Annotated in this window: 40 protein-coding genes and 2 pseudogenes (2 of these 42 only partly in view); 36 read left to right on the forward strand and 6 right to left on the reverse strand. The window is 68.8% G+C overall.

The window, feature by feature from the left end:
- The 15 genes from ACQPYS_RS03435 to ACQPYS_RS03505 all read left to right on the forward strand — a co-directional run.
- Positions 1-211 carry the 3' end of a hypothetical protein gene (locus tag ACQPYS_RS03435; RefSeq protein WP_433491672.1) on the forward strand. It extends 842 nt beyond the left edge of the window, so only the last 211 of its 1,053 coding nucleotides appear in the window; its start codon lies beyond the left edge, outside the window; its stop codon occupies positions 209-211.
- A 460-nt stretch (positions 212-671) separates the two neighbouring features.
- The gene (locus ACQPYS_RS03440) at positions 672-1,961 is read left to right on the forward strand and encodes a SidA/IucD/PvdA family monooxygenase (RefSeq protein WP_433491673.1); all 1,290 of its coding nucleotides are present in this window, start codon (positions 672-674) and stop codon (positions 1,959-1,961) included.
- A gap of 53 nt (positions 1,962-2,014) precedes the next feature.
- A complete protein-coding gene (locus ACQPYS_RS03445; protein ID WP_433491674.1) occupies positions 2,015-2,956 on the forward strand; it encodes a methionyl-tRNA formyltransferase in 942 nt (313 codons plus the stop codon).
- A gap of 66 nt (positions 2,957-3,022) precedes the next feature.
- Positions 3,023-7,459 (forward strand): amino acid adenylation domain-containing protein, encoded by a 4,437-nt coding sequence (locus tag ACQPYS_RS03450; RefSeq protein WP_433491675.1) that lies wholly within the window; start codon positions 3,023-3,025, stop codon positions 7,457-7,459.
- A 157-nt stretch (positions 7,460-7,616) separates the two neighbouring features.
- Positions 7,617-9,365: a condensation domain-containing protein gene (locus ACQPYS_RS03455; protein ID WP_433491676.1), complete on the forward strand. Its 1,749-nt coding sequence runs from the start codon at positions 7,617-7,619 to the stop codon at positions 9,363-9,365.
- 199 nt (positions 9,366-9,564) lie between these two features.
- Positions 9,565-12,996, forward strand: a complete 3,432-nt coding sequence (locus ACQPYS_RS03460) for an amino acid adenylation domain-containing protein (RefSeq protein ID WP_433491677.1) — start codon at positions 9,565-9,567, stop codon at positions 12,994-12,996.
- Between the two features lies 1 nt (position 12,997).
- Positions 12,998-19,054 (forward strand): amino acid adenylation domain-containing protein, encoded by a 6,057-nt coding sequence (locus ACQPYS_RS03465; protein ID WP_433491678.1) that lies wholly within the window; start codon positions 12,998-13,000, stop codon positions 19,052-19,054.
- Positions 19,045-23,637: an amino acid adenylation domain-containing protein gene (locus tag ACQPYS_RS03470; protein WP_433491679.1), complete on the forward strand. Its 4,593-nt coding sequence runs from the start codon at positions 19,045-19,047 to the stop codon at positions 23,635-23,637. The genes ACQPYS_RS03465 and ACQPYS_RS03470 overlap by 10 nt, the downstream gene beginning before the upstream one ends.
- A gap of 143 nt (positions 23,638-23,780) precedes the next feature.
- Positions 23,781-24,536, forward strand: a complete 756-nt coding sequence (locus tag ACQPYS_RS03475; protein ID WP_433491680.1) for a thioesterase II family protein — start codon at positions 23,781-23,783, stop codon at positions 24,534-24,536.
- A 14-nt stretch (positions 24,537-24,550) separates the two neighbouring features.
- Complete coding sequence (locus ACQPYS_RS03480; RefSeq protein ID WP_433491681.1) at positions 24,551-25,867, forward strand: polyketide synthase; 1,317 nt, start codon at positions 24,551-24,553, stop codon at positions 25,865-25,867.
- A 55-nt stretch (positions 25,868-25,922) separates the two neighbouring features.
- Positions 25,923-30,143, forward strand: a complete 4,221-nt coding sequence (gene nbtC / locus ACQPYS_RS03485) for a nocobactin polyketide synthase NbtC (RefSeq protein ID WP_433492961.1) — start codon at positions 25,923-25,925, stop codon at positions 30,141-30,143.
- A 64-nt stretch (positions 30,144-30,207) separates the two neighbouring features.
- Positions 30,208-31,188: an ATP-binding cassette domain-containing protein gene (locus ACQPYS_RS03490; RefSeq protein ID WP_431940883.1), complete on the forward strand. Its 981-nt coding sequence runs from the start codon at positions 30,208-30,210 to the stop codon at positions 31,186-31,188.
- Between the two features lie 74 nt (positions 31,189-31,262).
- A complete protein-coding gene (locus ACQPYS_RS03495) occupies positions 31,263-32,054 on the forward strand; it encodes an ABC transporter permease (RefSeq protein ID WP_433491682.1) in 792 nt (263 codons plus the stop codon).
- Positions 32,051-32,815, forward strand: a complete 765-nt coding sequence (locus tag ACQPYS_RS03500; protein ID WP_431940885.1) for an ABC transporter permease — start codon at positions 32,051-32,053, stop codon at positions 32,813-32,815. Before ACQPYS_RS03495 ends, ACQPYS_RS03500 begins: the two co-directional genes overlap by 4 nt.
- Positions 32,816-33,337: 522 nt before the next feature.
- Complete coding sequence (locus ACQPYS_RS03505) at positions 33,338-34,687, forward strand: sugar transferase (RefSeq protein WP_433491683.1); 1,350 nt, start codon at positions 33,338-33,340, stop codon at positions 34,685-34,687.
- Between the two features lie 64 nt (positions 34,688-34,751).
- Here the strand turns inward: ACQPYS_RS03505 and ACQPYS_RS03510 are convergent, their stop codons facing one another.
- The gene (locus ACQPYS_RS03510) at positions 34,752-36,767 is read right to left on the reverse strand and encodes a M13 family metallopeptidase (RefSeq protein ID WP_433491684.1); all 2,016 of its coding nucleotides are present in this window, start codon (positions 36,765-36,767) and stop codon (positions 34,752-34,754) included.
- A gap of 627 nt (positions 36,768-37,394) precedes the next feature.
- Here ACQPYS_RS03510 and rplN point away from each other — a divergent pair.
- The 6 genes from rplN to ACQPYS_RS03540 all read left to right on the forward strand — a co-directional run bounded on the left by rplN (position 37,395) and on the right by ACQPYS_RS03540 (position 39,991).
- Entirely contained in the window at positions 37,395-37,763 is a 369-nt protein-coding gene (gene rplN / locus ACQPYS_RS03515; RefSeq protein ID WP_014349098.1) for a 50S ribosomal protein L14, read from the forward strand.
- A gap of 1 nt (position 37,764) precedes the next feature.
- Complete coding sequence (gene rplX, locus ACQPYS_RS03520; RefSeq protein ID WP_030522663.1) at positions 37,765-38,082, forward strand: 50S ribosomal protein L24; 318 nt, start codon at positions 37,765-37,767, stop codon at positions 38,080-38,082.
- 1 nt (position 38,083) lies between these two features.
- Positions 38,084-38,647 (forward strand): 50S ribosomal protein L5, encoded by a 564-nt coding sequence (rplE, locus tag ACQPYS_RS03525; protein WP_063035602.1) that lies wholly within the window; start codon positions 38,084-38,086, stop codon positions 38,645-38,647.
- A 3-nt stretch (positions 38,648-38,650) separates the two neighbouring features.
- Positions 38,651-38,836, forward strand: coding sequence for a type Z 30S ribosomal protein S14 (locus ACQPYS_RS03530; protein ID WP_014349101.1), 186 nt, complete (start codon positions 38,651-38,653; stop codon positions 38,834-38,836).
- Between the two features lie 199 nt (positions 38,837-39,035).
- Positions 39,036-39,269 (forward strand): XRE family transcriptional regulator, encoded by a 234-nt coding sequence (locus tag ACQPYS_RS03535; RefSeq protein WP_431940888.1) that lies wholly within the window; start codon positions 39,036-39,038, stop codon positions 39,267-39,269.
- Positions 39,266-39,991 carry a type II toxin-antitoxin system HipA family toxin gene (locus ACQPYS_RS03540; RefSeq protein ID WP_431940889.1) on the forward strand — a complete coding sequence of 242 codons (726 nt, stop codon included), beginning with the start codon at positions 39,266-39,268 and terminating at the stop codon, positions 39,989-39,991. The genes ACQPYS_RS03535 and ACQPYS_RS03540 overlap by 4 nt, the downstream gene beginning before the upstream one ends.
- Before the next feature lie 176 nt (positions 39,992-40,167).
- On the opposite strand, the gene ACQPYS_RS03545 is transcribed toward ACQPYS_RS03540, so the two are convergent.
- On the reverse strand, positions 40,168-40,887 hold the full coding sequence (locus tag ACQPYS_RS03545; protein WP_433491685.1) for a DUF981 family protein: 720 nt from the start codon (positions 40,885-40,887) through the stop codon (positions 40,168-40,170).
- 659 nt (positions 40,888-41,546) lie between these two features.
- On the opposite strand from ACQPYS_RS03545, the gene ACQPYS_RS03550 reads away from it, so the two are divergent.
- On the forward strand, positions 41,547-41,954 hold the full coding sequence (locus ACQPYS_RS03550) for a hypothetical protein (RefSeq protein ID WP_431940708.1): 408 nt from the start codon (positions 41,547-41,549) through the stop codon (positions 41,952-41,954).
- Between the two features lie 471 nt (positions 41,955-42,425).
- On the forward strand, positions 42,426-42,761 hold the full coding sequence (locus tag ACQPYS_RS03555) for a hypothetical protein (RefSeq protein ID WP_433491686.1): 336 nt from the start codon (positions 42,426-42,428) through the stop codon (positions 42,759-42,761).
- A 378-nt stretch (positions 42,762-43,139) separates the two neighbouring features.
- On the opposite strand, the pseudogene ACQPYS_RS03560 reads toward ACQPYS_RS03555, so the two are convergent.
- A pseudogene (locus ACQPYS_RS03560) lies at positions 43,140-43,364 on the reverse strand (acetamidase/formamidase family protein); the annotation flags it as partial.
- A 27-nt stretch (positions 43,365-43,391) separates the two neighbouring features.
- Between ACQPYS_RS03560 and ACQPYS_RS03565 the strand changes: the two are divergent.
- Positions 43,392-45,362, forward strand: a complete 1,971-nt coding sequence (locus ACQPYS_RS03565) for a TPM domain-containing protein (protein WP_433491687.1) — start codon at positions 43,392-43,394, stop codon at positions 45,360-45,362.
- 97 nt (positions 45,363-45,459) lie between these two features.
- On the opposite strand, the gene ACQPYS_RS03570 is transcribed toward ACQPYS_RS03565, so the two are convergent.
- Complete coding sequence (locus tag ACQPYS_RS03570) at positions 45,460-46,593, reverse strand: alkaline phosphatase family protein (RefSeq protein WP_433491688.1); 1,134 nt, start codon at positions 46,591-46,593, stop codon at positions 45,460-45,462.
- A 193-nt stretch (positions 46,594-46,786) separates the two neighbouring features.
- Here ACQPYS_RS03570 and ACQPYS_RS03575 point away from each other — a divergent pair.
- Both ACQPYS_RS03575 and ACQPYS_RS03580 read left to right on the forward strand, forming a co-directional pair.
- Positions 46,787-48,235: pseudogene (locus ACQPYS_RS03575) on the forward strand (MFS transporter); the annotation flags it as partial.
- Positions 48,236-48,244: 9 nt separating this feature from the next.
- On the forward strand, positions 48,245-49,273 hold the full coding sequence (locus ACQPYS_RS03580) for an MSCRAMM family protein (protein WP_433492962.1): 1,029 nt from the start codon (positions 48,245-48,247) through the stop codon (positions 49,271-49,273).
- Positions 49,274-49,447: 174 nt separating this feature from the next.
- On the opposite strand, the gene ACQPYS_RS03585 is transcribed toward ACQPYS_RS03580, so the two are convergent.
- The gene (locus tag ACQPYS_RS03585; protein WP_433491689.1) at positions 49,448-49,855 is read right to left on the reverse strand and encodes a hypothetical protein; all 408 of its coding nucleotides are present in this window, start codon (positions 49,853-49,855) and stop codon (positions 49,448-49,450) included.
- 254 nt (positions 49,856-50,109) lie between these two features.
- Between ACQPYS_RS03585 and rpsH the strand changes: the two genes are divergently transcribed.
- The 9 genes from rpsH to map all read left to right on the forward strand — a co-directional run bounded on the left by rpsH (position 50,110) and on the right by map (position 55,766).
- On the forward strand, positions 50,110-50,508 hold the full coding sequence (gene rpsH, locus ACQPYS_RS03590) for a 30S ribosomal protein S8 (protein ID WP_039822465.1): 399 nt from the start codon (positions 50,110-50,112) through the stop codon (positions 50,506-50,508).
- A 15-nt stretch (positions 50,509-50,523) separates the two neighbouring features.
- On the forward strand, positions 50,524-51,060 hold the full coding sequence (gene rplF / locus ACQPYS_RS03595; RefSeq protein WP_063035610.1) for a 50S ribosomal protein L6: 537 nt from the start codon (positions 50,524-50,526) through the stop codon (positions 51,058-51,060).
- A gap of 2 nt (positions 51,061-51,062) precedes the next feature.
- Positions 51,063-51,470 (forward strand): 50S ribosomal protein L18, encoded by a 408-nt coding sequence (rplR, locus tag ACQPYS_RS03600; RefSeq protein ID WP_063035611.1) that lies wholly within the window; start codon positions 51,063-51,065, stop codon positions 51,468-51,470.
- A gap of 46 nt (positions 51,471-51,516) precedes the next feature.
- Entirely contained in the window at positions 51,517-52,164 is a 648-nt protein-coding gene (gene rpsE, locus ACQPYS_RS03605) for a 30S ribosomal protein S5 (RefSeq protein ID WP_063035612.1), read from the forward strand.
- Position 52,165: 1 nt separating this feature from the next.
- Entirely contained in the window at positions 52,166-52,345 is a 180-nt protein-coding gene (gene rpmD, locus ACQPYS_RS03610) for a 50S ribosomal protein L30 (RefSeq protein WP_063035613.1), read from the forward strand.
- Positions 52,346-52,347: 2 nt separating this feature from the next.
- Positions 52,348-52,791 (forward strand): 50S ribosomal protein L15, encoded by a 444-nt coding sequence (gene rplO / locus ACQPYS_RS03615; protein WP_063035614.1) that lies wholly within the window; start codon positions 52,348-52,350, stop codon positions 52,789-52,791.
- Positions 52,792-53,033: 242 nt separating this feature from the next.
- Positions 53,034-54,356 carry a preprotein translocase subunit SecY gene (gene secY / locus ACQPYS_RS03620; protein ID WP_063035615.1) on the forward strand — a complete coding sequence of 441 codons (1,323 nt, stop codon included), beginning with the start codon at positions 53,034-53,036 and terminating at the stop codon, positions 54,354-54,356.
- On the forward strand, positions 54,353-54,913 hold the full coding sequence (locus ACQPYS_RS03625; RefSeq protein WP_431940702.1) for an adenylate kinase: 561 nt from the start codon (positions 54,353-54,355) through the stop codon (positions 54,911-54,913). Before secY ends, ACQPYS_RS03625 begins: the two co-directional genes overlap by 4 nt.
- A 52-nt stretch (positions 54,914-54,965) precedes the next feature.
- Entirely contained in the window at positions 54,966-55,766 is an 801-nt protein-coding gene (map, locus tag ACQPYS_RS03630; RefSeq protein WP_431940701.1) for a type I methionyl aminopeptidase, read from the forward strand.
- A 60-nt stretch (positions 55,767-55,826) separates the two neighbouring features.
- Here the strand turns inward: map and dtd are convergent, their stop codons facing one another.
- Entirely contained in the window at positions 55,827-56,270 is a 444-nt protein-coding gene (gene dtd / locus ACQPYS_RS03635; RefSeq protein WP_433491690.1) for a D-aminoacyl-tRNA deacylase, read from the reverse strand.
- Positions 56,271-56,625: 355 nt separating this feature from the next.
- Between dtd and ACQPYS_RS03640 the strand changes: the two genes are divergently transcribed.
- A protein-coding gene (locus ACQPYS_RS03640; RefSeq protein WP_433491691.1) for a hypothetical protein crosses the window boundary here: on the forward strand, positions 56,626-57,671 show its 5' portion. 559 nt of this gene lie beyond the right edge of the window; only the first 1,046 of its 1,605 coding nucleotides appear in the window; it begins with the start codon at positions 56,626-56,628; the stop codon falls past the right edge of the window.

Below are 57,671 nucleotides of genomic sequence, written 5' to 3' on the forward strand. Positions count from 1 at the left end.
GAAGGTGCTGCCGCTCGACGAGGGCCGGTTGGTGCCGCCGGGCGTGGTGGGCGATATCCATGTGGGCGGGCGCGCGCTCGCCGCCGAACTGGCCGTCGGTCACCATCGGGAATGCTTCGTGGCCGATCCTTTCGAGCCCGGGGCCCGGTTGTTCCGGACCTCGCACCGCGGATGGTGGACGCCGGAAGGCCGGTTGATCATCGAATCGTGACCGGCCCGGCTACTGCCGGATCGATCGCCCCACGGCGAGAGCCTTCTCCTCGGGGGTGGAGGGCGACCCGGCCGGCGACCGAGTTGTCGCCACGGGTGTTGCGGGTCGGCCGGTGTGGCCGGCTCGCCGAGTCGGTGCCATCGCTCGTCGGCTCGGACCGCAGTCGGGTCGGCATCCGGGCCGCGGTGTCCTTTTCGCGAAACGACCCGAACCCGTCCTGGCTCGGCCGCCTTGGCCCCGGCTCGGTGACGCCGGTGCGAACAGTGTGGTCACCGTTCGAAGAACAGCGTCCGGACCTGCGGGTTCACGAACTCCCTGACTTAGGCAGCCGTTTCGCGGGCTCCTCCATGTAAGGTAAGCCTATGCGAAGTCGGGTGGATCGGATCGCGTCCACGTGCGATCGCCACCACGCCATCTGAGGCGCGACGCCATTGGGTTGTCGGGAAAGTTGGGAGAACCAGTGGACAGACTTCTGGTCGTCGGTGCAGGTCCGAAAGCCATGGCGGTAGCGGCCAAAGCGTATGTGCTGCGGGAGCTCGGATTGCCCGCGCCGCGGGTCACCGTCGTGGAACCGCATGCGGTGGGCGGGAACTGGCTGGCCGCGGGTGGCTGGACCGACGGCAGGCACCGGCTGGGCACGAGCCCGGAGAAGGATATCGGTTTTCCCTACCATTCGACCTGGGCCCGGGGGCGCAACCACGCGGTCAACGAGGCCATGATGGCGTTCGGGTGGACGGCTTTCCTGGTCGAGCGCGGCACCTATGCCGAATGGGTCGACCGGGGTCGGCCGAGCCCGGAACACAGTCTGTGGGCGAAATACCTGCAGTGGGTGGCGCGGCGGTCCGGTGTCGAGATCCTGGGCGGCCGGGTGCGGACCATTCGCGCCGACGGCGCGGGCTGGCGGGTCACGGTGGCCGAGGCCGAGGGGGCCGTCCTGGAGGCCGAAGCCGACCGGCTGATGATCACCGGACCGGGTGATAGTCGGCGCGCTCTCGCGCAGCACCCGAAAGTGCTGAGTATCGCGGATTTCTGGGATCTGGCCGGGCGGCGGCAGCTGCCGGTGTCCTCGCGGGCCGCGGTGATCGGCGGCGGCGAGACCGCCGGATCGGCCATGGACGAACTCGTCCGCCACGATGTGCTGACCGTTTCGGTGATCTCGCCCGGGGCGACCATCTACACGCGTGGCGAGAGTTATTTCGAGAACTCCCTGTTCAGTGATCCCGCGAAATGGCGGGCGCTGAGTATCGCCGAACGCCGGGATGTGGTGCGGCGTACCGACCGCGGGGTGTTCTCGGTGCGGGTGCAGGAATCGCTGCTCGCCGACAACCGGGTGCACCACCTGCAGGGCCGGGTGGTGCGGGTGGCCGATCAGGGTGACGGTGTCGCGCTGACGCTGCGCAACGAGTCCCGCCCCGATCAGTTGCACGCCTTCGACCTGGTGGTGGACGCGACGGGTGGTCAGCCGCTGTGGTTTCTGGACCTGTTCGACGAGGAGGCCGCCGATCTGCTCGAGCTGGCCGTCGGGGGGCCGCTCACGCAGGCGCGGATCGAGGCGGCGATCGATCACGATCTGTCGGTGGACGGATTGCCCGCGAAGTTGTACCTGCCGAATATGGCCGGCCTGGCACAGGGCCCGGGGTTCCCGAATCTCAGCTGCCTGGGCGAGCTTTCGGACCGGATTCTGGCGAACTCGCCCGCGGCACCGGCAGCGGCCGGTGTGCGGGCCGGTGCCCAACCGGCGGGCCTATGAAACTAGGCTAGGCTTGCCTTACTTTATCGGCTATATGGGGATGAGGTTGGTTCATGCGTATCGTCTCGTTCGGGTTCCAGACCTGGGGGCGAAAGACTCTGCAGGCGCTCATCGACTCCGAGCACGAGGTCGTGCTCGCGGTCACCCACCCCGCCAGTGCAGACTCCTACAAGGGGATCTGGTCGGATTCGGTGGAAGAGCTCGCCCGCGAACACGGTATTCCCGTCCATCTGACCGAGCGGGCCGACGCCGAGACCATCGACCTGGTCAAACGCGCCGAACCGGATGTCATCGTAGTGAACAGCTGGTACACCTGGATGCCGCCGGAGCTGTACACCATGCCCGCCCACGGCACCCTGAATCTGCACGATTCGCTGCTGCCGAAGTTCACCGGATTCTCACCGGTGCTGTGGGCGCTGATCAGCGGCGCCTCCGAATTCGGCCTGACGGTGCACCGGATGGACGAGCAACTCGACACCGGCGATATCCTCGTGCAGCATTCGCTGCCCATCGGTCCGCGTGCCACGGGTACCGAATTGGTGCTGGCCGGTATGGAACTCATCCCCGGCGCGGTGCACGAGGCGCTGGAAGCGCTCGCCTCCGGTACCGCGCAGTGGCGGCCGCAGGACAAGGCCGCGCGCACCTACTTCCACAAGCGGTCCGACCGCGACAGTCGTATCGATTGGACCTGGCCCGCGGTGGATCTGGAGCGATTGGTGCGGGCCCTGTCGGCGCCGTACCCGCGCGCGTTCGGCTACTACCGGGGCGAGCGGGTCGAGGTACTGGCGGCCGCGGTGTCCGCGGCCCGATACGGCGGCACCCCGGGCCGGGTCATCGTGCAGGAGAACGGCGGTGTCGTGGTGTGTGGGCCAGACGCCCATCGCGGTGACAACCACGGCCTGCTGATCACCCGGGTCCGGACCGCCGACGGAACCGAACACAGCGGCGCCGAATTCTTCCGGCGCGGCGGATATCTGACCGACACACCGCAATGACCCGGCCGGCCGGCGCCTCCACGCCGGCCGCAGGGAAGAGAACCACAGCACGGGCCGAAGGGAATCATGTCGATTATCGCAGGCGGCGCGAATCGGGCCCGGCACGTCGAACCCGTCCCACCCGGGCGGCCGGCGCCGCGGCGGCCGCTGTCGGCCGGGCAACGCCGCGCCTGGTACCTGCAGACCCGTGATCCCGACGACAGCACGCTGAACATCCCGCTGGTGTACCGGATGCGCGGCGCCCTCGACACCGAGCGGCTCTGCGCGGCCGTGGCATCGATCGTCGCACGCCAGGACGTGCTGCGCACGACCTACGGACTGGACGCCGACGGCGAGCCCTACCGGGTGGTTCGCGGGGATCTGCCCTTCCGATGGCAGGAACACGATCTGACCGCACTGGCCGAGGAAGCCGCCCGCCGCCGGGTCGAGGTGTTGACACGGCGCGCGCTGGCCCGGCCCTTCGATCTGGCCGGTGAAGCACCGCTGCGGACCATGCTGATCCGCCGGGGCGCCGAAGATCATCTGCTGCTCCTGGTGGCGCACACCGTCGCCTGGGACGACGCATCGGCATCGGTTTTCGCCGAAGAGCTGACCGCGGCGTACAACGGCGCCGCACCGCCGGCCCGGCCCGGGGAGCGGCCGGCCGGTACGGACGCGGACGGCGACGGTCTGCAGTACTGGCGCCGGGAACTGCACCCGCTGCCCGAGCCGCTGGAATTACCGGGCATATTCGCCGCGCGGCCGACGGGTACGGATACCGTCGCGCGCACTTCGATTCCGCTGCCCACCGGTCTGCTCGGCCGGGTACGGACGACCGCGGCAGCGTACGGGGTGGACGACGACGCGGTGCTGCTCGCCGCGTTCGCCGCCCTGATCCATCGGTACACGGCCGCCGACGATTTCCTGGTGGCCGTTCCCGCCGATCTGCGCGGTCCGCGCGAAACCGGAACGATCGGGTACTTCGGTAACACCGTCCTCGTCCGGGCCATGCCGCGACCGGCGGATACCTTCGCCGAGTTCCTGGGCCGGATCGCCGGTACGGTGGCGGCGGGGCACGAGCGTCGGCATATCGGTATCGACCGGGTGGTCCACGCGATCAACCCGGACCGCACCGGCGCCCGGGACGGTCTGGAGCAGATGGCCAGGGTCGGTTTCGGGGTGCGCGCGCCGTTCGCGCTTCCGGAACTGGAGGGTGTCACCACCACGCTGGAAACCTGCGGCTCGCCAATCGTGCCGGTTCCGCTACGCGTCACGGTGGTGCCGGATCCGGAGCAACCGCGAGTGGAAGCCGAGCACCGGCTCGGCCGACCGGCCGGGTATCCGGCCGAACAACTGCTCGCGCACTACATCCGGTTGCTCGGCAGCGCGACGGAGGATCCGCGGGTCCGGCTGGGCGAGGTCGACTTCTTCGGCGTGGAGGACCGGGCCCGGTTGCTCGCGCGATCACACGGTGAACTGGTCCCGGCCCCGGACGCGACCCTCGTATCGCTGTTCGAGGACCGGGCCGCGCGCGCCGGCACCGCGACTGCTGTCGTGGCGCCCGGTGCGGCCGGCGACGCCGAATTCGAACTGACCTACGCCGAGCTGAACATTCGCGCGAACCGCCTGGCGCGCTGGTTCGCCGGGCGGGGGATCGGGACCGAGGATCTGGTCGCCCTGCGTATCGCCAACTCCGCCGAGTTCGTGGTGGCGGTCCTGGCGGTACTGAAGGCGGGCGCCGCCTATCTTCCCATCGACCCGTCCTATCCGGACAAGCGCATCGACTTCCTGGACGCCGACGCCCGGCCGCGGCTGGTGCTCGGCCGGGCGGAGCTGGCGGCCGCGGAGGCGGACGCCGGAAAGCTGGCGGGCGATGACCTCGGCGACGCTGAACGGGTGCGGCCGTTACGTCCCGACAACCTGGCCTATGTCATCTACACCTCGGGTTCGACCGGAAACCCGAAGGGCGTCGAGGTCTCGCACGCCGCGATCGCCGACCACCTGATCGGGTTCGCCGCCGAATGGGATATGACCGCGGCCGACCGGCTGCTGCAGACCTCGTCGGTGAGTTTCGACGCCTCCCTGCTCGATATTTTCGTGACCCTGTCGCTCGGTGCCTGTCTGGTGGTGCCCGAACCGGCCGCGCTCCGCGATATCCCCTACGTGTCGGACCTGATCACGCGCCACGGGGTGACCGTCCTGCATATGGTGCCGTCATTGCTGAGCACCTTCCTGATGCTGCCCGAGGTGACCGAATGGCGTGCGCTGCGCCGGGTTCCGGTCGGCGGTGAGGCGCTGCTCGGAGAGGTGGCCGACCGGTTCGCCGGCGTTTTCGACGCCGAACTGCGCAACCACTACGGGCCGACCGAGGGCGTGGTCTCGGCCACCCACCTCACGGTGCGGGGGCCGCAGGGCACCCGGATCGTGCCGGTCGGTGTGCCGAACCGCAATGTGTACGTCTACCTGCTGGACAACCGGCTACAGCTGGTTCCCGACGGGGTGATCGGGGAGATCTATCTCGGCGGCGGACAGCTGGCCCGGGGTTATCTGCATCGCTGCGCGCTGACCGCCGAGCGGTTCGTGGCCGATCCCTTTCTGCCCGGACAGCGGCTGTACCGGACCGGTGATCTGGCACGGCGTAACAGCGCGGGGGAGCTCGAATTCGTCGGTCGCGCCGACGAACAGGTCAAGGTGCGGGGCTACCGGATCGAATCCGGCGAGGTGCAGGCGGCGCTGTCCGCGCATCCCGGTGTCGGCGCCTGCGCCGTGGTGGCCTACCAGGACCCGGCCACCGGCACCGCGCTGGCCGCCTACCTGGTTTCCGCCGCGGGCGAACTGGACGCGGCCGAGGTCCGGGCATACGCGGCACGCTCACTACCCGACTACATGCTGCCCACCGCCTGGGCCGTGATCGACGAGATACCGCTGACCGAACACGGCAAGCTCGACAAACGGGCCCTGCCCGCGCCCCGGCGGCTCGCAATGGCGGCGGCCCGGCCGCCGGGTACGCCCACCGAGGCCCGGCTGGCCGCCCTGTTCGAGGAACTCTTCGGGTGCGCGGGGGTGGGCGCGCACGATTCGTTCTTCGAGCTGGGCGGGCATTCGCTGCTCGCGAACCGCCTGGTGCTGTCGCTGCGGCGGGAATTCGGTGTCGTGCTCGATGTCCGGGCGCTCTTCGACGAGCCGACCGTGGCCGGCCTGGCGGCACTCGTGGACGCCACCCCGGTGCGCGGAACCGGCCGTCCCGAACTGGACCGCGGGCCCCGGCCCGAGCGGATTCCGCTGTCCTACAACCAGCGCGCGGTCGCCGGGCCCGGTGCGGTCCGGGTGGCGGTGCGGCTGGACGGTCCGTTGGATCGTGCCGCGTTGACCGAGGCATTCGGTGATGTGTACGCGCGGTACGAGATCCTGCGTACGGTCATCGCCGGTGCCGGGGAGGCGAGACACCAGGTGGTGCTGCCGGAACTACCGGCCGAGCTACCGGCCGACGAACTTCCCGACGGCGATCCGGCCGATGTCCGCACCGCGCCGGTGGTATTCGATCGGGCGGCCGGTCCGCTGGTGCGGCCGCGGCTCCGCGTGCTCGGGGCGGACCGGCACATACTGGTGCTCACCGCCGACCGGCTGGTCGCCGACGACCGGTCGCTGCGCATTGTGCTGACCGATCTGGCCACGGCCTATCGCAGCCGGGTGAGGGCCGGGACGGCACCGCGATGGCCGGCCCCGGCCGTCGCTTACGCCGACTACACACTGTGGCAGCTGGCCGTCGCCGAATCGGCGGGGCCGCAGTTGGAGCAGTGGCGCGCCGCGCTCGCCGGATCACCCGCCGTGGTGACCTCGGGTGTACCGGCGGAGGTCCGGTCGGCCGGATTCGAGGTATCCGCGGGACTGCGTCGCCGGTTGCGGGCCCACGCCGAAACGGTGGGAGCCTCGGAGTACATGCTCTACCAGGCCGTGGTGGCCGCCCTGCTGTACGGCCACGAGGGCGGAGTGGATATCGCGCTGGGCGTGCCGCTGTCGGGACGCGCCGACAGCACGGTGGCCGAAGTGGTCGGGCCGCTCTCCGCGCTGGTGGTGTTACGCCACGATCTGTCGGGCGACCCGACGCTGCGCACGGTGCTCGACCGGGCACGGGCGACCGCGCTCGGCATCTACGGCAGTCAGGACATGGTGGTGGACGCGATCGCCGCCGCGGTCCATCCGGACCGGTCACCGTACGACCTGTGTCGGGCCGTGGTCGAATTCGGCGAGCAGTCGGAGCCGGATCGGATCTGGCTGGGCGACGAGGTGGAGGGTCGGATACTGGATACCGGCAGCGAGCCGGCGCGGCGGCCGATCTTCGCGTTCGGTTCCACGGCCGCGGGCGATCTGCGGGTGACCGTGCGAGCCGACACGGAGCTGTACGACGCGGACCGGCTGGAACCGCTCGCGCGGCAGCTCCGGCAGCTGCTGGCGGCCTTCGTCGACACGCCGGATCTCCCGGTGTCGGAGTCGACCGCGCTCGGCGATATGCCCCGCCGATGAACGCCGGGAGCGTCCGACCCAGGTGTGTTCCGGATTATGACGTGAAGGCTCCACAACGCTTCCACTATCGTTTAGGCTAGGCTAACTTACCTCGGCGGGCGCCGACACCGCTGTTCGCGCCCCGCGGAGGTTTCGATCGGTGAGCTCGAGGATCGCAATGCCAGATTCACTTGTGCAGCAAACGGTTACGCAGGAAACCGCCGGGCCCCGCCCGGCGCCCGGGCGGGCCGGAGTGGGGCGCGCGGTGCCGTTGTCGCTGTCGCAGCAGGCGGCCCTCCTGCCGGAACGGCTGCACGATCCGGCCGGCCGAGGCGGGTCGCCGGTGCCGAATCTGTTCGTCGCGGTCGAGATCACCGGCGCGCTGGATCCCGCCGCGCTCGAGCGCGCGGCGGCCGCCCTGCTCGCCGACCACGAGATCCTGCGCAGCGTCTTCCCCGACGATCGGCGCCTGCCCTATCAGCAGCCCTTGCCCGTGCCGGACGCGGTGCTGGAGATCGTGCCGGGCACGACCGATGAGACCGCGCTGGTCGCGGCCCTCGCCGGGGACGCCGGGCATCGTTTCGATCCGGTGCGGCGGATCCCGCTGCGAATGCGGCTGTACCGGCTCGCGGGACGCGATGTACTCACCGTCGCCGTGCATCCGGTCGCGGCGGACAACCGGGCGCTGGACCTGATCGTCGCCGGTCTGTTCGCCCGCTGTACCGGTGAAAGCGTGGAGGTCGCGGGGCAGTACCGCGATTTCGCCGCCGCCCAGCTGCGCGATCTCGCCGCGACCGCGGCGGACGATCCGGCGCTGGCCTATTGGACCGAGCGACTCTCCGGTGCCCCGGCGCGAACGCCCGTCATCACCGTGGGCGCGGGCGGCGGTCTCGCGCATCGCACGGTGGAGCTGCCCGCGGAGACCGTCGCGGCGCTGACCGTTTCCGGCGTGCCGAGCGCGCCGCTGCTCGCGCTGGCGGCCGCCGCTCTGCGCGGCGCCGGACTCGGCGAAGATATGGTCATCGGCCTCGCCGATTCCGCGCGTACCGCGGAATCGGCGAGGGTGATCGGTAATTTCACCAACTATCTGGCAATTCGCCTGGACGCCGCGAGCGGGACCGCGCGGGAGTCGATCGATCGGGCGGCCACGGCCGTCGCGGCAGCGCGCGAATACGCCGGCCCGCGGATCGAACGACTGACCCATCTGCTGCGCGGGCACGCGGTCCCGGCCGAGGGCGGTCTGTTCCAGGCGCAGGTGCAGCTCCGCGACGAGGGAGCGCTCGCGCTGGAGGGGCACGGGTTGTCCGTCCGGGAGATCGGGCGGCAGGTGGCGCGTCCGTATGGTGTGGACATCGTCTTCGATATCGTCCCGGCGGCCCACGGTTCCTTCACGGTGCACATCGTCTTCCCGCCGCAGCTGGCCGGACGGCCGGAGATCGACGGTTTCGCGGCCGGATTCGCGCAGCGGGCCGCCGCCTGGGCCGCGGACCCCGGGACGCCGATCGGTGCCGACGACACGGCGCCCGCCTTGTTCGCCGCGGCGACCGCGGGATTCGTGTTCATGACCTCCGGGCTGGGTGGCCCGCCGCGGTCGGCGGCCGAACGGGTGATCGCCGAGGCGATCCGTACCGTGCTCGAACTGGACGAAGAAGACGAGATCGGCCGCGAGGACACCTTCTTCTCGCTCGGCGGTGACAGTATCGCGGCCCTGCGCATGGTGACCGATCTGGGCGAGCAGGGGTATGTGCTCGATGTGCAGACCGTTTTCGGTCACCCGGCCGTGCACGAGCTGGCACGGCAGCTGGAGCGGGACGAGGCGCACACCGGTGTGGAAGTGGAACAGGCGCCCGCGGTGGCGCCGATGGGCGCGTCGGGATTGGACGCGGCGACCTTGAGTGCGCTGGGGAGGAAGTTCGGCGCTCGGTGAGCGACCCCGGGTGACCTCGCCCGGGGCCTCGCGGTAGTTCCGGCGCCGGTTCCATTCCGTTGTCCGGCCCGGTGAATCGGACTTCTCGGGCCCGATTTCCGGTGCTGATCCGGAGGTTCCCCAGCAGTGGGTACCTCCATTATTGTTAGGCAAGGCTTGCCTATATTCTTTGCGCAGGTTCTTGTGGTTGAGGAGTGGGATGCTCGACAAATCCGAGGTACGCGACGTGGTGGCGGCAGCCATCGGCGTACCGCCCGAGTCAGTGGGTTACGACGACGATCTCGTCGGCCTGGGCATGCACTCGATGCAGCTCATGAAACTGTCGGCAGCCTGGCGCAAACAGGGAGTGGACGTCCGGAGTTCGCAGCTGGCGCTGGAGCCGACGATCACCGCCTGGACCCGGCTGCTGTCGGCGAGCGGCGACACCGAACCCGCGACACCCGCACAACCGGCAGTTGCCGAACCCGTCGAACCGGCCGGTGAATTCGGGCTGGCGACCATGCAGCACGCCTACTGGATGGGCCGGCGCGGTGACCAGCGGCTCGGCGGGGTCGCCGCACATCTGTACGTCGAGTTCGACGGTCACGGCGTGCGGGCGGACCGTCTCGAACGCGCGGTGGCCCGGCTGGTCGCCCGTCACCCGCAGCTGCGCGCGCAGTTCCTCGACAGCGGCACCCAGCGGGTACTCCCGGACGCGCCGCCGATTTTCGACACGGCCGACCTGACCGGCCACGCCGATCCGGCCGCCGAACTGGAGCGGTTGCGTCAGCGCAAAAGCCATCAGCGAATGGACGTCGGCAAGGGGCAGGTGGTCGATATCGCCCTGAGCCTGCTGCCCGACGGCCGCCACCGGCTGCACCTGGACGTGGACATGCTCGCCGCGGACGCGCAGAGCTACCGGCGCATCCTCGACGACCTGGCACAACTCTACGAAGCCGATGCCGACGGCCTCGCACCGCTCCGGTACACCTTCCGCGAGTACCTCACCGACCGGGAGCGCACCGCACCGGACAACAGTGCCGACCGGCAGTGGTGGGCCGAGCGCCTGGACGAGCTGCCCGATATCCCCGCGCTCCCGGTGATCCCGGAAACCGAACGCGCCGATCCGACCCGCAGCATCCGGCTGCACCACTGGTTCGACGCCGGTACCGCGGCGCGATTGCGGCGGCACGCCCACGGCAACGGGGTCACTCCGGCGGTGGCGCTGGCGACCGTTTTCGCCGAGGTGATCGCACGCTGGTCGGCCCGGCAGCGGTTCCTCCTCAATGTCCCGCTGTTCGCGCGGGAACCGCTGCACGACGAGATCGACGCCGTGGTGGGGGATTTCACCAACTCGGTACTGGTGGATGTCGATGCCACCCGGCCCGAATCCATGGCCGCCCGCGCCGCCCGATTGCAGCACGCGCTGCACACCGGTGCCGCGCACGCTCGCTACGAGGGCCTGGATGTACTGCGCGACCTCGGCCGGCTGCGCGGAGCGCCCGTCACTCCGTCGGTGGTGTTCACCTCGGGCCTGGATCTCGGGGAGCTGTTCTCCGAACGGGTCACCCGGATCTTCGGGAAACCGGTGTGGATCCTGTCGCAGGGGCCGCAGGTCGATCTGGACGCGCAGGTCGCCGAGGTCGGTGGCGGTCTGCTGGTGAACTGGGACATTCGCCGGGACGCGCTGCCCGAGGGGATCGCGGACGCGATGTTCGAGCAGTTCCGGCTGATCCTCGAGACCCTGGTCGAACCGGAGGCCGACTGGTCGGCGCCGCTGGCGATCGCGCTACCGGAGGCACAGCGGGCGGTCCGGGCCGCGGTCAACGACACCGCGGCCGATCTCGGCGCACGGACCCTGCACGAATCGTTCTTCGACCGGGCGGCGCGGGAGCCGGGACGTCTCGCGCTCGGGTGGCGGTCGGGCTCGCTCACCTACGGGGAACTGGCCACACAGGCGCTGGCGGTGGCCGGCGCGCTGGACGCCGCCGGAGTGCGGGTGGGCGATACGGTCGCGGTGCTCGTGCCCAAGGGGCCGCGGCAGATCCCGGCGGTGCTGGGGGTGCTGGCGGCCGGTGCGACCTATCTGCCGATCGGTACCGGCCAACCGGCGGCGCGGCGGGACCGTATCCTGCGGCGCGGCGGCGCGCGGGTGGCGCTGGTGGACGGCGCCACCGGCTTCCCGGACGAGGTGATCGCGCTTCCCCTGGACCGGGCCCTGTCCGCCGACCCGCTCGCCGGGCCCCGCGACTGCGACCCGGCCGCGGTCGCCTATGTGCTGTTCACCTCCGGTTCCACCGGCGAACCGAAGGGTGTGGAGGTCGGGCACCGCGCGGCGGCCAACACCGTCGACGCACTCACCGCGCATTTCGGCCTCGGTCCCGGCGACCGGACGATCGCGCTGTCCGCACTCGAATTCGATCTGTCCGTTTTCGATATCTTCGCCCCGCTCGCGCTCGGCGGTGCCGTGGTCTGTGTCGACGACGTCACCGAACGCGACGCGCAGGCATGGAGCGCGTTGATCGAGCAGTACGCGGTCACCGTCGTGAACGGCGCGCCCGGGCTGGTCGCGATGCTGGCCGATACCGCCACCGGCGCGCAGCCGGCCACGGTACGGCTGGTGATCACCGGCGGCGACCGGGTGCCGGCCGAACTCGGGCATCGGCTGCGTGCCCGGGTACCGGGCCTGCGTTTCGCCGGGCTCGGCGGTACCACCGAAACCGCCATCCACTCCACCGTGTACGAGGTCACCGACGAATTCCCGGTCGGCTGGGTCACCGTGCCCTACGGTGTGCCGCTGGCGAATGTCGTGCTGCGCGTGGTGAACGAACGCGGCGAGGACTGCCCGGACCGGGTGCCGGGTGAGCTGTGGATCGGCGGGGTGAGTGTGGCCGACGGTTATCGCGGCGACCCCGCCCGCACCGCCGACCGCTTCGTCGAGCTGGACGGAACGCGCTGGTACCGCACCGGGGACCTGGCCCGCTACCTGCCCGACGGCACGGTGGAGTTCCTCGGGCGGGCCGACCATCAGGTCAAGATCCGTGGTTACCGTGTCGAACTCGGTGAAGTGGAAGCGGCGCTGTGCGCACTGCCCGATATCCGTGCCGCCGTCGCCCTGGTCACCGAATCGGGACGACTGGCCGCGGCCGCGGTCGCCGCGCCGGGCGCGGAACCCGCCGACCCGGTCGCGCGGCTGCGGGAGTCGCTGCCCGCGCAGATGATCCCCGAATCGGTCCGCCTGCTCGACGAGATGCCGCTGACCTCGAACGGGAAATCCGACCGCGCCGCGATCCGCGCGCTGTTCGCCGCCGATACCGGGCACGAGCCCGTCTACGTCGAACCCGAGGGCGATATCGAAGCGGCGGTGGCCTATATCGCGGCCCAGGTGCTCGGCCTGCCGCGGCTCGGGGTGGAGACCGATTTCTTCGACGCCGGCGGTAATTCGATTCTGGCGACAACCCTCACCGCCAAGATCCGGGGTCTGCTCGCGGTCGCCGATCTCGGGGTCACGGTGGTGCTGGAGGCGCGCACGGTGCGCGGGATCAGCGCGGCACTACGGGCCGCCGACACCTCCGGCCGGCTGGACCGGGTGGCGCGCATTCTGCTGGAGGTCGCCACGGTGGGCACTGCCGAGGACATGGAGGTCGTCTGAGATGCCGACACTGGATGAACTCGCGGAACTCATGCGGGTCCGGCTGGCCGCGGAAGGTCTGGACGCCGCACCCGAGGTCCCGGCGCGGCGGGATCCGCAGCGGGCGCCTCTCTCGTTCGGTCAGCGGTTCGTCTGGGCGCATCAGCAGATCGCGCCGGACAGCACCGCCTACAACGTCTGCCAGATCCTGACCTTCCGCGGCGAGGTGCACGACGCCGCCCTGCGGCAGGCCTTCCTGGCGCTGGTGCGCCGCCACGAGGTGCTGCGCACCACGTATCACGTGGACGAGACCGGTAACCCGTATCAACGGATCCACACCGAGCTCGCGCCCCGGGTCACCGAGGCGGACCTCACCGGCATCGATACCGCGACCGCGTGCCTGCGTGCCGACGAACTCGTCGCCGCCGCCGCGCACGGGAAGTTCGATCTGACCGCGGAATCGTCCCTGCGGCTCACCTTCGTCCGCCTGGACGCCGAGACGGTGGTCGTGGCCGTGGTCATCCAGCACATCGCCTGGGACGGAATGTCGCTGGCGGCGCTGTCGCAGGATGTACAGCGGTTCTACCGGGAGGCGCTGACCGGTGAGATCCGGGTCGAACCGCTGTCCCGGCAGGTCGCCGACTACGCCGAATGGGAACAGGACCGGTACGCCGAAGGCGACTACACCGCCGCGGACCGATTCTGGGCCGGGCAATTCGACCGCGAGCTACCCGAACTGCCGCTGCCCTACGACCGGCACCCGAGCGTGGTCACCGAACGGGGGATGCGGTCGGACCGGCTGCTGAGTACCGCCGCGGAAACGACACTGCGCTCGGCCGGCGAGCGATTGCGGGCCACACCGCTACAGATTTTCCTCGCCGCCTGCTATCTCTCGCTGCGTCAGCTCACCGGAACCCGGGACATGGTGGTCGGGACCGCGGTCGCCAACCGCGAAGAAGCCGGGACCGAAGAGCTGATCGGCAACCTGATCAATATGTTGCCGCTGCGGCTCACCGGCGGGTCGGGCGAGACGTTCGGTGACCTGGTCCGCCACCTCGGCGAGGTGACCAACGCGGCTTTCGCGCACAAGCATTTCCCGCAGGAGGCGATCGTCCGGGCCGTCAACCGCGCCACCGGCAATATCGGTTCGCAACTGTTCGACGTGCTGGTCCTCTTCGTCCAGCAACAGTTCCAGGGTCCCCGGCTGCCCGGGGCCACCACCACCTGGCGGCTGGCCGATCACGGCGCGTCGCTGCTGCCGCTGGCGGTCGAAGCGTTCATGCACGCCGACCGGGTGGAAGTGCAGATCACCTATCGCACCGACCTCTTCGACGCGACTACCGTCGACCGGCTGCACGACTATCTCGACCGGACCCTGGCGCACGCGGACGCGGACACACCGCTGGACCGGCTGCTGGTGCTCAGCGATACCGACCGCGCCAGGCTCGACGCCTGGGCGGCCGGACCGCGGGTACCGATCCGGCCGGACACCCTCGATGGCATGATCCGGGCCGCCACGGCGGACCACCCGGACCGGGTCGCCGTGGTGTTCGGCGATATCGAGCTGACCTACGCCGAATTCGGTCTCCGGGTGGCGGCACTGGCGCGGCTGCTGGCCGAGCGCGGGGTGGGCCCCGGGGATCGGGTGGGGGTGTTCGCCGAACGCAGTGAACAGCTACCGGTGATCTTCGCCGCGGTGTTGCGGGCCGGGGCGGTCTACACGCCGATCGATCCGAGCTATCCGGCCGACCGGATCGCGTTCCTGGTCGCCGACGCGGCGCCGGCGCTGCTGGTGCGTTCGGCCGGCGCCGAGCGGGTGTTGCCCGCGGCCGACGGTATCTCGGTCGTGGACCTGGCCGACGACGAGATCGTCCGCGCGCTGGAGCGGGCACGGGGCCTGCCGGCCGAACCGGTCCGCCCGGTTCATCCGCTGGACGCCGCCTACCTGCTCTACACCTCCGGTACGACCGGGCGGCCCAAGGGTGTCGTCGTCGGTCACCGCGCCGCCGCCAACCATGTGCAGTGGATGCGTGACCATTTCGGTTTCGGTGCCGAACGGATTCTGCAGAAGGCGCCGATCGGATTCGACGTATCGGTGTTCGAGCTGGTCAACGCCCTGTGCACCGGATCGGCGACGGTCCTGCCGCCACCGGACTGGTGGCAGGCCGATGTGGAGGCGCTCACCGAGATCATCGACCGGCACCGGATCACCCAGATCTCGCTGGTGCCCAGTGTGGTGCGCGCGCTGCTGGACTCCGGTCCCGATCCGGCGCGGTTGCGATCGATGCGGTTCGTCTATCTCGGTGGTGAGGCGGTACCGCCGGCCCTGGTCGCGGAGTCGAGCCTCGTATTCGGCGGAACGGTACTGGGTCTGTACGGCCCCACCGAGGCCGCCATGGACATCACCCACGAGGATTTCGCCGGGGCACCGGAACAGGGGCCCGCGCTCATCGGGGTGCCGGAGGCCAATTCGTCGGTATTCGTGCTCGACGAGCAGCTGCGGCGGGTGCCCGCCGGGGTCACCGGGGAATTGTATCTGGCGGGAGTCCAGCTGGCCCAGGGCTATCACCGCCGTCCCGGCACCACGGCGGCGACCTTCGTGGCCTGCCCGTTCCTGGACGAAGCCGGCGCGCGGATGTACCGCACCGGCGATATCGCGCGCTGGAACGCCCGCGGCCGCCTGGAATACCTGGGGCGCGCCGACGACCAGGTGAAGATTCGCGGGCACCGGATCGAACTCGGCGAGGTCGGTTCGGCACTGCGCCGGGTGCCCGGGGTCGCGGACGCGGCGGCGATCGCGGTCGCCCAGGACGCGGATACGGTGCTGGTCGCCTACTACGTACCCGAGGCGGATGCGCCGCCGACGACCGCCGGCGAAGCCGAGAACGCCACGTATCTGCGGGCCCGGCTGGCCGAACGGCTGCCCGACTACATGATTCCCGCCGCACTGGTCCGGTTGGACCGGCTCCCGCTCACCGCCAACGGGAAACTCGACCGCAAGGCACTGCCGCTGCCGGATCTCGGCAGCGCCGCCGGGCGGGGGCGCGCCCTGCGCGGCACCGCCGAACACACGGTGGCCGAGGCCGTCCGGTCCGTGCTGGCGCTTCCCGTCGCGACGGTGCTGGCCGCCGACGACGATTTCCTCGCTCTGGGCGGGGATTCCATCAGCGCGATCCGGTTGGTGTCGGCGCTCAAGAAGAGCGGTCTGGCGATCACCACCGGCGCGCTGTTCGAGGCACGCACCGTCGCCGCCATCGCTTCGGCCGCAACATCGATCACCGGCACCGCTCCTCCTGTCCTATCGGACGCGGTGGCCACCGGCTGGATACCCTTCGTGCCTCTCGGCTCCGAACCGACCGCCGCCCAGCTCGGGTACGGCCGGGCGGCAGCGCTGGTGACTCCTGCCGACAGCACGGCGCGGGAGCTCACCGCCGCACTCGGCACCCTGCTCGACCGGCACCCGCTGCTGCGGGCCCGGATCGGTACCGGCCCGGACGGTCGGCGCGGCTATTACGTTCCCGGGCCGGACGAGCACATCGCACGCCCCGCGGTCAGCGAGGTCGAACTACCCGCCGCGCAATGGGACCGCGTCGCGGAGGTGCTGGCCGAACAGGCCCGGGTCACGGCGGCCACGCTCGATCCCGCGGACGGGATCGTGATGGGCGCGGTGTGGATCCGGACCCCGGACCGGACGGCCGGACGACTGCTGCTGGTGATCCACCACCTGGTCGCCGACCGGGTCTCGTGGCGGATCGTGCAGGACGAACTACGCCGGCTGTGGTCGGGAGAATCGATCGGGACCGCCGCGGGCACCTCGGTGCGGACCTGGAACATCAATCTGCTCCGGTACGCGGAGACCGAGGCAGTGGCCGGTGAACTCGACTACTGGCGGGCGGTCGTCGCGGATGCGGATCGGCTGGTGGAAGCAGTGGACTTCGATCCGGCCGACGTCACCGTGGAGATCACCGCCGAACTCGACTGCGACGACACCGCTTTCCTGGCGGAGGCCGTGGCCGAGTCCTTCGGCTGCGATTTCGATACTGTCCAGATCGCCGCGCTGGCGGTGGCCGTGCACCGGTTCCGCCGCGCCCGCGACCGGGACGCCGCCACCGTATCGCTCACCGTCGACGGTCGCGGCCGCGCCGAAAGCCTCTTCCCCGGAGCCGATCCGACGCGGACGGTCGGCCGGTTGGCGAGTCCGTACCCGGTAGTACTCGATATCGGCGGCGGATCCGGCGAGCCGGATACGGTCACCGCGGTCAAGGCGGTGAAGGAGCAACTGCGCGCGGTCCCCGGTGCCGGGATCGGATACGGCCTGCTGCGCGACCGCGCCGACGCCACCCTGCGGCAAACACCCGCGCCACAGCTGAGCTTCGGCTACCTGGGCAGCTTCACCGTCGGCTCCGCCGCCGCGGTGGGCGGGATCGCACCGGAGTTCGGTCTCCCGGGCGAGTTCACCGGACCGGACCGGCCGGTGGCGGCACTGCTCGAAATCACCACCGCGACGCTGATCGACGACGGCGACCCGGCACTGCGCGTCACGATGCGCTGTCCGGCGGGGTCGCTCCCCGCGACCGAGGTCCGCGAACTGGCCGAGCACTGGCTCGGCGCGCTGGGCGAGCTGGCGAAAACGGTGCGGGAGGACCCGGGCCGCCGGCTCACGCCCGGTGATGTACTCGCCGCCGAGGTGACCCAGCTCGACCTGGACCGCTGGCACGGCACCTACGGCGCCTACGAGGATGTGTATCCGCTGGCACCCATGCAGGCGGGCCTGTTCTTCACCGCCCTGAGTGCCGGGTCCGCCGACCTCTACAACGTGCAGACCCTGATCGGTGTCCGCGGTGATCTCGATATCGCACGGTTGGCCGCGGCGTACGACACGGTGCTCAACCGTTACCCGAATCTGCGGATCACGGTGTCGGTTTCCCACGAGGGCACTCCGTACGGCATCGTGGCCCCGCACGTCGACATCCCGGTGCGCGAAGTGGATTTCACGGCCGACCGGGACCCGGCGGCGCGGCTGGCGGAGTTGATCCGGACCGATCAGGCCGAACAGTTCGACCTCGGCCGCGGCCCGATGTTCCGGGTCACGGTGGCGCGATTGCCCGAATCCCGTCACATGATCGTGCTGACCATGCACCACCTGCTGCTGGACGGGTGGTCCGGGCAGCTGCTGACCCAGGAGATATTCGCCGAGTTCGCGGTGCCCGGGGCCGAGCCCCTCGCCGATCCGGCGACTTTCGCGCGCTTCCTGGACTCGGTCCGTCGCGGCGCGCCGGCCGCCGAGGCGGCGTGGGGCACGGTGCTCGACGGTGTCGAACCGTGTCTGGCCGCGCCCGGGCGGGCGCCGGGCGGTTCGGCGCCGCCGGTCGCGTGCGAGTTCACGATCGAGGAGGATCTGGTGCGCCGGCTCACCGCGTTGGCGGCCGAGCTCGGGACCACCTTCGGGGTGGTGTGCCAGCTGGCCTGGGCCAACACGCTGCGGTACGTGACCGGTACCGAGACCCCGGTGTTCGGGGAATCGGTATCGGGCCGCCCCGCGGATCTCGACGGCGTGCACGAGGCCATCGGCTGTTTCGCCAATATCGTTCCGGCCGTGCTGCCGCTGCGCCGGGATCGCACCTGGCGCGAGCACCTCGCCGATACCCGGTCGCGGCGGGTGGAACTCATGGAGCACCATCAGTACCCGCTGACCGCCGCCCTCCGGGCGACCGGGACACGCAAACTCTTCGACAGCATGTTCGTGCTGGAGTCGTATCCGGCGCGTCGCCGGGAGCTGGCGGATCTGCTCGATGAGTCGGGTTTGGAGCTGGTGTCCTTCGAGGCGGGTGGTGCCACCGACAACGCCCTGCTGCTCATGATCTTCCCGGCGAATTCGCTGCTGCTCAGCGATCAGGTGCAGGCCATCATCTTCTACGCCGAGGACGCCTTCGAAGCCGATGACGCGCGGATCGTGGAAGCCGCCTTCCGTAACACCCTCCGCGATATCGCCGACCATCCCGACCGCCCGATAGAGGCGGCCCGGATCCTCACCGACGAAGACGAAGGGCTGCTGGTGATGCGGAGGATGTGGCAGTGAACGCCGAGATCGAAGACGTCCTGGCGCTGAGCCCGCTGCAGGAGGGGCTGTTCACCCTGGCGCAGCTGACCGCCGCGGGACACGATGTGTACGCCATCCCGTTCGCGGTCGATATCACCGGCCCGCTGGATACCGGGGTGCTGCGTGGCAGTCTGGAGGCACTGCTCGTCCGCCATCCGAATCTGCGGGCGGTGTTCTGGGACGAGGACCTGCCGAAACCGGTGCAGATCATTCCCACCGCGGTGGACCTGCCGTGGACCGAGCTCACGGCGACCGACGACGAGGTGGACGCGGTCACCGAGGCGGAGACCCGGCGGCCGTTCGATCTGCGGAAGGGCCCGGCGCTGCGCGCCGCACTGGTGATCCTGCCCCCGGCCGCGGACGGTACCCAGCGCCGCCGCCTGATCGTCACCGCGCACCACATCCTGCTGGACGGCTGGTCGCTCGGCCTGTTCTTCGCCGAGTTGCGCGAGCTGTACGCGGCCGGAGGCGCGCCCGAGGTACTGCCGCCGGTACGGCCCTACCGGGATTACATCGGCTGGCTGGCCGGCCGCGATACCGACCAGGTGCGGCAGCAGTGGGTGCGGTATCTGGAACCGGTGAGCGGCCCCCTCATGGTCGCCGAAGGCGGGGCCGCGTCGGGGCTGGGCGGTAGCGCCGCCGCGGTACCGCCCGAGGTCACCCGGGTCGGGCTGACCGCGGCCGAGACGCGGACACTGCGGAACTGGGCGCGCGAGCGCGGGCTCACCCTGAACACCGCGGTCCAATTCGCCTGGACGGTGGTGCTGTCCCGGCTCACCGACCGCGCCGACACCGTGTACGGCACGGTGGTGACCGGGCGCCCCGAGCAGATCTCGGGCGTGGACCGGATGATCGGCCTGTTCATCAACACCGTCCCGGTGGCTTTCCGGCTGGATCCGGCCGAAACCGTGGCCGCGAGTTGCCTGCGCCTACAGCGCGAATCCAGCACGATGCGCGAGATCGGGTATCTGAGCCTGTCGTCGGTGCAGCTCGCCGCCGGGCACAGCGCGCTGTTCGACACGATGTTCGTCTTCCAGAACGCGCCGCTGGACGGGCTCGGTGATATCGGCGACAGCGGGGTCCATTTCGAACCCGTGCTGTCGAAGAACCTCACGCACTATCCGCTGACAGTGGTCGCCCACGTCTACGACGAGGAATTGCTGGTCGCGGTGGAGGCCGTACCCGGCGCGCTGCCGTACCGGCCCGGCGATATCGGGTCGATGATGCTCACCGTGCTGCGGCGGCTACCCGGCGCCGCCGACATTCCGGCCGGTGCGGTGGAGGTCCACTCCGCCGCGGCCGCGGCCGAATTGCTGCGCGGCGCCGCGACACCGGAACTGCCGGATACCGACGCCGCGGCCACGGTATTCGAGCTGTTCGAACGCCAGGCCGCGATCACCCCGGACGCGCCGGCGCTCGCCGGCGATACGGTCCGGTTCACCTACCGGCAGGTGCACGACGAGGCCACCCGGCTGGCCCGGGAACTCGTCGCCGCGGGTGTCGGACCGGAAGACACGGTGGCGCTCTGCCTTCCACGTGGCGCGCGCTCGATCGTGGCCGTGCTCGCGGTATTCGCGGCCGGCGCCGCCTACGTTCCGGTCGATATCACATTGCCGGCGACGCGGATCGAATCCATTCTGCGGCAGTCCCGACCCCGGCTACTGCTGACCGCGGCGGGGTTCACGGCGGCTCCGGACGGACCACCGGCGCTCGACCTCGACGACGCCGCGGTCGCCGCTCGTATCGCACGCCACCCGGCGGGTGCGCCGCCGGTGCGCCGCCGGTCCGGTCACTGCGCCTACGTCATCTTCACCTCGGGCTCCACCGGAGAACCGAAGGGCGTGGCGAATACGCACCGGGCGCTGGTGAGCTACTTCGCCGACCACCGGGCCCGGGTGTACCGGCCCGCGGTGCGCCGGCTCGGGCGGCCGTTGCGGATCGCGCATGCCTGGTCGCTGAGTTTCGACGCCTCCTGGCAGCCGATGATCGGCCTGCTCGACGGGCACAGCGTGCAGGTGTTCGGCGAGGAGACCATGCGCGACGCCGCGGGCCTGGTGTCGGGGCTGACCCGGTTCGGGATCGACATGATCGATACGACGCCGTCGATGTTCCGCCAGTTGGAGGCCACCGGGTTGCCGGGGAAGCAGCTCACCGTGCTGGCGCTCGGCGGCGAAGCCATCGACGGGCAGCTGTGGTCCCGGCTGCGCGCGCTACCCGATATCGCGGTACACAACTGCTACGGCCCGACCGAGACGACCGTGGAAGCGATGGTCGCGGAGGTGACCGCGCCGGACGGTCCGGCGTCGGCGACCATCGGCCTGCCGACCGCCGGAATGTCCGCCTACGTACTGGATTCGCGGTTGCGTCCGGTGCCGGCCGGGGCGGTGGGGGAGCTGTACCTGTCCGGCCCGCAGGTGGCGCGCGGCTATGTGGGGCGGGCCGCGGCCACAGCCGGCCGTTTCGTCGCGGACCCGGTGCACCCCGGCGCACGGATGTACCGCACCGGCGATCTGGTGCGGCACCGGCCCGAGGGTGGCCTGGAATATCTCGGGCGCGCCGACGATCAGGTGAAGATCCGTGGCTATCGGGTCGAGATCGGTGAGGTGGAGACCGCGCTGCGCGACCTGCCCGGGATCGCGGCCGCCGCCGCGATCGTCCGCCGCCACGGCGCGAGCGCCGGACTGGTGGGTTTCGTGGTACCGGAAGCGGATGCGCCGGTGGACCCGGCGCGGATGCGCGCCGCGCTGGCCGGGGTACTGCCCGCCTATATGGTGCCCGGGCGGCTGGAGGCACTGCCCGAACTGCCGGTCAACGCCAACGGCAAGCTCGACGTCCGGGCACTGGCCGGACTGGCCGAAGAGTTGCGTACGCGGCATCGGGAGGTCGGGTCGGCGGCGCCGGTCACGGCGACCGAACACACACTGAGCGCGGTACTCGCCGAGGTGTTCGACGGTGGCGCGCCGGGGGTCGAGGACGACTTCTTCGCGCTCGGAATGGACAGCATCGTCGCCATTTCGCTGGTCAACCGGGCCCGGCGGCACGGGCTGCCGGTGACCCCGCGCATGGTGGTCACGGCGCCGACGATTCGTGATCTGGCCGCCGCCATCGACGCGGGGGCGGCGACGGCGGTGGAATCGGACGGCCCCGACTACGGACCGGTACCACCGCTGCCGATCGTGTCGTGGATGTACGCACAACCGCATTTCCGGCGGTTGGCGCAGGGGGTGCTGCTCACTCTGCCCGAAAACATGGTGCGCACCGACTTGGAGATGGTGCTGCAGGCTGTGCTGGACGGGCACGACATGCTGCGTGCGGTGCTGACCGAGACTCCGGACGGTCCGCGGGTCGTCACCCGCGAGCCCGGGCTCGTCGCGGCGACTGGGATACTGAGCGAGCTCGACATCGATCCCGGTTCGACCGGATCCCGGTGCACGGCGGCGATCGGGGCGGCGGCCCGCACGGCAATCGACGAACTCGATCCGTACCGCGCACAGATGGTGCGCGCGGTGCGTTTCCGCGGTACGCCGCGCGGTGATCTGCTGTTGCTGACCGCCCATCACCTGGCGGTCGACGTGGTGTCCTGGCATATCCTGCTCGCCGATCTGGAACATGCCTGGGCGCAGGTCGCGGTCGGCGTGGCGCCGCGAATCGCCGCGGAGGGCACCTCCTACCGGCGATGGTCGGAGTTGCTGTGGCAGCGTGCCCGGCAGCCGGAAGTGCTCGCGCAACGGGATTACTGGGTGGCTCAGGTCCAGGCTCCCGACCCGCTGCTGGGTGGACGTGTCCTGCGGCAGAGCGATACGTGGGCGTCCCTGCGGTTCACCGGAGTACCGACCGCACCGGCGACGACCGCACGGATCCTGCGGTCCGCCGCGGGGCAGGACGGCGTCCGCGATCTGTTGTTGGCCGCGCTGACCGCGACGCTGGCTTCCTGGCGGCGCGAGCGTGGCCAGGATCACCGGGCCGGCGCATTGGTCGCATTGGAAAGTCACGGACGGCCGGATATCGCGGCCGACTGCGATACTTCCGCCACGGTGGGTTGGTTCACCAGCGTTTTTCCGGTCCGGCTCGGTACGGGCGAGCATGCCGTGGATGTCGACCGGGCCGAAGCGGAACCGGCCGCGGCGCGGGCGCTGCTGGATGCGGTGAGCGCGCATATGCGCCGGATCCCCGAGCACGGTGTGGATTTCGGACTGCTGCGCGATATCGCCGGTGTGCCCGAACTGGTGGAGGCCGGGTATCCACAGATAGAACTCAATTATCTCGGCCGGATGGATCTCGGCGGGCATCGTGAGGGCGCCTGGTCGATGATCAGCGATCCGGCCCTGGCGCAGGCTCTGCCCGTGGACACCGAACCGGATCTGCCGGTGCGGTCGGCCACGAGCCTGGTCGCCACAGTCGAGAGCACCCCCCGGGGCCCACAGCTGATGACCCGATGGGGGTTCAGCGAGGGGATCTTCACCGCTGCCCAGATCGACCGGCTGACCGAGTTGTGGTCGCGGGCCGTGGCGGCACTGGCGGCGGCTGTGGACCCGCCCGGTCATACCGCGGGGGAAACGTGAGACTTCCTGACCTCGAACATCATTCGGCCCCGAGACAGCGCCCGGCGGAAGCCGCTGGATGCGCCGGGGCCGATCCGAGCGGCCGGGGCGGGCACCGTAATTCGCCGGTCGCGCCGACATCGAAACCAGAGCGGAGTGATCGTATGCAGAGTCCAGGGTGGATCCGGAAATTCCACAGATCCCGGGCGGCCGAGCCGATTCCGTTGCTGATCTTTCCGCACGCGGGATCGGGGGCCTCGGCCTACCGGGCGCTGTCCAAGGCGTTCAGCGCGGATTTCGATGTTTTCGTCTTCCAGTACCCCGGCCGCCAGGACCGGGCGAACGAGCCGGCGCTCACCTCGCTGGCCGATATCGCGGCCGGCGCCTTCGCCGAGTTCCGGGCATCGGCGGTCCACCGCGGGCTGCCGTTCGTGACGTTCGGGCACAGTATGGGCTCGCTGGTGTCCTTCGAGTTCGTGCAACTCGCCGAGGCTGCCGGGATGCCGGTGAACCAGGCCGTGATCTCGGCCGCCGTCGCACCCTGTCGCGGCGAGCACCGCAAACCCGCTCCGGCCGACGATGACGAACTGCTCGATCATCTCGCGATGCTCGAGGGCACCGGCTCCGATGTGCTCGCCAGCCGCGAACTGATGCGCATGGCGCTGCCCGCCATCAAGGCCGACCACCGGGCCTCCGACGACTACCGGTGCGACCCCGATATCAAGATCGCCACGCGGATCCACGCGATCGGCGGGGACCGCGACCCGATCGTCGGCATCGCCGACCTCAACGGTTGGCGGCAGCACAGCGGGGAGGTCGAGGTCACGGTGTTCGACGGCGGCCACTTCTACCTGAACGACCATATCGCTGCCCTCGCCGACCTGGTGGCCGAGAGCGCGCGCTCCGGATCGAACGTATGAGACGAGGAGCGGCAATGGCTCAGGAATCCGATACCGACCACGTCGTCATCGCCGGCCTGGCGGTCGAGGCGCCCGGCGGTATCGAAGAACCACGCGCGCTGTGGGACGCGCTGGTGGAATCACAAGAACTCATCGGCCCGTTCCCGCGTGACCGCGGCTGGGATATCGACGATCTGCTCTCGCTGGACCGGCACGAAGGCTGGAGCCCGGTCAACGACGCCGGTGGATTCCTCGACACCGCGGCCGAATTCGATCCCGCCGTCTTCGGTATCGGAAAACGGGACGCCACCGCCGCGGATCCGCAGCAGCGGGTGGTGCTGCGCACGGTGTGGCGGGCGCTGGAGAACGCGGGTATCAACCCTGGAGACCTCGTCGGCGAGGACGCCGGGGTCTTCATCGGTACCTCACCGATGGAGTACGGGCCGCGCGCTTCCGCGGTGCACGAGTACTCCGGTCACCGGATCATCGGCTACAGCACCTTCGGCGTATCGGGCCGGGTCTCGCACAGTCTCGGGCTGATCGGGCCTTCGGTGAACGTCGACTCGGCGTGTGCTTCGTCGTTGACCGCGCTGCACCTGGCGGCCGCGGCCGTCCGGGCCGGTGAATGTGATTGGGCACTCGCCGGAGCGGTGAGCGTGATGGGATCGCCCGGCGCGTTCTACGAGTTCTCCCGGCTCAATGCCCTGTCCACCGACGGTCACTGCCGCTCCTACGCCGATAACGCGTCCGGCACGCTGTGGGGTGAGGGCGCGGGCGTGGTGGTACTGGAACCGGAATCGCGGGCCCGGCGACTCGGGCACCGGATCTACGGTCGGATCCTGGCCTCCCAGCACAATCACAACGGCGCGGGTAAACCGATCCTGGTGCCCCGGACCGACGCGCAGGAGCGGGTGATCCGGAAAACCATCGCCTCCGCCGGAATCGATCCCGCGCTGGTGGGCATGATCGAGGGACACGGCACCGCCACCCGCGCCGGCGACCCGGTCGAGATCCGGGCGCTGCAGAACACCTACGGCGCGGCGGGCTCGTCCGCCCCGCTCGGCTCAGTGAAGGCCAACGTCGGCCACGCCCAGGCCGCGGCCGGAATGCTCGGCCTGACCAAACTCCTGCTGTCCGGCCTGCACGGACGGATTCCCCCCACCCTGTACGCCGACACCCCGACCACCCGCGTCGACTGGAAGCGCACCGGTCTGCGGCTGGCCGCCGAACTCACCGCGTGGAAACCGGTGGACGGCTACCGCTACGGCGCCATCTCATCGTTCGGCGCGGCCGGAGCCAATGCCCACGCGATTATCGCGATGCCTGCCTGTGAGGAGAACGGCGATGTCTAGCCATCGGATGCCCGACGGGTCCGTTCCGGTTCTGCTGTCCGCGGATACGCCGGATCTGCTGCGCGAGGAGGCGGCGGCGATCGGGGCCTACGCGCGCGAACACACCGTGGTCACCGCGGGCGAGATCGCCGATATGCTCTTCCGGACCCGGGTGGCGCGCCGGCACCGGGCCCTGGCGCTCGTGGACGACGGGGCGACCCTGGCCGCGGCGCTGGCGGCGGTCGCCGCCGGACGGGAACATCCCGCGGTGGTCCGCGGCAGCGCGGTGCTCGCCCGCAAACACACCTTCGTCTTCCCGGGGCAGGGCGGCCAGCGACCGGGTATGGGCGCGGTGTTCTACGACCGGGCCCCCGCGTATCGGGCGGAAGTGGACCGCTGTGCCGCCGAGTTCGCCGAACTGTTCGGGACCGCGCCGCTGGATTACCTGCTCGACGATTCCGTGGCCGCCGACGATTCGGCGCGGATCGTGCAGCCCGCGCTGTTCCTGCAGATGGCGGGGCTGGCGGCGCTGTGGAAAGCGGCGGGCGTGGAACCCGCCGCGGTGGTCGGGCACAGCCAGGGCGAGATCGCCGCGGCCTATGTATCCGGGAAGATGACGCGCCGGGACGCGCTGCTGGTCGTCGGGGCGCGGGCCGAAGCGGTGGACCGGATCGCCCCCGAGGACTACGCCATGGCGGTCGTCGAGGCCGACCGGGAGGAGGCCGAGGCCCTGCTCGCCCGGCGGTCCGGCCGCGCCGAGGTGTCGGTGGTCAACTCGCCGCGCATGGTGGGCGTCTCCGGCGATCGCGAGGTGGTCGGCGAGGTGGTCGATACCCTCGCCGCGGCCGGGCGGTTCGGGCGGGTCATCCGGGTCCGGTATCCGGCGCACACGGGCATGGTCAACAGCCTGCGCGTCGATCTGCGCGCGGGTCTGGAGGGCCGGCTGACCGAGCGGTACTTCCGCGACAGTCCGATCGCCGCGTTCGGCGCCACCCTGGGCGAGGCGTTCCCGGCCGAGTCGACGCTGGACGACTACTGGTTCTGGAATCTGCGCAATACCGTCCGGTTCGACCGGGCGATCGCCGCCGCGGTGGCGGCCGGCTCCGATTCGTTCGTGGAACTGGCCGAACATCCTGTCCTGCAGCTCCCGGTGCGGGAGAACCTGGAGACCCTGGCGGCCCCGGCCGAGACCATGGTCACCGGCACCTCGAACCGGACCGCCACCGATCTCACGCTGTTCACCCGGAACCTGGCGACGCTGGCGGTGCACGATCAGCACTACCGGTGGTCGGCACTGGCCACCGATACCGGCGGCACACCCCGCCCGCCGCTGCTGGATTTCCCGAATATGCGGATGAGCCGGCAGCGGCTGTGGCTGACGCTCGGCTCGAGTCCCGCGCCGGCGCCCCGTCCGGTCGTCGCGGACCCGGTCGCCGCGCCGGCGACTCCGGTCCCGGAACCGGTGATACCCGCTCAGTTGTTGGTCGAGGAGTGGACCCGGATTTCCCGCCGGAAACTGCTCGCGCCGCGCACCATCGGGCTGGTGGACGCCTCCGGTGCCTGCGCCGAACTGGCCGAAGCGCTCTGTGCGCAGGCCGAGAACTACGGAGCGACCGCCCGGCTCGTCACCGCCGAGGCCGGCGGCGACCCGGCCGGTATCGACGCCGTGGTCGTCCTGCTGCCCGCGGCCGCGGACGCGGAGATGAGCGAAGCGGTCGCGGAATTCTTCGGCATCCGCGCCTGGTGGCTGAAACCAGATCCCGCGGTGTCCGACTTCTGGCTGGTCACCGTGGGCGGCGAAGCGGTGGTGCCCGGTGACGAACCGCATCCGGTACCCGCCGCCGCGGCGGCCGGTTTCCGGTCCGTCGGTGCCGAGTACCCGGGTATCGCCTTCCGGCACCTGGACCTCACCGCCGCGACCGCGGAGACGGCCGGGGCGGTGCTCGCGGCCCTGCACACCGCGGACGAATCCGAACTGGCGGTACGCGACGGCAACCTGTACGCCAAGCGGCTGACCGAGGTCGAGCCCGGCGCCGGCCCCCGCGCCGTCCCGGACAATGTGCTGATCACCGGCGGCACCGGCAAGGTCGGCCTCGAATTCTGCGCGTATTTCGCGCGGGCCGGCACCCGGCGGATCACACTCGTGTGCCGCTCGGGCGAAACGGCGGAGGTGACCCGCGAACTGGTGCCGATCCGAGCGACCGGCGCCACCGTGCGGGTCCTGTCCGCCGATATCGGTGATCCGGCCGCTGTTGGTGCCCTGGCTTCCGAATTCGGCTCCACCCCGGCGGATTTCATACTCCACGCCGCCGCCGATTACGCGGGCATCGAGGGCATCGAACTCACCGAGCTCACCTACGCGCAGGTGATCGAACTGCTGCGGGCCAAGGTCGGTGGCCTCACGAATGTGCTCGCCGCGCTCCCACTGGCCGCGGCTGCCCGGGTGCTGCTGTGCTCCTCGCTGGCCGCGACCCTGGGCGGTCGCGGCACCGTCGTCTACTCGGCGGCCAACCGGATGCTGGACGCTCTCGCCTACCGGTTACGTGCCGCGGGTGTGGACTGCGTATCGGTGCAGTGGGGACAGTGGGCGGTCCACGAAGGTGTGGGAGCCTCCGATACCGCGACCCTCGCCGAGGTCGGATACCTGCCGATGCGGTCGGCCGATGCCATCGCGCTGAGTCTGAGCGGACCACCCGGCAACGCGGTGATCACCGCCTTCGATTGGGTCCGCGGCCGCGCGGTGTTCGGCGCGTTCGGTTACGGGCCGCTGCTGTCCGGATTGGCCACCCCGGCGGCCATAGCGGCCGCCCCGGAACCGGCCCCGGGCCGCGCCGTCCCGGCGGCCGGTGCGCTCGTCTCCCCGGCTCTGCGGATCGTGGAACTGTTCGCGCAGGTCCTCGGCGAGGACGATCTCGACGCCATCGATACGACCAAACCGCTGGTCGCGCTCGGCCTGGACTCCCTCCAGGCCCTGGAACTGCGCCGCCGCGTCCACCAGGAATACGGGTACGAACTGCCGGTCGGCGACCTCGTGGGCGGTGCCACGCTCGACGACGTGGTCCGGCTGGTGGGGGACCGGCCCGCGCCGGAGCAGCCCCCGACCGCGGCGCCGGCGGCCCCGGCACCCGCCGCACCGCCACCCGCCGCGGCGCAGCCGGCGGCCGCGCCCCTGGACACCGATGATCTCGGCGCCCGGGCCCGGTGGGCGGCCGAACAGGTCGTTCCCGCGGACCTGGATATCGAGCGGCTCCGCTCCGCCCGGCACGACCTCGATCTGTTCGGTGCGCGCGCCATGCTCCGCGCCGTGGAACCGGTCCTGCGGGATCGGGCCGTGCACAGCGTCGAGGACATCACCGAACGGCTGAAGGTCGCGGCCCGGCATCGCTGGCTGCTGCGGCAGTGGTTACAGGAACTCACCCGCCACGGCGCGCTGACCGGTGACCCGGACAGCGGTTACCGCTACGAGCGGGAGCTGCCGCCCACGACGCGCGACGAACTGGTCCAGGCGTGCACCGATCTCGGCTACGCACCGCAACTCGCCACCTTCCTGGGCGGCACCAACGAACACCTCACCGAACTCGTCCAGGACCGGATGCGGGTGCAGGAGTTGCTGTTCCCGGGCGGCGATATGTTCACCGCGGAGGCCACCTACCGCGAGAACGCGATCAGCCGCTATCTCAACCACGCCGCGCGCGAGATCGTCGCCGGGGTGGTCACCCGCCTGCGCGCGGACCGGTCGCCGGTGCGGGTCCTGGAGCTGGGCGCGGGGGTCGGCGGGACCACCGACGATGTGGTGGCCGGACTCACCGGTCTGCCCGTCGAATACCACTTCACCGATGTCTCGAATTTCTTCCTCGACGCGGCACGCCGGCGGTTCGCCGATCGGCCGTGGATGCGGTTCGCCATCGTGGACATGAACACCGATCTCGCCCAGCAGCCGCGCCACGACCTCGTGATCGCCTCGAATGTGCTGCACAACGCGCATCACATCGGGCATACGCTGCGCGAACTGCGCGAGCTGCTGAATCCCGGGGGCGCGGTGGTGTTCATCGAGACGGTGGTGGCGCACAGCCAGCTGCTGACCTCGGTGCACTTCCTGATGTCGCCCGCGGCCGGGCAGCCGCACGCGGGGGCGACCGATGTGCGGGCGGGGACCGACCGGATCTTCCTGACCGAAGCGGAATGGGTGGGGCAGCTCACGGCCTCGGGCCTGCGCCCGGCTGTGGTACTGCCGGCGGCAGGCCATCCCCTGGCACTGCTCGATCAGCGTGTTTTCGCCGCCGTGCGCGACGCGTAGGCAGCTTCGGATGTGAACGCGAAGTCGCCGGGGCGGCGGCGGGGAACAGCGAATGGAGAACACCATGTCAGAGAAACGGTCGGACTCCGGTGACGCGATAGTCGTCGAGTCCGTCGTGAAGTCGTTCGGCGAGGTGAAAGCCCTGCGCGGGATCGACTTCCGCGTACCGGCCGGGAGCGTGCTCGGCGTACTCGGGCCCAACGGCGCGGGGAAGACCACCACGGTCTCGGTGCTGTCCACCCTGATCCGGCCCGATTCGGGCCGGGCGGTGGTGGCCGGGTACGACGTCGTCCGCGACGCCGCCGAGGTGCGGAAATCGATCATGCTCACCGGTCAGTACGCGGCGCTGGACGAAATGCTCACGGGCCGGGAGAACCTGGTGCTGTTCGGACGGTTGCTCGGCCTGCGCCGCCGGGCCGCCCGGCAGCGCGCCGACGAACTGCTGGAACGCTTCTCGCTCACCGAAGCGGCCGACCGGCGGATCGGGCAGTACTCCGGCGGTATGCGCCGGCGGATCGATATCGCGTGTGGGCTGGTGCGCGCACCTCGGGTGGTGTTCCTCGACGAACCCACCACGGGCCTGGACCCGGTGAGCCGGCAGCAGCTCTGGGCACTCGTGCGCGAACTCGCGGCGCAGGGGGTGACCATCCTGCTCACCACCCAGTACCTGGAGGAAGCGGATGCGCTGAGCGACAACATCATCGTGGTCGACCAGGGCACGGTGATCGCGGAGGGCACCGCCGATGCGCTCAAAGCACGTTCGGGTTCGAGCTACTGCGAGGTCGTGCCGGTGGATCCCGGCGATGTGCCCGCTGTGGTGGCCGCGCTGGCGCCGCTATCGGAGTGCACGGTCGCCGATTCCGCCGACCGGGTGTCGCTGCCCGCCCCCGACGGCGCCGCCACCCTGACCGCCGCGTTGGCCCGGCTCACCGAGGCCGATATCGAATTGATCGATATAGCGCTGCGACGGCCGTCGCTGGACGAGGTGTTCATCCGCCTCACCACGCGCAGCGAGGAAGCCGAAGCGGTAGAGGTCCCGGCGTGAGCGGGTCGGGCCCGGAGGCGGTAGCGGTGCGTGACCACGCAGGGTCCCCGCTCAGGCCCGATGGACACGGCGTGATGGTGGCCTCGACCCCCGGACGGCCGCCGGTGGAGGATCTGAACGTCCCGCCCGGTATGCAGTGGGCGGCTCTGAGCGAGCGGTCCATCCGGGCCGCGGTACGCGAGGGCGACCTGGTCATCGCCTTCGCCGCGCCACTGACCTTCTTCGTCTGTTTCTATGTGCCGCTACGTAAATCGGTGGAGGCGGGCGGTGTCGACTACGCGCAGTACCTGCTGCCGCTGATCCTCGTACACGCCATGTTCTTCAGCTCCATGTTCGCCGCCGACCGGGCGGCCCGGGAGGTGGCCGGCGGTATGGGTACCCGGCTGCGGGCCATGCCGGTGGTGCCGTGGGTGCCGCCCGCCGCGCGGGTTTCGGCGAATCTGGCGCGGGCGATCACCGCGATCTGCGGTGCGCTGGTGATCGGGGCCCTGTTCGGCTTCCGCTTCCACGGTGTCGTCCCCGCCCTGGTGTTCCTGGCGCTGGTGCTCGGCCTCGGAGTGGCGATGATGCTGGCCACCGACGCGCTCGGGACCGCGACGGCCAATCCGCAGGTGGGTGCCACGGTGCTGTTCGTACCGCAGCTGCTACTGGTCATGATCTCCACCGGTTTCGTCCCGGCGGAGGGTTTTCCGGGCTGGATCCAGCCGTTCGTACGTCACCAACCCGTCTCCCGGGTGGCCGACGCGCTGCGCGGGCTCGCCGACGGACGGTATCCGGAAGGACTACCGGTGGCCGTGACCTGGGTCGTGGGTCTGCTGGTGGTGGGCGCGGCCTTGGCGGTATGGGCGGAAAGGAAGCGGCGGTGACCACATTCTTGGATCAGGCGCTGGTGGAGACCGGGCGGCTGCTGCGGCGCTGGAGCCGCCAGCAGGAGGTGCTGTCCACCACGCTGGTACTGCCGATCCTGTTGCTGCTCATGTTCGAACTGGTGCTCAGCCGTACGCTCGGTGTGCCCGGCGACGCGGAACCCCTGTACGGTTTCGTGCCTCTGATCGCCGTCGCGGGTGCCATGTACGGCGCCATGGGCACCGGGGAATCCTTGTTCGGGGAGCGACAGAGCGGTTTGCTGCGCCGGTTCTGGGTGCTGCCGGTGCACCGGGCCAGTGCGCTGCTGGGCCGGTTGCTCGCCGAATGCGCGCGGGCCGCGGTCGCGACCCTGCTGGTGGTCGTGGTCGGGGTGCTGCTGGGGCTGCGGTTCGACAATGGCTGGGTCGGGGTACTCGGCGTGATCGCGGTCCCGGTGATCGTGGTCGCCGGCTTCACCCCGCTGGTGGTCGCGGTCGGCGTGAGCCGGGCCGGTGGCCAGGCCGTACAGGTGTTCGCGATCGTGGTGCTGGTCGGCATGTTCTTCAATTCCGGTTTCGTTCCGCTGGCGAACTATCCGGGCTGGTTGCAGCCCATCGTGCGGGGACAACCGATGAGCTGCGCCATCGAGACCATGCGCGGCTTCCTGCTGGGCGGGCCGGTTACCACGCCCTTAGTGCAAACCATTGCCTGGGCAGTGGGGATGACCGCCGTGTTCGGGGTGCTGGCCGTCCGCGGCTATCGCAAGGCGGCCGAGAGCTGAGCTCTGGGTAGGAAAAGGGCGGCGGGTGGGCTACTGGGCCCGCGGTCCCTTTCGCGAGATTCTCAGACGAGAACCCCTGCTCGAGCCTGTCTTCTCTATGGTCCGCAACTGCAACCCAGCCCTGCGATACGACTCCCGGCCCGCCGTCGTCGATTTTCAGCGACGGGAAACGACGATATAGACACAGTCGCCGAAAGGTACTCTTGCAACTGCGCATTCTTACACCAGTCGCTCAGGGGGGCCTTTCTTGAACTCCGGATCAATGCGCCGTGATTATCGTCGACGCGTGAGTGTGATAAGCACATAAGAAATAACATTCGCGCCGATACAGCGCACGAGATCGTCGTGGTCGAGCTGATCGTCGGACAACTCTGCAGCTGTGCCGGGCATCTCGGTCGGCTCGGTCGTGGCTCAGACCGTCGTATCGCCCACCGGGCTCCTCGCCCTTGATTATCGAGATCTCGATTGTGGCCCATAGAATTGCCGATCGTAGTCAGCGGGGGCAAAGGAGGAACACCGATCGTGACCAGGCCGCAGTCCTGGAATGTAGTGGCAGCGGAACTTCTCCAGAAGATGCGCAAGCTCGCGGACGACTACACCCGCGTGCACGAATCACCTACGAGAGGCTTTGCGCACGCCGCGCACGACGTCAGCCGGGTGTTCGACCGGACCGACGGTACGGCGGCCGGACCCCTGCGTGCTGAGTTTCGGCCGACCGATCGGAGGGGCGAAGCCGGGCGAACAGGGGATCCTGCGGCACGGTCACCATCAGATGCCTTCGGCGGCACGGTCTCGAATCGGCACGCCACTGATATCGAAGCGGAGCTGCGGCGTTATCCCGGTTCGGAATACATCACTCAGCGTCCCGAGCCCGCGCCCGGCGAACCGGTCGGTGCGGCGTGGATCGACGGCCCGCAGCATTACGCGTGGGAACGCGAGTGGCTCACCGAGAACAGCCCCCGCATCTCATCCCTGTCCACGCTCACCCTGGCCTCGCTGGAGGCGGAAACGGCGCTTCGCCTGACCAATGCGACGCCAGGACCTCATTTGTTGATGCAACCGCGCCCTCGGTTGACCGGCGAGATACTACCCATCTGGAAGTTTCGAACCCTGCCGATAGGCGAGCCGGTCCGGCCCAGCGGAATCGACACGGCGTCTCGGGCCGGCCCGATCGGCCGGATCGCCCGCCACTTTTCCCTCGACGAGTTCCCCCAGTTCGGGTATCTCGCGCCGGTCGGGGCGAGACCGATACTCGATGCCGACCTCGAGCTGATGCGGCAAGTCCTGTCGCCTGTGGAGCAGGTGCGTTTCAACCAAATTCCCAGAGATGGGTTGTACACCTCGCACTATCCGCTCTGCCGCGGGCAGCAGAACCAATCCCCGGAGTTCCTGCGGACGCGATATCTCGCTGATGTCTCTCTGCCCGAGATCGGCTCGCGAACGTTTCACCAGTACTTCTTGGACGACGTCGTCGCGCCGTACCAGCGCCGCGAGGCCCATCAGCTCCTGAACAGCTATATCGGCCGAGACCTGTCCGCGGAGGATCGGATAAGTCACTGGTTCGCGACAACGGTGACAGCGACATTGGACGCTGCGCCCAGTGCGGCCCCTCGGATCGTCCACGAAGCATTGCAGTCCCAGCTGCAACGCGACACCGCACTGATGTCTCCCGAAGATCGGGAGGTTCAGGCGTTCGTGGCGAAGGTCGATCAATTAATGGCCGGGAACACTGATTTCGGCACGTATCTGCAACACCGGGAGCTCCCGGAAATGCGGGCATACGCTGAGGATGTTGTGTCCCACAATCGTCACCGGGACAGCGACGCCAAACAAGTGCCTCTCTTCGCGACGATATTCCCACTGGCGAGTTAGCCTCGATCTCGTGAGGGTGGGAATCGGTCTGGCCTGGTTCGGATTGGTTATTTCGCCGGACGGGTCACAGTTCGATTCGCTGGTCCTCGGGCAGGAAGAGTTTGTCCGTTTCCACCACACCGAAGGTTCGGTAGAACTGGGCGATATTGCGGACAACCTGATTCACCCGGAACTCGTCCGGAGAATGGGTATCGCCGGCGAGCAGCCGTTCGGTGACCTCGGGGGTCTGCTTGGAGCGCCAGATCCGCGAATACGAGTTGAACATGGTGTGGTAATCGGGATTCGTGACGCCCTGACGCTGCTCGGCGATGCGGTAGGCCGCCAGCGCGATCTGCAACCCGCGCAGATCGGCCAGGTTCTCGCCGACGGTGAGCGCGCCGTTCACATGCTGTTCCGGCGGCAGCCCCTCGGGGACCAGGGCGTTGTACTGCTCGATGAGCGCCTGGGATTTGGCGTCGAAGGCATCCCGGTCGGCGGGGGTCCACCAGTCGCGCTGGTTACCGTCCCCGTCGAACTTCGAACCCTGGTCGTCGAAACCGTGCCCGATCTCGTGCCCGATCACCGCCCCGACCCCGCCGTAGTTCACCGCCATCTCGGCGTCCTTGTCGAAGAACGGCGGCTGCAGGAACGCGGCGGGGAAGACGATCTCGTTGTTGGTGGCGGAATAGTAGGCGTTCACCGTCTGCGGTGAGGCACTCCACTCGGCCTTGTCCACCGGTTTCCCCAGCCGGTCGAAGGACCGCTTCACCTCGAAATCGTTGATGGCGCGCAGGGATTCGATCAGCTTGCCGCGGGTGACCTTCAGCCCGGAATAGTCCACCCATTTGTCCGGGTACCCGAGTTTGGTGCCGATCTTTTCCAGTTTCTCGATCGAGGCCCGGCGGGTCTCCGGGGACATCCAGGTCGAATTGCTGAAATTCTCCCGGTAGGCCGCCATCAGATCGTCGACCATCGCCTCGACCCGTTCCTTGGCCTCGGGTGGGAAATGCTTGTCCACGTACAGCTTGCCCAGCTGTTCGCTCAAGTTGCTGTCCACCGAGCCGACGGCCGATTTCCATAGTTCGGGCCGCTGTTTCAGCCCGGACATCAGCCGCCCGTTGAAATCGAAATTGGCGTCGGAGATCTCCTTGGGCAGCACGTTCGCGTAGGTTTTGAGCACGGCGAGCTTCAAGTAGTCGCGCCAGATCGCGATATCGGTCGTCGCCCAGATCTTGCCCGCCTCGGTGACGAACGAGGGCTGGTTCACCACCACCTTCGCGAAGAGATCCCTGGGCCGGTCGGTGATACCGCGCAGCCACGGGTCCCAGTCGTATTCCGGAGCCAGGGCGGTGGCCTTGTCCCAATCGAAGACGTTGTAGGTGGCCGCCGCGTCGCGGTTGCGCACATTGTCCCAATGGGCGGCGGCGATCCGCTTCTCCAGATCCAGCAGCCGCCCGGCCACCCGGGTGGGGTCCGGCATATCCGCAGCCTTGGCCAGGCGTTCCAGATATGTCCGGTAACCGGCCAGCTCCTCGGCGAACTGCGGATCGCGATAGTACTGCTCGTTCAGGCCCAATCCGGACTGGCCGACAGCGGGGATATGGGCGGAGGAATTCTTCTGGTCGATGCTCACCCCGATACCGATCAACCCGCCGATCGGCAGTCGGCCCATCACCTCGGCCAGGGCCGGTTTGTCCTTCGCGTCCTCGATCTCGGCGAACATCGAGTCCAGGGGCGTCAGACCCAGCCGTTCGATCTCGTCCAGGTCCATCCGCGCGTCGTAGAGGTCGCGGATCTGCTGGGCTTCGGTCCCGTCCTCCGGGTCGCTGATGCTCTCGATGATCTCCCGCAACTGCTGCTGGGTGCGTTCCCCGGCCTCACTGAACGCCCCGTAGGAGGTCTTGTCCGGCGGCAACTGGTATTCGCGCAGCCATTTACCGTTGACGTGCCGGTAGAGATCGTCCTGGGGCCGGATCGCCGGATCGGAACCGCTCATATCGACGGTCACCAGCTTGATGGGTGTGGCCTCGGAGCAGGAGGCCAGCCACGCGGCCGCGGGCGCCAGCCCCAGCGCGACGAGGAACCCACGGCGATCGAGCACCAATCGACGATCCGATGATTTCAACGAAACCTCTCCCCGATGCGAGACCCCGCACCTCTTCTAGGCGAACCGGCCCCATGAGGCTACCGGCGCCCCACCCCCGCGTCGCGCCGGGCAACACGGGCCGGCCCGGGGCACGGCCTGAGCGGTGCGACCTGCCCCGGTTTCGGAGCGACCGAGCGCATGCTGCCCGGACCCGTCCACCGGTCGGCGGCGATCGAGCATCGACAGTGTGGTGAGCCTCCCCGGACCGATCGAGGCGCACGACAGCATTCCTCTGCTGTCTACTCCGGATGGTCTGCCTCAGTAGTCGGGCCCGCCCCCCGGTTCTGGAGCGAAAGAGCGCAGCGACTGAGCGCCGGTGTGAAGAACCGGGGTCACAGGGCCCCCGACCCGCGCGCCGGAGGCGCGCAAATGAACACAACCCCGATTTCGGGTTGAACTGGGGATTCGCTATCCTTGACCGGTTGCCTGCGGGCCCGGTGCCCGCGATTCGGCCGCGAACCCCCGGTGGTTGATCATCGAGATCGTACAGAACCGCTGGTAGGCGCGCGTTCGGGTGGTGACAGACCATGCCCGTCGGGTCGGCAATCCGGCGTGCTTATCGTCCAGGTCGAGGAGGCTGAAGTGATTCAGCAGGAGTCGCGGCTGCGCGTCGCCGACAACACGGGTGCCAAGGAGATCCTCTGCATCCGCGTTCTCGGTGGTTCGTCGCGCCGCTATGCCGGTATCGGCGACGTCATCGTCGCCACTGTGAAGGACGCCATCCCCGGCGGCAACGTCAAACGGGGTGACGTGGTGAAGGCCGTCGTGGTGCGCACCACCAAGGAACGGCGCCGTCCGGATGGTTCCTACATCCGTTTCGACGAGAACGCCGCTGTGCTCATCAAGGCGGACAACGACCCGCGCGGCACCCGCATCTTCGGCCCGGTCGGGCGCGAGCTGCGCGACAAGAAGTTCATGAAGATCGTTTCGCTGGCCCCGGAGGTGCTCTGACATGAAGGTGCACAAGGGCGATACCGTGCTCGTCGTCTCGGGCAAGGACAAGGGTGCCAAGGGCAAGGTCATCCAGGCCTTCCCGAAGGACAACCGGATCCTGGTCGAGGGCGTGAACCGGATCAAGAAGCACGTCGCGAACTCCGCGAACCTGCGTGGCGCCTCCTCCGGCGGCATCGTGACCCAGGAAGCGCCCATCCACGTGTCCAACGTGATGGTCGTCGACTCGGACGGTAACCCGACCCGGATCGGCTACCGCACCGACGAAGAAACCGGCAAGCGGGTTCGGATCTCCCGTAAGAACGGGAAGGACATCTGATATGACCACCTCCGAGAAAGTGCAGCCCCGGCTCAAGCAGCGCTACCGTGCCGAGATCAAGGACGCGCTGAACAACGAGTTCGACTACGCCAACGTCATGCAGATCCCGGGCGTGGTCAAGGTCGTGGTGAACATGGGTGTCGGCGACGCCGCCCGGGACGCGAAGCTGATCAACGGCGCGGTCGACGACCTGGCCCTGATCACCGGCCAGAAGCCGCAGATCCGCAAGGCCACCAAGTCCATCGCGCAGTTCAAGCTGCGTGAGGGTATGCCGATCGGCGCCAAGGTCACCCTGCGCGGCGACCGGATGTGGGAGTTCCTGGACCGCCTGGTCTCGATCGCCCTGCCCCGAATCCGCGACTTCCGCGGCCTGTCGCCCAAGCAGTTCGACGGCAACGGCAACTACACGTTCGGCCTGAGCGAGCAGTCGATGTTCCACGAGATCGATGTGGACAAGATCGACCGTCCGCGCGGTATGGACATCACCGTTGTCACCACCGCCACCAACAACGAAGAAGGCCGTGCCCTGCTGAAGCACCTCGGCTTCCCGTTCAAGGAGAACTGAGACATGGCCAAGAAAGCACTGGTCAACAAGGCCAACCGCAAGCCGAAGTTCGCTGTCCGCGCCTACACCCGCTGCCAGCGCTGCGGCCGGCCGCACGCGGTGTACCGCAAGTTCGGCCTGTGCCGCGTGTGCCTGCGCGAAATGGCGCACCGGGGCGAGCTGCCGGGCGTGCACAAGAGCTCCTGGTGAGCTGATCCCGGTCGGTTCGCCGATCCGGGGGCCGATAACACTGCGAAGGACCCGAGCCACGGCTCGGGTCCTTCGCGCGCTTCCCGGGAAGCCGATCTGATCGTGAAACCGCGATCAGGCCGCTTGATCGTGAAATCGCGATTCGAGAGTATGATCGCTGTATTGCGATCAACCAGAGTTTCGGGCGGAGGTAGTAGCTGTGGCGCATCGGCGGGCGCGGATCCGAAGTCCCCACGATCTCGGTCTGGCGATCCAGCAGGCCCGTATGGGCCGGGAGTGGACCCAGCGTGATCTGGCCGAGAAGGCGGACTACCCCCAGAGCGTGATCAGCGATATGGAGAACGGCAAGCACACTCGCTACGCCGAGCGACTGTTCGAGCTGCTGTCCGAGTGCGGGATAGATCTCCACGCCGAATGGGAGGACTCCGAGTGAAACGGCTCGGAGTCGAACTCTACGGAGACATGGTCGGCACGCTGCAGGGAGCTGACAGCGCGATCTTCGATTTCGAGGCAGATACCGCCGCCATTGATCGATATGGCATCAATAGTCGGATCCTTTCCGCCGCCATACCGTTGACTCCGAAGCCGAACCGAGCGAAAGCCAAACATCGCCGGAACTTCTTTCAGGAACTACTGCCCGAGGGTGATCAGCTCGCTGCCATGAACGCGGCGGCGAGGCTCGCGCCCGGCGATGTGCTGGGCTTCCTGGCTCGTTACGGCCGAGATGTTGCGGGCGCGCTCCAGATCTGGGATCTGGACGACCCAAGCGAACCTCCCACCCCGGAGCTGCTGCCCATTACCGAAGAACGGGTACGAGAGCTTCTCGACGAGCCTTTTTTGTATCCGTTGGCGAATCGCCCGGCTGTGGGCAAAACATCGTTGGCCGGGGTGCAGCCGAAGATCGTGCTCACCCGGACCGGTGAGGGCTGGGCGCAGGCGGTCGGCGGTGCGCCATCGACACATATTCTGAAGCCCGTTGTACGGCAACATCCGACGCTGATCTATGACGAAGAATACGGGGCTCGAATAGCTCGTGCCGTCGGGTTGGCCGCTCATGACACATGGATCGCTGAATTTGCCGGCGCTCCGGCACCTGCGCGAAATGGCGCACCGCGGCGAGCTGCCGGGCGTGCACAAGAGCTCCTGGTGAGCTGAGCCGGGTGGGTGGTCGCCCGCTCGGTGTTCACAATATCGAGAAGGACCCGAGCCGAGCTCGGGTCCTTCTCGACGGCCCTGTCTCCGGGCCATCGGCATGACGCGGTCGGCTCGGTGCGCGACCGGAAAGACGAGCTCTGCGGTCGGTATTCGCGCGGTGTCTGTACCGGATACGTCTAGGACGTGTTCATGATCAGGCCGATATGGGTGAAGTAGTTCAGTACGGAGAACGCTATCCAGGCGGTGCCCGAGAGGCACCAACATATCGCTATGACAAGACCCACCACTCGATTGCTGTTCTTGGTGAACGCCGGTGTCAGGACGGCTCCTGCCGCGATGAGGAAGAACAGTGTCGAGATGAATACCGACTCCACCATCGGTGAATCGGCGAATCGACCGGTGATGGGCTCTTCGGGCGGGGCGCCGAACAGCTGGTACTTGATACCGGCGACTCCGATCGCGGCCATTCCCGCGCCGACTGCGGCGACCAGGTAGGACACCGGTCTCATCGTCGTGAAAAGACTCGCGATGTCTTCGCCCCCGGCCCGCGATCGGATCTTCCACAGATAGAACGCGGCGGCCAGCAGTAGAACGCCCAGAGCCAGCGACCCTTCGCCGAAAACTATATTCGCCTGGGGGACGACCGAAAACGGCCATTCGACGGTCATATGCCCACCGAGAAACGTCAGCAATGCGCCGTTGATTCCGAGGGCCAACGCGTATCCGTCGAAGTCCGAAGATTTTCCTTCCAGGATTTTTCGACCCAGCGAGACAACCAATAGAAGGGATACGCCTGCCGAAATTCCCATCAATGTGTTGTACATCTGGAAGCGATCCCAGGGGAACTCTTCTGGCGCTGCCAGGAGTGTCGATCGAACAGCTGTTGTCGAAAGCATGTAATTCTCTTACTACTTGTGAACTGTGCCGATGGGTGATGATTTGCCGGCTGTCCGGTCGGTCGACCCGTGCAGCTGGAAGCAATCGCTCATCGGCGGGATGGATCGGATCGCCGCTGCGGTCCGGCTCCGATGGCCTCGGAGAACGCGGCGGTTGGCAGACGGCGATCTCGGGTTGAAGTGGATAGGTGTCCTGCGTGCCCTCCGGCCCGATGGTTGTAGCAATCCGGTTCGCCGTCGGGGCCGGCGCGCTTCCGACGTGCGATGCTCCGAGTATCGTCCGTGCTGAATGTTTGCCAAGGCGTTTGCTGTATATCGGCTGTGTAACATTTTTTGGGGGCGGACGAAGTCGGTGAATCGGGAAGCGCATCGACGGGGTCTGCCGGGCCGGTCGCGGAAGACGGTGGCTTCGCCGCCCAGGCGTGAGCGGCGGGTGCCGCTCGCTGCGCAGGCAGTGCGCGGTGCGAACGGGTGGTAATGGCCGCCTGTCCCGGCGGGCGACTTCCGCAGGGCGTATCGGCGCGGTGCTCGATTCGGAGCGGTCGGTGTCCGGGCCCGGAGCCGAAATGGTAGCTGTTGCGGCATAGTCGAATTCGTTCCCAGGTTCGAGGAGAACCGGAGAAATCGGGCACGGGTGGCGTCGGTTAGTATCGGCGACTGTGAGGCATATCGCGCGAGCGCCGGAGCTGGTGCGGGTGCTCGTGCTCGTCTTCGCCGCCGTGGTGCTGACGCTCGAGGTCCGCGACGGCCAGCTGGTCGATCCGCGTGAGACCACCTATGTCTCGCTGGCGTCTTCCCTTGTCGCGGTGCATACTTCGGCCGAAACCGAGGTCGAGCGGCCGAGTGAGACGGGCGGGCAGTCCGTGCACTGCCGCTATGCCTGCGCACGTGCCGCGGCACCGCGGCCCCGGTTCGATGACCTGTGGCCTGCCGCACTGCTCTTCATGGGCCTCGTTGTGGGGCTGCTGGTTTACACGCGCCGCATATCGCCGTCGGCGCTACCGGCGCCCGCTGCGGCCGCGGCCGGGGAAGAGATTCTGCTGCACCTCTGCGTCTGCCGGAGGTGACAGACCTATGCCGAGCCGGTGGGCCGATGCCCGCCGGCCGGTGAGAGCTGCCCCGAAGGAGGCCGTGCGGGTCTCGGAGACAGCTGTGCGAGGTGCTGCGCGTGCCGTGGAGTGACCCCGGGAGCCGGTCCGTCTCCTGCCGGGCGCTACCGGGAATCGAAAGTGTGCCGCGGTCCGGCCGCCGCGCACCGATCCGTTCCTGGCAACCGTTTCCCCACGCTCGCCGCCGCGCAGTATCCGGCGGGGTGGTCTGCGCGCACCCGAGAGGCGTCGGTGGAACGGTCCGGAAACAGGCACGCCGGCCCCGCGCCGGGTCCCGCGGAAAGGAACGCGCCGCACGAGAATTGCCTTATCGCTTCCGGTTCGGCCCGCGGTCGTCCGAGTGGACGAGGGCCCTGCCGACTGCCGCACACGGCGGCACAAGAGCACATCGGACACCCACGATCAGACGATTACAACAGGAGATATCCCATGAGATTCCACCTTCCACTGACCGTCCTCGCGGCCTCGGCCGGCTGTCTCGTTCTCGGGAGCGGTTCGGCTTCGGCGCTGACGGTCGGTCGATCCGAGGAAGCCGTCACCGTGCACCTGACCGACGCGGAAGCACGGGCGGTCGAGGACCTGAACCTCGGCCCGCTGCTCGGCGCACTGCCGCCCAATTTCACCCCGGACGCGAAACAACGTCTCGGCGAGAGCATCACCGAGTACGCGGGCCGCGCCGCCGACCAGCCGGGATCGACCCTGTCGATCATCATCGACCAGCCGATCGCGGCACCGCCGGGCGTGAGCGTCACCGTCACCCGCTGATCGGCCGATAGGCACCGCCCGGCCGGCGGATCCCGATGCCGGCCGGGCGGCAGCCAGGCCGCGGTGCGGCCGGTGCCGCGACCCAGATCGGCTGCCCACCGCACCTGCTGCCATGCCCGCCGGTGCAGACGGTCGAGCAGCGCGAGACCCATATCGTCGAGCACGGTCTGCTCGTAGGTGGGTGCCCATCCGTCGTAACCGGTTGCCACATCGACCGTTCGGTAGTGGCGACGGTCGAAATCGGCGAAGGTCGGCACGGTCCCATCGTGCGGCGGTGGCCGGGCCGCGGGCAACAGATTTCCGGCCTCGACCACCAGGCCGGGAGCCCGTCCGGCTCGCCGGGGGGTGCGGCCGGAACATCGGGCACCGCCCCCGATGTCAGGCGAAGTGGGATTTGTAGATCTGGCCGTGCACGCCGACGGTACGGTCCCCCACTTGGGAGACGGTGAAGTCCGCCGCCGCGGAGAGATAGGCGTACGCGGTGGCGCGATCCATACCCTTCTCCTGTTCCAGGAAATCCAGCGCGTTCACGACCGCCCGGCGCATGGCGACGTTCAGATCGCTGGACTTCTGCGAACCGTCCGGGTCGGAGAGGCCGGCCGGTGACTCGCGCACGCTACATTCGGTGACATGCCGACCTCGAATAATCCGCTGCGCCGGATCGCGTGGTTCGTGCTCGGCCTCTTGTGCGTCACCGCGGTGGCGGCGCCGGGCGCGGCGGCGGAGCAGCCCACCCGGATGGACACCTACGTCACCGATTCGACCGGTGCGCTCGACGCCGGTGACGCCCAGCGCGTGCGTGCGGCGGTCGATACTCTCTACGCCGATCACAAAGTGCGGCTCTGGATCGCCTATGTGCACGATTTCGCCGGTGACAGCCCGCAGGACTGGGCCGCGCGGACCGCTCGGCAATCCGGGTTCGGAAACCGGGATCTGCTGCTGGCGGTGGCCACCCGGGATCGCGCCTACGCCTTCGACGGTGAGCGCCCGGCCGGGGTCAGCGAATCCGAGATCGACCGGCTGCTCGCCGACCGGGTCGAACCCGCGCTGCGCGACAGCCGGTGGGCCGACGCGGGTGTCGTCGCGGCTCAGGGGATCGGTTCGGCAATGAGCGGGGGCGGAGTGAGCACGGGTCCCGTACTGCTCATCGGTGCGCTCATCGTGCTCGCCGTGGGGGGGCTGCTGCTGTATCAGCGCTACCGGCGCCGGGCCCGGGACCGGGCCGAACTCGAACAGGCCCGGCAGACCGATCCGACCGACCCCGCCGCCCTCGCGGCGCTACCGCTCGAGGCGCTGCACGCGCGGTCGCGGGAGATCCTCGTCGAACTCGACAATGCCGTACGGACCAGTGCCGAGGAGTTGGAACTGGCCGTCGGGGAGTTCGGTGATCCGGCGGTGCTGCCCTTCCGTACCGCGCTGGAGAACGCGCGAGCCGCTACCGCGAAGGCGTTCACGATCCGGCAGCGGCTCGACGACGCCATCCCGGAAACACCCGACGAACAGCGCACCCTGCTGATCGATCTCATCACCACCGCCGGTCGCGCCGACCGCGAACTCGACGCCCGCGTCGCCGAGTTCGACGCGATGCGCGATCTGCTCATCGATGCCGGGCCCCGGCTGGACGCGCTGACCCGCGATATCGTCGACCTCACCGGCCGTACCCCGGCATCGGAAGCCGAACTGGCCCGGCTGGCGAGTATCCATCCGGCCAGTGTGCTCGCACCGATCGCCGACAACGTCACCATGGCTCGCGAGCGGATCGCTTTCGCCGACGACTGCGTCGACGACGGTCGGCGGGAAATCGCCCGGCCGGTGGGTGAACAGGGCGGGGCGGTCGCCGATATCCGGGCCGCCGAGGGCGCGATCGGCCAGGCCCGCACTCTGCTCGACGCCGTGGACGGCGCCGCGGCCCATATCCAGCAGGCGCGGGCGGGCCTGCCCGCCGTCCTCGACGAGTTACGCGGCGATCTCGCCGCCGCCGCCGAATTGACTGAGCACGGCGGCCCGGAATTGGCGACGGCCGTCGCCGCCGCCCGGGACGTGCTGGCGCGTGCGGACACCGCCGCCGCGGCCGACCCGCTCGGTGTGTACCACGAGGCGGTCGCCGCCGACGGGGATCTGGATCGGGCGCTCGCCGCGGCCGGGGCCCGGAAGACGGCGGCCGCGGACCTGGCGCGCCGGCTGGACCAGACGCTCGGCGACGCGGCCACCCGGGCCCGGATGGCAGGCGATTTCATCGCCACCCGCCGGGGCGCGATGGACGCGATGCCCCGCACCCGGCTCTCGGAGGCTCAGCGGCACCTCGACGAGGCGCAGCGGCTGCGCACCGCGGACCCGGCCGCCGCGCTCGATCATGCGCGCCGGGCCGCCGATCTCGGTGGTCGCGCATTGCAGGAAGCGCAGGCCGGGGTGCAGACCTGGGAGGTCCGGCGGCCGCCGACGGGTGGGGCGCAGGCGGGCGCGATCCTGGGCGGCATCCTCATCGACAGCATGCTGCGCGGTGGGATGGGCGGCGGTCACGGTCATCACGGCGGGTACCGGGCCGGGTCCTTCGGCGGGTCGGGCGGATCGCGGCGGATCAGCCGCGGCGGACGCTTCTGACGCGACCCGAGTGCCCGCCCGCGGTACGGGCACGGGTGAAAGCGCGCGTGCCGCCACCCGGGTGGCGGCACAATCGATCCGCGCGAATCCGCTGATCTCAGCGCGACATGATGAGCGGTACCAGTTGTTCGTCCGGTGTCCGGGCGCCGTGGTGGCCGGACATCGCCGACTCCAGCGGTTCGTGCTCCGGTCGCACCAGTACGGTGCGGCCCGCCGCGACGGCGAGCAGATCCCCGATCCGGTTCGCGATCACCGGGGCGGGCGGAGTGGGACCGAACCAGTGTTCGTCGAGGGCCTGCTCACGGGTCACCACCTGGGCGTGCCCCGCCAGCCGCTCCCGCCAGGTCGCCAGCGCGTCGGCTCGTGCGGCGGTGTGCCGGAGGTAGACGTGGCGAACCCGGGCCTCGCCCGCGATCAGGGCTACGTCGCGGTGCAGCACCTCGGACGCGTCGAGGTCGACCGCGTGGTCCGCGTGGATCATCCCGTGGTCACCCGTGATCAGCAGTGTGCAGGTGCCGGGCAGTTCGCCGAGCAGTCCGGCCACGAACCCGTCGATATCCCGCAGGACCGCGAGTGCCTCGGGTGATTCGGGTCCGTGCAGGTGGCCGGTCGAGTCGAGGTCGGGGAAGTAGGCGTAGGCGAAGCGCGATCGCGTGCCCGGATGACGGGCGACGGCCAGGATTCCGGCGCGGAGTTCGTCGAGAGTGGTGGCGGGGTGCAGCGTCCCCGGTGCGCGGAACGATGCCCGGGTCAGACCGGAGCGCACCTGGTACTCCGGGACCACATAGTGCAGCTCCACGCCGCGCGCGGCGAGGTCCTGTAAGCGGCTCCGGTGCGGTTGCGCCGATTCGGGCGGATAGGTCTCGCGCGCGTCGTCGCCGGTCGCGGAGTCGAATCGCCAGCGCAAGGAGTTGAACAGCCGCAGGCCGTCGGCGGCGGCGGGCACGGCGAAGCTGTAGCCGATGATGCCGTGTGTGGCGCAGGGCGCGCCGAGCGCCAAGCTGGTGAGGCTGGTGGCGGTGGTGGCCGGGAATCCGGCGGTGAGCGTGGTGGTGACGTGCGCCGCCAGTGTGGGGGCGAGATCACGGTGGCGTGCCAGTAGTTCGGCGCCCAGACCGTCGATCAGCAGCAGCACGACGTCCCGGTTGAGGGTGAGGCCGAGTGGGTCGGGCGCGTCGAACCCGAACGACGCGGTGACGGACGGCAGGATATCGGCGAGCGTGTACTGCACAGGTTCCAATGGTGCAGTACGGAGGCGATCCGGGAGGGAATCCGTGTGTTACGCGCTGCCGCGGCGGTGCGACTCGGTAGCGCGTTCCGCTCCACCAGCGAAGTGTTCACGCACGCGAATTGGTTGGATTGCATCATGCATGTTATGTGTACTATGCACATCGGCTGACTTTCGAATATCGAGGAGCACGCTCGTGACCAAACCCGAACCCGTCGTCCGCCCCGCGGCGGTACTGGCGGTGCTCGCATACGCCGGGATCGTGGCGTCGTTGACGCAGACCCTGGTGATGCCGTTGCTCGGGCAGCTACCGGAGATCCTGAACACCGAACCCTCGAACGCGACCTGGGTGGTGACCGCGAGCCTGCTGGCCGGCGCGGTGACGACGCCGGTCGCCGGCCGGCTCGGTGATCTGCTCGGTAAGCGGCCCGTGCTGGTGGGATCGGTGGTCCCGCTCGTCATCGGGTCGGTGATCTGCGCCGTGTCCTCTTCGCTGTGGCCGATGCTGATCGGGCGCGGTCTGCAGGGAATGGGCGTGGGCCTGATCCCGGTCGGTATCGCCGCTCTGCGCGATCTCCTGCCGCCCGCCAAACTCGGCTCGGGTATCGCGCTGATCAGTTCCTCGCTCGGTGTCGGTGGCGCGCTCGGGCTCCCGCTGGCCGCCGCGGTCGTCGAATACAGCAGCTGGCGGTACCTTTTCTGGGGAGTCGCGGCGCTGGCGGCGGTGGCCGGTGCGCTGATCTTCGCGGTGGTGCCGTCGACGCCGCCGCGGGCCGAACGCGGCCGGTTCGACATACTGGGCGCACTCGGTCTGGGGGCTGCCCTGGTCTGTTTGCTGCTGGCCGTATCGAAGGGCGCGAGCTGGGGCTGGTCCAGCGTCACGACGATCTCCCTGTTCGTCGCCGCGGTGGTGGTGCTGCTGGTGTGGGGCGCGTGGGAGCTGCGCTCGCGTGATCCGCTGGTCGACCTGCGGGTCACCGCCCGCCCCCGGGTCCTGCTGACCAACGCCGCCTCGATCGTCATCGGTATGTCGATGTTCGCGCAGGCGCTGATCTTCCCGCAGCTGCTGCAACTGCCGGAGGCCACCGGCTACGGCCTGGGCCAATCGATGGTCGCCATGGGCCTGTGGATGGCGCCGGGTGGCCTGATGATGATGCTGTCCTCACCGCTCAGCGCGAAACTGTCCGCGCTGGCCGGGCCCAAGGTGACGCTGATCCTCGGCGCGATCATCATCGCGGCCGGTTACGGCGCCTCGGTGCCGCTGATGGGCCGGCCCTGGGGTCTGATGGTCGGCGCGATCGTCATCAGCCTCGGCGTCGGCTTCGCCTACGGCGCCATGCCCGCACTGATCATGAGCGCGGTGCCGATCACCGAGACCTCGGCCGCCAACAGCTTCAACACCCTGATGCGTTCGATCGGCACGTCGGTGGCGTCGGCGGCCATCGGCGCGGTGCTGGCCGAGATGAGCACCACCTTCGCCGGTGGGATCTCGGTGCCCACCGAGAACGGTTTCAAGGCCGGCATCCTGATCGGTTGCGGTGTCGCCGCGGCGGCCGCGGTCATCGCCTTGACCATCCCCACCGCCAAACGCGCCGCCGCGGCCGCGGTCGCGGGTGCCCAGCCCACAACCGAGAAGCCGGAAACCGTGCACGCGATGGCCGAAGCGGTTCCGGCAGCTCCGGCCGGTCTCTCGGTGGAAGCCGAGCGGGTCGTCGACGATGCCGAAGCCGCACGGCCCGAGACCAACGGTTCGGTGCCGACCGCGGCCCCGCGGCACGCGGCCCCCGAACCGGCGACTACTGCCGCCGCGGGAACCGACGCGTACACCGCGCCGCAGCCGAGTGGAAGCGGCTCCATTCTGTTCGGCCGGGTATACGACGCGCGGGGTGTCGCGGTGATCGGTGCGACGCTCACCCTGATCTCGCCGTCGGGCCGGCAGCTGGGCCGGGCGCTGTCCGGGTCGGACGGTTTCTACGAGATCGCGGCCCCCGCCCCCGGTACGTATGTGCTGATCGCCTCGGCGGAGGGGCGGCGCCCCGACGCGTCCACTGCGGTCCTGGGCAGCAACCCGGTTTCCTACGACGTCACTCTCACCACGCTCGCCGGCCTCGCCGGCACGGTCGCGTGTACCGGCGACGGCGCCCCGGTGGCCGGTGCCACCGTCACCGCCCTGGATATGCGCGGTGAGGTACTGGCCGCCGCGGAATCCGACGCCACCGGCGGATTCGACCTCGCGGGCCTGCCCGAAGGCGAGTTCACCGTGGCCGTCAGCGCGTTCGGTTATCACCCGACCGCGGTGTCGGCGCGGGTGAGCAGCCGGGACACCGCACTGCTCGAGGTGCTGCTGCGCCCTGGCGTGCGGGTGGCGGGCGTGGTGCGCGGCGGCGGTCGCCCGCTGGCGCAGGCCCGGGTCACCCTGACCGATTCCCTCGGCAATGTGATCGAGACCGTGGCCACGGACGCGGACGGGGCCTATACATTCGGGAACCTGGACGAGGGCACCTACACGGTGGTGGCGACGGGGTACGCGCCGTCCACGGCCCAGGTGCAGGTCGGCGAGCACGACGTGGACGGCCTCGATATGGACCTGCGGGCGGAGCCGCTCCCCGCGCCGACCGGGTCGGACGAGGTGGAGACCGAACAGTTCCGTCAGCTGCCGGAGGTGCACAAGAGCTCCTGGTGAGCTCCGGTACGGAAGCGGGATGAACTAGGGCCCCGGAGCAACTGCTCCGGGGCTCTGATGGCTTCGATACCGTGGATGAACTCGGCGCGGGCCTCGCACCTGATCACCCGATTCGCGGGCGGCCGTGCGGTGGGACTCACGGGGCCGTGACCGCGGCGCGGATGCCGGCTTTCCCTACCGGTCGCCGTCCTTACCGTCGAGGGCGAGCGTGATCAGGTTCACGATCTGCTGCTGGCCCGCGGTCAGCATGTCGAACTTGCTCCGCATTTCCAGGGTCAATGTGTCGACCCTGCCGTTCAGCTGTCCGAGTTCGCCACGGATCTCTGTGATATCGCCGCGGATCTCTGTGATGTCGCCGCGGATGTCGGCGATATCGGCCCTGGTCGCACTGTGCAGACGCATGTTCTGTTCACGGAACTCCCGCAGCTCGATGCGAAGCTCCGAGGTGTCGCGATCCGCCCCGCCCGCAAGCACCCGGGCCGCCGCCGCATCCTTCTCGCTGCGCTGCAATCGGTGCTTGATATCTCCCATTTCACTCTCGAGGGCCGAGAGCCGGTCCTCGAAGTTCCCCTTCTCCGTCATAACGGCCAGATTACCTGGTCGGGGCATTGTTCCGGGGCCCGGATTTTGTCGTACTCGAGCCAGCTCCTACACTAGACCGGTTGCCAGGGCACCTCTGTGTCCATGGGCGGCCCGACGTGGCTGCCCGGGCGATACGAACTCATCCGGCGGTGACTGCCGTCCGGACCAGCCGAATTGCTGTAGGCCCACGGCCCGCGCCCACTGGCGTGGGTGTTGTATGGGAACCGCAGCGAGAAAGGTGTCGAGGTCGAACTATGACCATGACCGATCCGATCGCAGACTTTCTGACTCGTCTGCGCAACGCCAATTCGGCGTACCACGATCAGGTGAAGGCCCCGCATTCGAAGCTCAAGGCGAATATCGCCGAGATTCTGAAGCGCGAGGGCTACATCGCCGATTACCGCACCGAGGACGCGACCGTGGGTAAGAACCTCGTCGTCGACCTCAAGTACGGCCCCAGCCGCGAGCGCAGCCTGCAGGGTCTGCGGCGCGTGTCGAAGCCCGGTCTGCGCGTGTACGCGAAATCCACCAACCTGCCCAAGGTCCTGGGCGGCCTCGGCGTGGCGATCATCTCCACGTCGACCGGCCTGCTCACCGACCGCCAGGCGGCCAAGCAGGGAGTAGGCGGGGAAGTCCTCGCCTACGTCTGGTAGAGGGAGGTACGGACAATGTCGCGTATCGGTAAAGATCCTGTGGTGCTCCCCTCGGGTGTCGAGGTGACCATCAATGGTCAGGACATCGCGGTGAAGGGCCCGAAGGGACAGCTGTCGCTGACCGTCGCCGAGCCGATCACCGTCGCGCAGGAGGACGGCCGGCTGGTGTTCACCCGGCCCGACGACGAACGCCGCAGCCGCTCACTGCACGGCCTGACCCGGACGCTGGTCGACAATATGGTCACCGGCGTCACCAAGGGCTACGAGAAGAAGATGGAAATCTTCGGCGTCGGCTACCGCGTGCAGCAGAAGGGCAGCAACCTCGAGTTCGCCCTCGGCTACAGCCACCCGGTGCCGATCGAGGCGCCCGAGGGCATCACCTTCGCGGTGGAATCGCCCACCAAGTTCTCCGTATCCGGGATCGACAAGCAGAAGGTCGGCCAGATTTCGGCGGTTATCCACGGTCTGCGCAAGCCCGACCCGTACAAGGGCAAGGGCATCCGCTACGCCGGTGAGGTCGTTCGCCGCAAGGTCGGAAAGACGGGTAAGTGATCATGGCGCAAACCGAGAATCAGAAGGCCAAGCGCATTCCGCTGGGCAAGGACGTTTCCACTCGCCGGCGGCTGTCCAAGACGCGTCGCCACTTCCGCCTGCGCAAGAAGATCGAGGGCACTACCGCGCGTCCGCGGCTGATCGTGCACCGCTCCTCGCGGCACCTGCACGTGCAGTTGGTCGACGACTCCGCCGGCCGCACCCTCGCTTCGGCGTCGACCATCGAGGCCGATGTACGGGCGCTGGACGGCGACAAGACCGCCAAGGGCAAGAAGGTCGGCGAACTGATCGCCGAGCGCGCCAAGGCCGCCGGTGTGGAGGCCGTGGTGTTCGACCGCGGTGGCCACGACTACCACGGCCGGATCGCGGCGCTCGCCGATGCCGCTCGGGAAGGCGGGTTGAAGTTCTGATGACCAACATGACTGCACATACCTGTGTGAACGGAAGGAACGTCTGATGCCGGGACGTCAGCGGCGTGACGGCGGAAACGGACCCGCCGGACAGAACTCGAACGCCCCCGACGGGGGTCGCGACAACCGCCGGGGCGGCGACCGCCGTGGCGGTGGCGACCGTCGTAACGACCCCGCCGAGAAGAATCAGCTCGAGCGCGTCGTAGCGATCAACCGTGTCTCCAAGGTGGTCAAGGGTGGTCGGCGCTTCAGCTTCACCGCACTGGTCATCGTGGGCGACGGCAACGGCCTGGTCGGTGTCGGCTACGGCAAGGCCAAGGAAGTTCCCGCGGCCATCCAGAAGGGTGTCGAGGAAGCGCGCAAGGGCTTCTTCCGCGTCCCGATGATCGGCTCCACCATCACCCACCCGGTGCAGGGCGAAGCGGCGGCCGGTGTGGTCATGCTGCGTCCCGCCTCCCCGGGTACCGGTGTGATCGCCGGCGGCGCCGCGCGTGCCGTGCTGGAATGCGCGGGCATCCACGACATTTTGGCCAAGTCGCTCGGTAGCGACAACGCGATCAACGTCGTCCACGCCACCGTCGCGGCGCTCAAGATGCTGCAGCGGCCGGAAGAGGTCGCGGCTCGCCGTGGTCTGCCGCTCGAGGACGTCGCTCCCGCGGGCATGCTGCGTGCCCGTGCCGGACAAGGAGTCTGATATGGCAGATCTCAAGGTGACCCAGATCAAGAGCTCGATCGGCGCCAAGCAGAATCAGCGCGAGAGCCTGCGGACCCTGGGTCTGCGGGGTATCCGCAAGTCGGTTGTCCGTGCGGACAACCCGCAGAACCGCGGTCTGATCAATGTCGTGCGCCACCTCGTAACTGTTGAGGAGGTCTGACAATGACCATCAAACTGCATCATCTGCGGCCCGCTCCGGGCGCGAAAACCGATAAGACCCGCGTGGGTCGCGGTGAGGGTTCCAAGGGTAAGACCGCGGGCCGCGGCACCAAGGGCACCAAGGCACGCAAGAACGTGCCGGCCGCCTTCGAGGGTGGGCAGATGCCCATCCACATGCGGCTGCCGAAGCTGAAGGGCTTCACCAACCCGTTCCGGGTGGAGTACCAGGTCGTGAACGTGGGTGCCATCGCCGAGTTGTTCCCCGAGGGGGGCACCATCGGCAAGGACGAGTTGGTCGCCAAGGGCGCGGTGCGTAAGAACCAGCTGGTCAAGGTTCTCGGCGAGGGCGAGATCTCCGTCGCCGTCCAGATCAGTGCGGACAAATTCTCCGGCTCCGCCAAGGAGAAGATCACCGCCGCCGGTGGCACCGCCACCGAACTGGGCTGACGTTCGCCGGTTTCGACGATCGACATGGTCGGGTCAAGCGCGGAGGCGGTAGCGCAGTGTAACCACGCAGCGCTCCCGACCATGTCGAAAGGCACAGCGCCGCCGGACGAGTGCAGGCTCGTCCGGCGTCACTGTTAGAGTTCAAGTGTTGTCTGCCAAGACCCGTCATGGGTTCGGCGATTTCCGACCGGGACACGCTGAAAAATTCCATGGCCTGACCATGTCGTTCGCCAGGAGGATCTGTGCTTTCCGCCTTCGTTACGGCCTTCCGGACTACGGACTTGCGGCGGAAGATTCTCTTCACGCTGGGGCTGGTCGCGTTGTACCGCCTCGGTGCCTCGCTACCGTCGCCCGGGGTCGACTACAGGGCGGTCCAGGAATGTATCGACCTGGTCTCCGGTGGTGACTCCGCCGGTATCTACCAGCTCATCAACCTGTTCTCCGGTGGTGCGCTGCTGCAGCTGTCGGTGTTCGCCATCGGCATCATGCCCTACATCACAGCGAGCATCATCGTTCAGCTGCTGACCGTCGTCATCCCGCGGTTCGAGGAACTGCGCAAGGAAGGCCAGGCCGGCCAGACCAAGATGACGCAGTACACCCGCTACCTGTCCATCGCGCTCGCGATCCTGCAGGCCACCGGTCTGGTGGCACTGGCCGCGCGCGGTCAGCTGTTGCAAGGGTGCCAGCAGGACATCCTGGCCGATACCAGTATCTTCGGCATGATCACCATCGTCCTGGTGATGACCGCGGGTGCCGCCCTGGTGATGTGGTTCGGTGAGCAGATCACCGAACGCGGCGTCGGCAACGGTATGTCGCTGCTGATCTTCGCCGGTATCGCCGCTCGTATCCCGAGCGAGGGCAAATCCATCCTGGACAGCCGCGGCGGCCTGGTGTTCGGCCTGGTGTGTGTGGCCGCACTGCTCATCATCATCGCGGTCATCTTCGTCGAACAGGGCCAGCGCCGGATACCGGTGCAATACGCCAAGCGCGTCGTCGGTCGCAAGATGTACGGCGGCTCCTCGACCTATCTCCCGCTGAAGGTGAACCAGGCCGGTGTCATCCCGGTCATCTTCGCGTCCTCGCTGCTCTATCTGCCGAACCTGATCGCCCAGCTCACCGGGTCGACCTCGGCCACCGAGCCCAGCTGGTGGCAGGAGGCGATCCAGAAGTATCTGGTGAACCCCGGCAACCCGGTGTACATCGCCATCTACTTCGGCCTTATCGTCTTCTTCACCTACTTCTACGTCGCCATCACCTTCAACCCGGAGGAACGCGCCGACGAGATGAAGAAGTTCGGCGGCTTCATCCCGGGCTACCGCCCCGGTAAGCCGACGGCCGATCACCTGACCTATGTGCTGAGCCGGATCACCCTGCCCGGTTCCATCTACCTCGGGCTGGTCGCTGTCCTGCCGAATCTGTTCCTCGATATCGGTTCGTCCGGTGGGGCACAGAATCTGCCGTTCGGTGGCACCGCCGTGCTCATCATGGTGAGCGTCGGCCTGGACACCGTGAAGCAGATCGAAAGCCAACTCATGAATCGCAATTACGAAGGGTTCCTCAAGTGAGAGTTGTACTACTCGGGCCGCCGGGAGCGGGCAAAGGCACTCAAGCCGTGCTGCTATCGGAGAAGCTGGGCGTACCACATATCTCTACAGGCGATCTCTTCCGCGCGAATATCAGCGAGCAGACTCCCCTCGGCATCGAGGCGAAGCGCTACATGGACGCGGGCGAACTCGTGCCCAGCGATGTCACCAACCGTATGGTCCGGTCCCGGGTGGCCGAACCCGATGCCGCGCGCGGGTTCGTGCTCGACGGCTATCCCCGCACGGTCGATCAGGCCGACGCGCTCGCCAAGATCCTCGACGATCTGGGCAGTGAGCTGGACGCGGTGCTGTGCTTCGTGGTCTCCGAGGACACGGTGGTCGACCGGATGCTGGCCCGGGGTCGCTCCGACGACAACGAGGAAACCATCCGCACCCGCCTGCGGATCTACCGCGACGAGACCCAGCCGCTGCTGAACTACTACGACGGCCTGGTCGTCTCGGTGGACGGCATCGGCGAGGTGGACGAGGTCAACGCGCGGGCCCTGGAGGCACTGGGTCGTAATGCCACGACCGGTTAGCCCGGGCCGCGGGCGCGGCGGTAATCCTTCGGCGATGGGGAGCTGACCCGAGATGGTCTTCGGTCGAAAGAACAAGAAGGTCGTTCCGTTCCGCTCCGCCGGTGAGCTCGACGCCATGGCGGCGGCAGGCGCTGTCGTGGGTCGCGCGCTGGTAGCGGTGCGCGCGGCCGCCGCGCCCGGCATTTCCACGCTCGAACTGGACCGGGTCGCCGAACAGGTGATCCGGGATGCCGGTGCCGTGCCGTCGTTCAAGGGTTACCACGGCTTTCCCGGCTCGATCTGTGCCTCGGTAAACGATCGCGTGGTGCACGGGATCCCGACCGAGGACGAGGTGCTCGCCCCCGGCGATCTGGTGTCCATCGACTGTGGCGCGGTACTGGACGGCTGGCACGGTGACTCGGCGTGGACGTTCGGCGTGGGTGACCTGATCGACGCCGACCGGCTGCTCAGCGAGGCATGCGAGAAGTCCATGGTGGCCGGTATCGCGGCCATGGTCCCGGACAACCGGCTCACCGATGTCTCGCACGCGATCGAGCTCGGCACCCGGGCGGCCGAAACCGAACACGGCCGCCGGTACGGCATCGTCGACGGTTACGGAGGGCACGGGATCGGACGGGAGATGCACCTCGACCCGTTCCTGCCGAACGAGGGCGAGCCGGGCAAGGGTCCCCGCCTGGTGGTCGGTTCGGTCCTGGCCATCGAACCGATGCTGACCCTGGGCACCCACGACACCAAGGTGCTCGACGACGACTGGACCGTGGTGACCACCGACGGGTCACGCGCGGCCCACTGGGAGCATACGGTCGCGGTAACCGAGGACGGACCGCGGATTCTGACGCTTCGCCCCGAATAGGGTCGTCGCGCGGTGTGTCCGAATGACGCTACCGCGCGTAGGGCTCGGCTCGATTACCGCTCAGACCTCCAGCATCAGCGTAACCGGCCCGTCGTTGGTCAATTCGATATTCATACGTGCTCCGAAACGTCCGGTGGCGACCGGGGCGCCGAGGTCACGCAATACACCGGTGAAAGCCTCCACGAGTGGTTCGGCCACCGGCCCCGGCGCCGCCTGGGACCAGGACGGCCGTCGACCTTTGCGGGTGTCGGCGTAGAGCGTGAACTGGCTGACCACCAGGATCGGCGCACCCAGGTCGGCCGCGCTGCGCTCGCCGTCCAGAACGCGAATCCGCCAGACCTTGTCGGCGAGGGCGTGAGCGGTCGGCACGGTGTCGTGGTGGGTGACGCCGATCAGAACGAGGAGTCCTTGCGGGGCACCGTGTTCGGCCGGGTCGATACGGCCGACGACCACATCGTCGACGATCACCCGGGCCGATGTCACCCGTTGTATCAGCGCGCGCACAGTTCGATCATGCCGGTCCGGGCGCGGTCGCCGAAGCCGAGGGTCCGGTAAGTCCTGTTCACGGACGGTTCGCCGGTAGTGGACGCGGCGCGCCGGGTGTCGATTACGGTCCGGTCGGCGGTGCAGGTGTGAGATCGCGGAATCCGAGAACAGACGCAGCAGAATAGTCCGTAGTCCGGCGGCGAGCGAGTTCGAGAGCTTCCCCTTCCTGGGAGATTCGACCGCAATGGTGTCATGCCAGAATGGCGGCGTATACGGGTACAGACGCGAAGTCGGCGATGCCGGGCGAACGGCGAGACGCTCTCCGTATCGGTTTCCGGTGTAGGCATCCACACGTATGGTCAGGAACTGGATAGTGAGCGATCGAGACAAGGGAAATCCGGGTCGGGAAGACCGGGCCGACGCATCGAACGAAGACCCGGTCGACACACCGGATGTGGGCTTCACCCTCTCCGCGGAAGAGCCGCGGCCCGACCCGCGGGACGAAGTTGCCACCGAATTCCCGGACGAGACCGGTGCCGAGATCACCGCCGATTCCGGTGACGGGACGCTCGACGAGGCGGATACCGGAACCCGGGACGAGGTGGCGGAACTGGCGCGCCGGGCGGCGGACGCGATGGCCGAGGTGGGGCCGGTCGGCTGGCGGCAGTTGGACGCCGTGTTCGCGCTGACCGCCACCGCCGGGCTGGCTCAGGTCGTCTACACCGACGGCGAACATACGGTGCGGTCCGAGCCGCCCGCCGCAGTGCTGGAGATGGTGCGCGGCCAGCGTGCGCTGGTGGCGGAGCGGGACGGTGAACCGTGGTGGCGGCTGTTGCTGCGGTTGAGTTCGGATGGGGAGTTCGACCTCGACTACGACTTCGGCGACGAGCCCTTTCCGGACGGGCAACTGTTCGAACCCGAGGTGTACCGGGCGGATCTGGAAGAGTTCCCGCGCGAGGAACTGCCGGTGTGGCTCGCGGCCTATATCGGTCACGCGGACCGCCAGTCGCGTACTCCGCAGCGGGCCGCCGTATCGGCACGAGCCGATCGCCTCGCGAAGGTGTGGCCGGTGCTGGCGGAGAACGAGTTTCCGGACTTTCCGGAAATGTGGGCGCGCTGGGCGGTGATCTCCGCCGCGTTCGTCGCCGCCGGGTCCGACTGGGGCCCCCGTGTTCTGCCGTCGATGGGGTGGTTCGAGAGCTCGCGGCGTGGCGGTTCGACTCTTTACGCCCTGCCCGACGGGCGTGCCGTGCTGTCCGGTGGTGTGTGGGACGCACCCGCGCTCGATGCCACCTACAACCGTGGTGCCGAGATGCCGGAATTCTATGCCGGAGCGCCGGACTGGGTCGCGAACCCGGTGCTGAACCCGCGCGCGGCCACCGGCCTGATGTCGTTCTGTTATTGGTGGGAGTCCGGTCG

Source organism: Nocardia grenadensis (genome assembly GCF_050942415.1).
Lineage (GTDB): Bacteria > Actinomycetota > Actinomycetes > Mycobacteriales > Mycobacteriaceae > Nocardia > Nocardia grenadensis.

What these genes read in the sequence shown, in the direction of transcription:
- map (WP_431940701.1), top strand. Translation starts at nt 54,966, where the DNA reads ATGGTCTTCGGTCGAAAGAACAAGAAGGTCGTTCCGTTCCGCTCCGCC.
- ACQPYS_RS03475 (WP_433491680.1), top strand. Translation starts at nt 23,781, where the DNA reads ATGCAGAGTCCAGGGTGGATCCGGAAATTCCACAGATCCCGGGCGGCC.
- ACQPYS_RS03490 (WP_431940883.1), top strand. Translation starts at nt 30,208, where the DNA reads ATGTCAGAGAAACGGTCGGACTCCGGTGACGCGATAGTCGTCGAGTCC.
- rpsE (WP_063035612.1), top strand. Translation starts at nt 51,517, where the DNA reads ATGCCGGGACGTCAGCGGCGTGACGGCGGAAACGGACCCGCCGGACAG.
- ACQPYS_RS03530 (WP_014349101.1), top strand. Translation starts at nt 38,651, where the DNA reads ATGGCCAAGAAAGCACTGGTCAACAAGGCCAACCGCAAGCCGAAGTTC.
- rplX (WP_030522663.1), top strand. Translation starts at nt 37,765, where the DNA reads ATGAAGGTGCACAAGGGCGATACCGTGCTCGTCGTCTCGGGCAAGGAC.
- ACQPYS_RS03460 (WP_433491677.1), top strand. Translation starts at nt 9,565, where the DNA reads ATGCTCGACAAATCCGAGGTACGCGACGTGGTGGCGGCAGCCATCGGC.
- ACQPYS_RS03585 (WP_433491689.1), bottom strand. Translation starts at nt 49,855, where the DNA reads ATGACGGAGAAGGGGAACTTCGAGGACCGGCTCTCGGCCCTCGAGAGT.
- rpsH (WP_039822465.1), top strand. Translation starts at nt 50,110, where the DNA reads ATGACCATGACCGATCCGATCGCAGACTTTCTGACTCGTCTGCGCAAC.
- ACQPYS_RS03445 (WP_433491674.1), top strand. Translation starts at nt 2,015, where the DNA reads ATGCGTATCGTCTCGTTCGGGTTCCAGACCTGGGGGCGAAAGACTCTG.
- ACQPYS_RS03495 (WP_433491682.1), top strand. Translation starts at nt 31,263, where the DNA reads ATGGTGGCCTCGACCCCCGGACGGCCGCCGGTGGAGGATCTGAACGTC.
- ACQPYS_RS03565 (WP_433491687.1), top strand. Translation starts at nt 43,392, where the DNA reads ATGCCGACCTCGAATAATCCGCTGCGCCGGATCGCGTGGTTCGTGCTC.
- rplF (WP_063035610.1), top strand. Translation starts at nt 50,524, where the DNA reads ATGTCGCGTATCGGTAAAGATCCTGTGGTGCTCCCCTCGGGTGTCGAG.
- ACQPYS_RS03455 (WP_433491676.1), top strand. Translation starts at nt 7,617, where the DNA reads ATGCCAGATTCACTTGTGCAGCAAACGGTTACGCAGGAAACCGCCGGG.
- rplE (WP_063035602.1), top strand. Translation starts at nt 38,084, where the DNA reads ATGACCACCTCCGAGAAAGTGCAGCCCCGGCTCAAGCAGCGCTACCGT.
- rpmD (WP_063035613.1), top strand. Translation starts at nt 52,166, where the DNA reads ATGGCAGATCTCAAGGTGACCCAGATCAAGAGCTCGATCGGCGCCAAG.
- ACQPYS_RS03480 (WP_433491681.1), top strand. Translation starts at nt 24,551, where the DNA reads ATGGCTCAGGAATCCGATACCGACCACGTCGTCATCGCCGGCCTGGCG.
- ACQPYS_RS03545 (WP_433491685.1), bottom strand. Translation starts at nt 40,887, where the DNA reads ATGCTTTCGACAACAGCTGTTCGATCGACACTCCTGGCAGCGCCAGAA.
- ACQPYS_RS03465 (WP_433491678.1), top strand. Translation starts at nt 12,998, where the DNA reads ATGCCGACACTGGATGAACTCGCGGAACTCATGCGGGTCCGGCTGGCC.
- rplR (WP_063035611.1), top strand. Translation starts at nt 51,063, where the DNA reads ATGGCGCAAACCGAGAATCAGAAGGCCAAGCGCATTCCGCTGGGCAAG.
- ACQPYS_RS03580 (WP_433492962.1), top strand. Translation starts at nt 48,245, where the DNA reads ATGGCCGAAGCGGTTCCGGCAGCTCCGGCCGGTCTCTCGGTGGAAGCC.
- rplO (WP_063035614.1), top strand. Translation starts at nt 52,348, where the DNA reads ATGACCATCAAACTGCATCATCTGCGGCCCGCTCCGGGCGCGAAAACC.
- ACQPYS_RS03450 (WP_433491675.1), top strand. Translation starts at nt 3,023, where the DNA reads ATGTCGATTATCGCAGGCGGCGCGAATCGGGCCCGGCACGTCGAACCC.
- ACQPYS_RS03555 (WP_433491686.1), top strand. Translation starts at nt 42,426, where the DNA reads ATGAGATTCCACCTTCCACTGACCGTCCTCGCGGCCTCGGCCGGCTGT.